53 protein-coding genes, 1 tRNA gene, 1 other RNA gene and 2 pseudogenes (1 of these 57 running past the window's edge) are annotated in these 57,671 nt (G+C 38.8%); 47 read left to right on the top strand and 10 right to left on the bottom strand.

The window, feature by feature from the left end:
* Window positions 1-99: 99 nt before the first annotated feature.
* Complete coding sequence (locus tag HMPREF9075_RS11865) at window positions 100-351, bottom strand: hypothetical protein (RefSeq protein WP_034557762.1); 252 nt, start codon at window positions 349-351, stop codon at window positions 100-102.
* A gap of 361 nt (window positions 352-712) precedes the next feature.
* Between HMPREF9075_RS11865 and HMPREF9075_RS13945 the strand changes: the two genes are divergently transcribed.
* From HMPREF9075_RS13945 to aspS, 25 genes and pseudogenes are all read left to right on the top strand, one after another.
* Window positions 713-910, top strand: a complete 198-nt coding sequence (locus tag HMPREF9075_RS13945) for a Fic family protein (protein WP_232305113.1) — start codon at window positions 713-715, stop codon at window positions 908-910.
* Between the two features lie 132 nt (window positions 911-1,042).
* Window positions 1,043-2,065 (top strand): YhcG family protein, encoded by a 1,023-nt coding sequence (locus tag HMPREF9075_RS11875; RefSeq protein ID WP_009416852.1) that lies wholly within the window; start codon window positions 1,043-1,045, stop codon window positions 2,063-2,065.
* 119 nt (window positions 2,066-2,184) lie between these two features.
* Window positions 2,185-2,535 (top strand): MmcQ/YjbR family DNA-binding protein, encoded by a 351-nt coding sequence (locus HMPREF9075_RS11880; protein WP_009416853.1) that lies wholly within the window; start codon window positions 2,185-2,187, stop codon window positions 2,533-2,535.
* Entirely contained in the window at window positions 2,536-2,985 is a 450-nt protein-coding gene (locus tag HMPREF9075_RS11885) for an NTF2 fold immunity protein (RefSeq protein WP_009416854.1), read from the top strand. It begins immediately after the preceding gene.
* Window positions 2,986-3,149: 164 nt separating this feature from the next.
* Window positions 3,150-3,617, top strand: a complete 468-nt coding sequence (locus HMPREF9075_RS11890; protein WP_009416855.1) for a GNAT family N-acetyltransferase — start codon at window positions 3,150-3,152, stop codon at window positions 3,615-3,617.
* A 159-nt stretch (window positions 3,618-3,776) separates the two neighbouring features.
* Window positions 3,777-5,942 (top strand): DPP IV N-terminal domain-containing protein, encoded by a 2,166-nt coding sequence (locus HMPREF9075_RS11895; protein WP_009416856.1) that lies wholly within the window; start codon window positions 3,777-3,779, stop codon window positions 5,940-5,942.
* Window positions 5,943-6,017: 75 nt separating this feature from the next.
* Window positions 6,018-7,055 (top strand): inorganic phosphate transporter, encoded by a 1,038-nt coding sequence (locus HMPREF9075_RS11900; protein WP_009416857.1) that lies wholly within the window; start codon window positions 6,018-6,020, stop codon window positions 7,053-7,055.
* 200 nt (window positions 7,056-7,255) lie between these two features.
* On the top strand, window positions 7,256-8,929 hold the full coding sequence (gldJ, locus tag HMPREF9075_RS11905; protein ID WP_009416858.1) for a gliding motility lipoprotein GldJ: 1,674 nt from the start codon (window positions 7,256-7,258) through the stop codon (window positions 8,927-8,929).
* A gap of 244 nt (window positions 8,930-9,173) precedes the next feature.
* A complete protein-coding gene (gene murF, locus HMPREF9075_RS11910; RefSeq protein WP_009416859.1) occupies window positions 9,174-10,520 on the top strand; it encodes a UDP-N-acetylmuramoyl-tripeptide--D-alanyl-D-alanine ligase in 1,347 nt (448 codons plus the stop codon).
* A 13-nt stretch (window positions 10,521-10,533) separates the two neighbouring features.
* Window positions 10,534-10,977: pseudogene (locus tag HMPREF9075_RS13950) on the top strand (6-pyruvoyl tetrahydropterin synthase family protein); the annotation flags it as partial.
* 30 nt (window positions 10,978-11,007) lie between these two features.
* A complete protein-coding gene (pgmB, locus tag HMPREF9075_RS13955; RefSeq protein ID WP_034557773.1) occupies window positions 11,008-11,625 on the top strand; it encodes a beta-phosphoglucomutase in 618 nt (205 codons plus the stop codon).
* A gap of 95 nt (window positions 11,626-11,720) precedes the next feature.
* Complete coding sequence (locus tag HMPREF9075_RS11925) at window positions 11,721-11,909, top strand: hypothetical protein (RefSeq protein WP_009416861.1); 189 nt, start codon at window positions 11,721-11,723, stop codon at window positions 11,907-11,909.
* The gene (locus HMPREF9075_RS11930) at window positions 11,891-12,454 is read left to right on the top strand and encodes a GNAT family N-acetyltransferase (RefSeq protein WP_009416862.1); all 564 of its coding nucleotides are present in this window, start codon (window positions 11,891-11,893) and stop codon (window positions 12,452-12,454) included. The genes HMPREF9075_RS11925 and HMPREF9075_RS11930 overlap by 19 nt, the downstream gene beginning before the upstream one ends.
* A gap of 81 nt (window positions 12,455-12,535) precedes the next feature.
* Window positions 12,536-12,823 carry a type II toxin-antitoxin system HicA family toxin gene (locus tag HMPREF9075_RS11935; protein WP_009416863.1) on the top strand — a complete coding sequence of 96 codons (288 nt, stop codon included), beginning with the start codon at window positions 12,536-12,538 and terminating at the stop codon, window positions 12,821-12,823.
* Window positions 12,795-13,070 carry a toxin-antitoxin system antitoxin component HicB domain protein gene (locus HMPREF9075_RS11940; RefSeq protein ID WP_009416864.1) on the top strand — a complete coding sequence of 92 codons (276 nt, stop codon included), beginning with the start codon at window positions 12,795-12,797 and terminating at the stop codon, window positions 13,068-13,070. Before HMPREF9075_RS11935 ends, HMPREF9075_RS11940 begins: the two co-directional genes overlap by 29 nt.
* A 28-nt stretch (window positions 13,071-13,098) precedes the next feature.
* Window positions 13,099-14,718 carry a glucose-6-phosphate isomerase gene (gene pgi / locus HMPREF9075_RS11945; RefSeq protein ID WP_009416865.1) on the top strand — a complete coding sequence of 540 codons (1,620 nt, stop codon included), beginning with the start codon at window positions 13,099-13,101 and terminating at the stop codon, window positions 14,716-14,718.
* 90 nt (window positions 14,719-14,808) lie between these two features.
* A complete protein-coding gene (map, locus tag HMPREF9075_RS11950; protein ID WP_009416866.1) occupies window positions 14,809-15,612 on the top strand; it encodes a type I methionyl aminopeptidase in 804 nt (267 codons plus the stop codon).
* A gap of 81 nt (window positions 15,613-15,693) precedes the next feature.
* Complete coding sequence (locus HMPREF9075_RS11955) at window positions 15,694-15,924, top strand: hypothetical protein (RefSeq protein WP_009416867.1); 231 nt, start codon at window positions 15,694-15,696, stop codon at window positions 15,922-15,924.
* Window positions 15,887-16,204, top strand: coding sequence for a type II toxin-antitoxin system RelE/ParE family toxin (locus HMPREF9075_RS11960; protein ID WP_034557727.1), 318 nt, complete (start codon window positions 15,887-15,889; stop codon window positions 16,202-16,204). Before HMPREF9075_RS11955 ends, HMPREF9075_RS11960 begins: the two co-directional genes overlap by 38 nt.
* Window positions 16,205-16,274: 70 nt before the next feature.
* Window positions 16,275-16,991, top strand: a pseudogene (locus tag HMPREF9075_RS11965) (ThiF family adenylyltransferase).
* 15 nt (window positions 16,992-17,006) lie between these two features.
* Window positions 17,007-17,429, top strand: a complete 423-nt coding sequence (gene rpiB, locus HMPREF9075_RS11970) for a ribose 5-phosphate isomerase B (RefSeq protein ID WP_009416871.1) — start codon at window positions 17,007-17,009, stop codon at window positions 17,427-17,429.
* Window positions 17,429-17,995 (top strand): TatD family hydrolase, encoded by a 567-nt coding sequence (locus HMPREF9075_RS11975; RefSeq protein ID WP_034557775.1) that lies wholly within the window; start codon window positions 17,429-17,431, stop codon window positions 17,993-17,995. Before rpiB ends, HMPREF9075_RS11975 begins: the two co-directional genes overlap by 1 nt.
* A gap of 61 nt (window positions 17,996-18,056) precedes the next feature.
* On the top strand, window positions 18,057-18,251 hold the full coding sequence (gene rpsU, locus HMPREF9075_RS11980) for a 30S ribosomal protein S21 (protein WP_034557778.1): 195 nt from the start codon (window positions 18,057-18,059) through the stop codon (window positions 18,249-18,251).
* A 272-nt stretch (window positions 18,252-18,523) separates the two neighbouring features.
* On the top strand, window positions 18,524-20,068 hold the full coding sequence (locus tag HMPREF9075_RS11985) for a leucine-rich repeat protein (RefSeq protein WP_009416874.1): 1,545 nt from the start codon (window positions 18,524-18,526) through the stop codon (window positions 20,066-20,068).
* A 186-nt stretch (window positions 20,069-20,254) separates the two neighbouring features.
* Window positions 20,255-22,009, top strand: coding sequence for an aspartate--tRNA ligase (aspS, locus tag HMPREF9075_RS11990; RefSeq protein ID WP_009416876.1), 1,755 nt, complete (start codon window positions 20,255-20,257; stop codon window positions 22,007-22,009).
* Window positions 22,010-22,105: 96 nt separating this feature from the next.
* Here the strand turns inward: aspS and HMPREF9075_RS11995 are convergent.
* The 4 genes from HMPREF9075_RS11995 to HMPREF9075_RS12010 all read right to left on the bottom strand — a co-directional run bounded on the left by HMPREF9075_RS11995 (window position 22,106) and on the right by HMPREF9075_RS12010 (window position 25,313).
* A tRNA-Ile gene (locus tag HMPREF9075_RS11995) sits at window positions 22,106-22,182 on the bottom strand.
* 114 nt (window positions 22,183-22,296) lie between these two features.
* Entirely contained in the window at window positions 22,297-24,468 is a 2,172-nt protein-coding gene (feoB, locus tag HMPREF9075_RS12000; RefSeq protein ID WP_034557780.1) for a ferrous iron transport protein B, read from the bottom strand.
* The gene (locus HMPREF9075_RS12005) at window positions 24,452-24,709 is read right to left on the bottom strand and encodes a FeoA family protein (RefSeq protein WP_009416878.1); all 258 of its coding nucleotides are present in this window, start codon (window positions 24,707-24,709) and stop codon (window positions 24,452-24,454) included. The genes feoB and HMPREF9075_RS12005 overlap by 17 nt, the downstream gene beginning before the upstream one ends.
* A gap of 121 nt (window positions 24,710-24,830) precedes the next feature.
* Window positions 24,831-25,313, bottom strand: a complete 483-nt coding sequence (locus tag HMPREF9075_RS12010; protein WP_034557783.1) for a peroxiredoxin — start codon at window positions 25,311-25,313, stop codon at window positions 24,831-24,833.
* Window positions 25,314-25,917: 604 nt separating this feature from the next.
* Here HMPREF9075_RS12010 and HMPREF9075_RS12015 point away from each other — a divergent pair.
* From HMPREF9075_RS12015 to HMPREF9075_RS12035, 5 genes are all read left to right on the top strand, one after another.
* Window positions 25,918-28,956 (top strand): SusC/RagA family TonB-linked outer membrane protein, encoded by a 3,039-nt coding sequence (locus HMPREF9075_RS12015; RefSeq protein WP_034557730.1) that lies wholly within the window; start codon window positions 25,918-25,920, stop codon window positions 28,954-28,956.
* A 15-nt stretch (window positions 28,957-28,971) separates the two neighbouring features.
* Window positions 28,972-30,615, top strand: coding sequence for a SusD/RagB family nutrient-binding outer membrane lipoprotein (locus HMPREF9075_RS12020; protein WP_009416881.1), 1,644 nt, complete (start codon window positions 28,972-28,974; stop codon window positions 30,613-30,615).
* A 9-nt stretch (window positions 30,616-30,624) separates the two neighbouring features.
* The gene (locus HMPREF9075_RS12025) at window positions 30,625-32,007 is read left to right on the top strand and encodes a glycoside hydrolase family 18 (RefSeq protein WP_009416882.1); all 1,383 of its coding nucleotides are present in this window, start codon (window positions 30,625-30,627) and stop codon (window positions 32,005-32,007) included.
* 12 nt (window positions 32,008-32,019) lie between these two features.
* Window positions 32,020-33,291, top strand: a complete 1,272-nt coding sequence (locus HMPREF9075_RS12030; protein WP_009416883.1) for a BT_3987 domain-containing protein — start codon at window positions 32,020-32,022, stop codon at window positions 33,289-33,291.
* Between the two features lie 81 nt (window positions 33,292-33,372).
* Complete coding sequence (locus HMPREF9075_RS12035; protein WP_034557786.1) at window positions 33,373-34,782, top strand: BT_3987 domain-containing protein; 1,410 nt, start codon at window positions 33,373-33,375, stop codon at window positions 34,780-34,782.
* A 550-nt stretch (window positions 34,783-35,332) separates the two neighbouring features.
* Here the strand turns inward: HMPREF9075_RS12035 and nrdG are convergent.
* Together nrdG and nrdD are read right to left on the bottom strand one after the other, a co-directional pair.
* Complete coding sequence (gene nrdG / locus HMPREF9075_RS12040; RefSeq protein ID WP_009416885.1) at window positions 35,333-35,809, bottom strand: anaerobic ribonucleoside-triphosphate reductase activating protein; 477 nt, start codon at window positions 35,807-35,809, stop codon at window positions 35,333-35,335.
* A complete protein-coding gene (nrdD, locus tag HMPREF9075_RS12045; RefSeq protein WP_009416886.1) occupies window positions 35,790-37,580 on the bottom strand; it encodes an anaerobic ribonucleoside-triphosphate reductase in 1,791 nt (596 codons plus the stop codon). The genes nrdG and nrdD overlap by 20 nt, the downstream gene beginning before the upstream one ends.
* A 550-nt stretch (window positions 37,581-38,130) precedes the next feature.
* Between nrdD and HMPREF9075_RS12050 the strand changes: the two genes are divergently transcribed.
* The 9 genes from HMPREF9075_RS12050 (at window position 38,131) to HMPREF9075_RS12090 (ending at window position 46,763) form a co-directional block, all read left to right on the top strand.
* Window positions 38,131-38,766: a peroxiredoxin gene (locus tag HMPREF9075_RS12050; protein ID WP_009416888.1), complete on the top strand. Its 636-nt coding sequence runs from the start codon at window positions 38,131-38,133 to the stop codon at window positions 38,764-38,766.
* A gap of 241 nt (window positions 38,767-39,007) precedes the next feature.
* The gene (locus HMPREF9075_RS12055) at window positions 39,008-39,838 is read left to right on the top strand and encodes a class I SAM-dependent methyltransferase (protein WP_232305114.1); all 831 of its coding nucleotides are present in this window, start codon (window positions 39,008-39,010) and stop codon (window positions 39,836-39,838) included.
* 59 nt (window positions 39,839-39,897) lie between these two features.
* On the top strand, window positions 39,898-40,707 hold the full coding sequence (locus HMPREF9075_RS12060; RefSeq protein ID WP_009416890.1) for a hypothetical protein: 810 nt from the start codon (window positions 39,898-39,900) through the stop codon (window positions 40,705-40,707).
* A gap of 30 nt (window positions 40,708-40,737) precedes the next feature.
* On the top strand, window positions 40,738-41,415 hold the full coding sequence (locus tag HMPREF9075_RS12065) for a porin family protein (protein ID WP_009416891.1): 678 nt from the start codon (window positions 40,738-40,740) through the stop codon (window positions 41,413-41,415).
* Window positions 41,416-41,559: 144 nt separating this feature from the next.
* On the top strand, window positions 41,560-43,065 hold the full coding sequence (locus HMPREF9075_RS12070) for an oligosaccharide flippase family protein (RefSeq protein ID WP_232305115.1): 1,506 nt from the start codon (window positions 41,560-41,562) through the stop codon (window positions 43,063-43,065).
* A 1-nt stretch (window position 43,066) separates the two neighbouring features.
* Complete coding sequence (locus tag HMPREF9075_RS12075; protein ID WP_009416893.1) at window positions 43,067-43,933, top strand: glycosyltransferase; 867 nt, start codon at window positions 43,067-43,069, stop codon at window positions 43,931-43,933.
* Between the two features lie 5 nt (window positions 43,934-43,938).
* Window positions 43,939-44,838, top strand: a complete 900-nt coding sequence (locus tag HMPREF9075_RS12080; protein WP_009416894.1) for a glycosyltransferase family 8 protein — start codon at window positions 43,939-43,941, stop codon at window positions 44,836-44,838.
* 10 nt (window positions 44,839-44,848) lie between these two features.
* The gene (locus HMPREF9075_RS12085) at window positions 44,849-45,976 is read left to right on the top strand and encodes a glycosyltransferase family 4 protein (protein ID WP_009416895.1); all 1,128 of its coding nucleotides are present in this window, start codon (window positions 44,849-44,851) and stop codon (window positions 45,974-45,976) included.
* Window positions 45,977-45,998: 22 nt separating this feature from the next.
* Window positions 45,999-46,763, top strand: coding sequence for a molecular chaperone DjiA (locus tag HMPREF9075_RS12090; protein WP_009416896.1), 765 nt, complete (start codon window positions 45,999-46,001; stop codon window positions 46,761-46,763).
* Between the two features lie 7 nt (window positions 46,764-46,770).
* On the opposite strand, the gene ffs is transcribed toward HMPREF9075_RS12090, so the two are convergent.
* Window positions 46,771-46,869, bottom strand: an RNA gene (gene ffs, locus HMPREF9075_RS12700) — signal recognition particle sRNA small type.
* A 48-nt stretch (window positions 46,870-46,917) separates the two neighbouring features.
* On the opposite strand from ffs, the gene HMPREF9075_RS12095 reads away from it, so the two are divergent.
* The 8 genes from HMPREF9075_RS12095 (at window position 46,918) to HMPREF9075_RS12130 (ending at window position 55,880) form a co-directional block, all read left to right on the top strand.
* Window positions 46,918-47,583, top strand: coding sequence for a spermidine synthase (locus HMPREF9075_RS12095; protein ID WP_009416898.1), 666 nt, complete (start codon window positions 46,918-46,920; stop codon window positions 47,581-47,583).
* A 431-nt stretch (window positions 47,584-48,014) separates the two neighbouring features.
* Entirely contained in the window at window positions 48,015-50,162 is a 2,148-nt protein-coding gene (locus HMPREF9075_RS12100) for a prolyl oligopeptidase family protein (protein WP_009416899.1), read from the top strand.
* 236 nt (window positions 50,163-50,398) lie between these two features.
* Window positions 50,399-51,775: a gliding motility lipoprotein GldK gene (gene gldK, locus HMPREF9075_RS12105; RefSeq protein ID WP_009416900.1), complete on the top strand. Its 1,377-nt coding sequence runs from the start codon at window positions 50,399-50,401 to the stop codon at window positions 51,773-51,775.
* A gap of 64 nt (window positions 51,776-51,839) precedes the next feature.
* Window positions 51,840-52,514 (top strand): gliding motility protein GldL, encoded by a 675-nt coding sequence (gene gldL / locus HMPREF9075_RS12110; protein WP_009416901.1) that lies wholly within the window; start codon window positions 51,840-51,842, stop codon window positions 52,512-52,514.
* A 41-nt stretch (window positions 52,515-52,555) separates the two neighbouring features.
* A complete protein-coding gene (gene gldM, locus HMPREF9075_RS12115) occupies window positions 52,556-54,127 on the top strand; it encodes a gliding motility protein GldM (RefSeq protein WP_009416902.1) in 1,572 nt (523 codons plus the stop codon).
* A 7-nt stretch (window positions 54,128-54,134) separates the two neighbouring features.
* Window positions 54,135-55,037 carry a gliding motility protein GldN gene (gene gldN / locus HMPREF9075_RS12120; RefSeq protein WP_009416903.1) on the top strand — a complete coding sequence of 301 codons (903 nt, stop codon included), beginning with the start codon at window positions 54,135-54,137 and terminating at the stop codon, window positions 55,035-55,037.
* A 104-nt stretch (window positions 55,038-55,141) separates the two neighbouring features.
* On the top strand, window positions 55,142-55,561 hold the full coding sequence (locus HMPREF9075_RS12125) for a hypothetical protein (protein WP_009416904.1): 420 nt from the start codon (window positions 55,142-55,144) through the stop codon (window positions 55,559-55,561).
* Window positions 55,551-55,880 (top strand): nucleotide pyrophosphohydrolase, encoded by a 330-nt coding sequence (locus HMPREF9075_RS12130; protein ID WP_009416905.1) that lies wholly within the window; start codon window positions 55,551-55,553, stop codon window positions 55,878-55,880. The genes HMPREF9075_RS12125 and HMPREF9075_RS12130 overlap by 11 nt, the downstream gene beginning before the upstream one ends.
* 28 nt (window positions 55,881-55,908) lie before the next feature.
* On the opposite strand, the gene recA is transcribed toward HMPREF9075_RS12130, so the two are convergent.
* Both recA and HMPREF9075_RS12140 read right to left on the bottom strand, forming a co-directional pair.
* Entirely contained in the window at window positions 55,909-57,075 is a 1,167-nt protein-coding gene (gene recA / locus HMPREF9075_RS12135) for a recombinase RecA (RefSeq protein ID WP_009416906.1), read from the bottom strand.
* Window positions 57,076-57,142: 67 nt separating this feature from the next.
* Window positions 57,143-57,671: the 3' portion of a UDP-2,3-diacylglucosamine diphosphatase gene (locus tag HMPREF9075_RS12140; protein WP_009416907.1), read on the bottom strand. 254 nt of this gene lie beyond the right edge of the window; only the last 529 of its 783 coding nucleotides appear in the window; its start codon lies beyond the right edge, outside the window — the gene reads right to left on this strand; the stop codon is at window positions 57,143-57,145.

Genomic DNA, 57,671 nt, shown 5'->3' on the forward strand with positions numbered 1-57,671 from the left:
TTGCAGCTTGTGCCCAATTCAAAATTCATAATTTCCATAGCTCCCATAATCGCTCGTGTGGCTCACACCTCTATTGAAGTTCCTATTCTGCAGTCCAAGTTATTTCCATTGTTTACTCCTTTTTTCTTGAATTCTTTTAAAAACATCTTCGCTTTTAGAAGTTAATCCCAGTTTAGATTGTTCTTTTGAGATAGCTATTTTTCTAAGGTCTTCTTCTGTAAGATCTTCTTCGTCATAAAAACTAATAGCATTTAGCATATAGTTATATTCTTCTTCCGGAATTAATCTGAAAGAATTACCCTTTTTATCTGTAAGTATTTCAGGTTCTTTTGTTAATACATTTGTGTTCATATTCATATATTTTTTGCAAAGATACAAAATAATGTTCAATTATTATATAGTATATTTTTGCTATCTTTGCCCTATAAAAAATTCTATTACAATGATTGAATCTAAAAATATAGAATACAAACAACGAGTAACCCCTACGTATTTTGCAGAGTTATTCTAAAGAATCCTTTAAGTTTATGGAAAACACCTTGCGAGTAATCTTCCCTATAGATGAAGATTTACAAGCACTTATGGAAGAAGAAGCCCAAGCTACCCCGCAAGTACCCCCCAAGTACCGCGCAAGATACCATGCAAGTACCATGCAAGTACCATGCAAGTACCCATGCAAGTACCCATGCAAGTCAAAGATTTATTAAATATATTGAAAGAAGTATCTTATAGAGAAGAAATTCAAGAAAAATTAGGTCTAAAAAATAGAGATTATTTCAGAAAAAACTATCTCAATCCTGCCATAGAACAAGGTTTTGTAGCACTTACTATCCCCGATAAACCCACAAGTAGCAAGCAACAATACTACCTTACTGATAAAGGCAAGGAATTTTTAAAAACATTAAAATAACCCTTAAAAAATAAACATCAAACGCATTGACCCCTGCTATTATCCTCCGGTCATCACTGAAAATGGTCAGTGGCAAAAAGGCGAAATTATAGAGTGTAAACTATTCAATATGTTAATTAACAAACTAATACTATGAAAAAAGAAGTAACCCTACAAGAATCCTTGATTACCGATTTGCGTACTCTTATCAATGAGGCACGCAACAAAGTAGCCCTAATTGTAAATACCGAAATTACGCTACTATATTGGCATATCGGTAAGCGTATCAACGAAGAAGTACTTGGAAATCAGCGTGCTGAATACGGAAAACAAATTGTCTCGACACTGTCGAGACAATTGACAGAAGAGTACGGCAAAGGTTTTAATGAGAAAAGCCTTCGCCGAATGATGCAATTTGCAGAACTTTTTCCCGATTTTCAAATTGTCTCGACACTGTCGAGACAATTGAGTTGGTCTCATTTTGCAGAAATACTCTATACAAAGGACAATCTTGCACGAGAATTTTATCTTACAATGGCGGCTTCCGAAAATTGGAGTATCAGAACTTTACGCAATAAAATAGACAGTATGCTCTACGAGCGTACCACTATCAGTAGTAAGCCTGAGGAGGTTATCAAAACAGAATTGGCTAACCTGCGCGATAATGAGATACTCTCACCCGATTTGGTTTTCAAAAGCCCTTACTTTTTAGAGTTTACAGGACTTAAAGGAGTATATAGTGAAAAATCATTAGAGGACAGCCTGTTAGTACATTTAGAGCACTTTATCTTAGAATTAGGTATTGGTTTTACCTTTGTAGAACGCCAAAAACGTATGATTATAGACGGGGAAGATTTTTATCTTGATTTACTTTTCTACCACCGAAAACTTCGAAGATTGGTAGCTATTGAACTTAAATTAGGAAAGTTCAAAGCTGCTTACAAAGGACAAATGGAATTATACCTCCGTTGGCTTGAAAAACACGAAATGGAAGTAGGCGAAGAGAGTCCTATTGGTTTATTATTATGTACTGAAGGGAGCGAAGAACAAATAGAACTATTGCAATTAGACCAAACAGGTATTCGTGTAGCTCAATATATGACTGAACTCCCTTCACGAGCCCTTTTGTACCAGCAATTACAGAAAATAGTAGCAGAACGCAGAGCATTTTTGTAACATAAAAATTATCAATATGAACCCATTACAACAAATAGAACAAATCTATACTTTTCATATATCATCGGCTTTATGAAAACAAAGCGCATTCACCCCCCTTAATAAAATTTTTGAGTAATATGAACCTAGAAGAACTTAGAGAATATTGCCTTTCCTTGCCTCACGTTACCGAGGATATGCCCTTTGGCGAAGAAATTTTGGTATTCCGCATTTGCAATCGCATTTTTGTCCTTACCAATCTAGAGCGTATCCCCGTAAGTGTAAGCCTCAAATGCGACCCCGAGCGCGCGATAGAACTCCGCGAGCAGTACCCCGACAAGATTGTGGCAGGCTACCACCTCAATAAAAAACATTGGAATACAGTTTCTTTAGAAGGCTTACCCCCTACCCTTATCAAAGAAATGATACAACACTCTTACGACCAAGTACTCGCCAAAGTACCCAAAAAAGAAACCCTAAAATTCATCTAAATGACAGAAACAGAACAAACCCTACGCCAGCGTTTCACCGCTTTCTTACAAGCGATGTACAACTGGGAAACAGAAGCCAACAGAGTTGACGAAGAAGAAGTGGAGAAAAAGAAAACGCTCTCTTGGGAAGACTTTTGCGACAAGCAAACTGAGCTTCGCACCCCTATTTATAAGGAATATGTAACCAATCGCGAACGCAAAAACGGAGGTCCCGAATACACCAGTCACGGATTCCCTCCTAACTACGACCCTTCTAAAGAAACCATTACCGAAGTGCAAATCACTGGTAAAAAAGCCTCTATTTTTACTGATAGAGTCTATGCAGGAATGAATTACAAACGCGAGTATAAATACAAACTTGTAGAAGGTCGCTGGCTATTAGATACTATCAAAGAACAGTATTTGCCAGAAAACAGAGACCCTGAAAAATGGAAGAGTGTGATTATATAAGTATTTATTTTATTATCAAGAGCTTACAAAAAGCCACCAACTTGGTGGCTTTTTAGAGATGCCATTAGGCATTGCCTCTTACCAGCTCAAAGAAATCATTGATAACACTATCGCTGAATTTGAAAAAAATAAACTTAAGACCTTATAATTCACAAATCGATAATATGAGAATAACAAAAGGATTATCACCTGAAGATAAGCAGGCTATCATACATTGGACAAATAATAAAGGAGCAGATTTTTTGCAACAATGGGCAGGAAACGCTTTGCAATATCCTCTTACAATAGAGCAACTCAATCTATTGCCACATTGTTTTCGTATTGAGGCAGAGGGTAATTTTATAGGAATGATTCAGAAAATAAAAGTAGAGGAAAATAATGTACATATAGGTAGATTTATTATCAATCCTTTGCGTGTGGGAAAAGGATTAGGCACTGAGGCAATATGCTTATTTATCTCTATGCTTTTTGAAGAGGAATGTATTCACTCCATTAGTCTAAATGTATTTGATGACAACCCCATAGCTAAAAATCTTTATACAAAACTTGGTTTTGAAATAGTAGCCACTGTTGAGGGAGAAAGAAAAAAATACAAAATGATGAAATATGCTCCTACTTATAAAAAATTATAGTCCTATTTTCCCCATAGGTTGAGCGAAGGAAAGTCGGCGAGCTGGCGCAGCCGAGTATGTGATGAAGGATAAGCTCACACCTCACACCAAAAGAAAATTAATCATTAAATATTAGCAATTAAACATTATTTTGTATCTTTGCCCAAAACATTTTTATCTATGAAGAAAATTATTATATCTCTTTCAGTGCTACTATGCACTATGTCGGTCGCACAAGACCGCAAACTTACTATCGGCAATGCTGTCTATCACGCCTTTATCGATGAAAATAACCCCAACGAATACCGTTCACTCGACCCCGAAAACCTTGCCGATTTGCAGTGGGTTACCGGCACCAACCAATACATCATCAGCAAAAATAACACTTACGAACTATACGAACCACAAGGCAAAAAGCTCCTTACAATTGATAATATTGAGGCTATTTTTCCCGCCTTATCACGCTATAAAGATTATAACGCAGTTCCACAACTCGTGTATATAGATACCGAAGAACTCGTAATGAACGATTACGGCACCTATTACCGCTATGATTATCGCAATAAAAAATCTCTCGGTATTATCTATACCCCCAAAGAAGCCGAAAATACCGAATATAACCCAGCCGCCAAAACCGTTGCTTACACCATAGGTAACAACCTCTATATTGCCAATGAGCACACCGAAAAACAAGCAGTTACAACCCATACCAACCTCAATATTGTAGCAGGAAAAGCCATTCACCGCAATGAATTTGGTATACAAAAAGGCATCTTCTTTTCGCCTAAAGGCAACTATATAGCTTTCTACCAAAAAGACGAAACTCACGTAGCTACCTATCCATTAGTGGATATTACCACCACCCCTGCCACACTCAATGCTATCAAATATCCAATGGCAGGACAACCCAGTGAGCGCGCTGCGGTGGGTATCTATAATCTGAAAACAAAACAATTATCCTACTTGAATATAGATACTACCGATGAACATTTTTTAACAAACCTTTCGTGGTCACCCGATGAACAACACCTGCTGCTTGCCGAAGTAAATAGAGCGCAAAACCATTTTGCACTCAATAGATACGAAGTAGCTACAGGCAACAAAGTGAATACCATATTAGAAGAAAGCAACCCCAAATGGGTAGAACCCGAAGTCCCTGCAGTATTTTTACCTAATAGCAATACCGAATTGTTATGGCTAAGCGAGCGCAATGGCTTTATGAATGTATATCAGTACAATGTAAATGGCACGCTCACCAAACAAATAACAGATTTTAAATGGGTAGTACAAGAAATTTTAGGTTTTGACGGGCAGGCGAAAAACCTCTTTATCGTAGGTACAGGCGAAGACCCTCGCGAAAAACACTGCTACAAAATAGACCTTGCCAACCCCAAAAAAATAACCCCTATTACCAACGTACCTGGTACACATAAAGTACAGCTAAGCACCAATGGTTTCTATTTATTAGATAGCTATTCAAGTCTTACTATTCCGCACAATATAGACCTTGTCGAAACCAATAAAGGCAAGCGTAGCCGTTTGCTCACCTCCAAAAATCCACACGAGGGCTTTGCCATAGGCACTACCGAGTTTGTAACTCTCAAAGCCGATGACGGCACAACCCTCTATGCCAAAATGCACAAACCTAAAACTTTCGATGCTACCAAAAAATATCCTGTGCTTATTTACGTTTACGGAGGTCCCCACGCACAGGAAGTAACCAACGATTGGAGTACAAATACCCATCTGTGGCAAAAGGTTTTTGCTGAAAATGAGCAATATATAGTCTTCACCCTTGACAATCGCGGTAGCCAGAACAGAGGCTTTGCTTTTGAAAGTGTCATACACCGCCAGTTGGGCGAAGTAGAAATAAAAGACCAGCTACAAGGGGTCGCTTACCTCAAATCACTCCCTTATGTAGATGCTAATCGCATAGCTGTACACGGTTGGAGCTTTGGCGGCTATATGGCATCTAGCCTATTGTTGCGCCACCCCAATGTGTTCCGTACAGCCGTAGCAGGAGGTGCCGTTACCGATTGGAAATACTACGAAGTAATGTACGGCGAACGCTATATGGATACACCACAAGAAAACCCCGAAGGTTATGATAAAAGCCGTGTAACTAAGTATTTGAAAAACTTAAAACGCCCTATTTTGTTTATTCACGGTAGTGTAGATGATATAGTAGTGCCCCAGCACCTGCTAAGTCTTACCCAAGAATCTATCAAAGAGCGTGATTTTATAGAAATGTTTATCTATCCTATGCACGCTCACGGGGTGCGTGGTGTTGATAACATCAACCTTACAGAACGCATTATTGATTATATAAAAAAACATAACAAATAAAAAAACTTGTTATTTCAATAAAAAATACTACCTTTGCAACGGATAATAGTTTTAAAGTTATTGCGATACAGATAAATGACACCTATATACAATCAGTTACTGATACCCTTTCTTACAGCTATGGCGGTGGCTATTACTATGGGGGGTAGTGGTACGGCACCTGCCTTTTCGGCTTCGTATGGTGCTAACGTACTGCGCAAGTCGCTTATACCAGGGTTATTTGGTATAATGGTGTTTGTAGGAGCCTTTGTAGCAGGCAAAAAAACAGCAGGCACAATGGGTAGTGGTATACTGCCCGCAGAGTATATGAGCTTTACGGTCGTATCGGTAGCCTTATTTTCTATAGCAGTTACAATGCTTGTATCCAATATATCAGGAATACCACAATCCACCAGTCAGGCAGCAGTATTAGCTTTAGCAGCCCCTGCACTTTATTTTGGCAAGTTAGATACACACAGTTTGTTTTACGAAATTATACCTGCGTGGTTTGTATTGCCTATAGTGTCCTATTTCTTGAGTTATTTTTGTGGTAAGTATATTTACCAGCCTATGCGGCGGCGTGGTCTTACCATACAACGCGCTCAGAATGAAAACAAACGCCATATATGGGATGTGGTACTGATTATAATGGCACTATACGTATCGTTTGCCATAGGTTCCAACAACGTAGCCAATGCAGCAGGTCCCCTTTATACAATGACTATCAATGAGCTCCACATACGCGAGAGTGATCATATTGTTATACTGATGCTTGCTACACTCATTGTGGCACCTTGTTTTGGGATAGGAGCATCACTCTTTGGGCATAAAATATTGCGTAATACAGGTAAAGAGATTGTTTTGTTTGGCAAGTTCGAAGCTGTAATTATTGCTTTTATATCAGGCAGTTTGTTGTTATTGGCATCAGTATTTAAAGGGATACCTACCTCTTTAGTGCAAGTGAACGTAGCAGCAATATTGGGTATAGGAGTTGCCAAAATGGGGCACAAAAATATTTTCAGAAAAACGCAAGTGAGGCGTTTTTTCGGAATGTGGATGATAGCACCTATTATCTCGTTTTTTTTATCGTTATTGCTCATTTTTATAGCCGATAAAGCAAATATGCTACACTAAAAGAGTTAAATATTTGTTAAAATAATAAGGATTTTTACAAGAGATAAAAAGAGCTAAACAAGCAGTAAATATTCTGTAAATAATTAAATATCAGTATATTTTCTATAATATACAGTATAAGATAAAAATAAATATAACGTTAAATATCAGAAATTAAGGTTGAGGTTCAAAAAAAAGTAGTACCTTGCGCCCGAATTTTTATGCTAACAAGTGTTTTTACTATGAAAAGAAGTTTATTAAAAGTTCCTTTTTACTTGGCGGTTACGAGCTTGCTAATTGCTGGTTGTGCTGGTGGCAATAAGACAGACCGTAACACATCGAGTGCTACAGGTTGGAAAATCAACGCTAAAGAAGGTGGTTTCCAATACAACACCGATTTTAAAGACCAAGAAACTGGACCAGGACTTGTGTTGATAGAAGGTGGTACCTTTACTATGGGGCAAGTGCAAGACAACGTAATGCACGATTGGAACAATATGCCTACTCAACAACACATACAGTCCTTTTATATGGACGAAACCGAAGTAACCAATAAGATGTATATGGAATACCTCGATTGGTTGAAACGCGTGTTTCCTCCAGATGAGGAACAGTACAAAAACATCTATAGAGGCGCACTCCCCGATACTTTGGTGTGGCGTAGCCCTCTAAGTGCCAACGAAGCAATGGTTGCAAACTATTTGCGACACCCTGCTTTTGCAGAATATCCTGTAGTGGGTGTAAACTGGGTACAGGCTGTTCAGTTTAGTGCATGGCGTACCGACCGTGTGAATGAGGCTATCCTCTCTCGCGATGGTTACCTTGCTAAAGATGCTCGCTACCAAGTAGACGCTACAAGTACTTTTAGTACCGATACCTACCTCAATACTCCTTCACAAACCTATGGTGGTAAAATACAAGGTGAAATGGGAGGTAAAAAATCAGGTAAAGAAGGTCAAACCGCTTATGTAAAACAAACAAGTGGTATCTTATTACCCGACTATCGCTTGCCTACTGAAGCTGAGTGGGAATATGCGGCAAAATCTCTAAACGGTATCCGCCAATACAATACTTTGCAAGGTCGTAAAAAATATCCTTGGAATAGCCAATACACTCGCTCTACAGAACGTAGAACTCGTGGTGAACAAATGGCTAACTTCAAACAAGGTAAAGGTGACTACGGTGGACTAGCTGGTTGGTCTGATGATAAAGGTGATATTACTGTAGCTGTAAAAACTTACCCACCTAACGACTTTGGTTTGTATGATATGGCTGGTAACGTAGCTGAGTGGGTAGCCGATGTATATCGTCCTATCCTTGATGATGAAGTATCAGACTTTAACTACTATCGTGGTAACGTGTATATGAAACACGCTATAGGTGAAGATGGCAAACAAGTAATCGTTACACCTGAAACTATTAAATACGATACATTGCCTAACGGTAAAGTAGTGGCACGTAACTTACCTGGTAATATTGCTACTGTACCTGTAGACTCAAGCGAAACTTACTTGCGTTATAATTTTACTCACTCTGATAACCGTAGTTATAACGATGGTGATAAAGCTTCAACACGTAACTTCCGCAATCAGAATGACCTTATGGCTGGTGGTGCTGAGTACGTAAACTCTATGTACAACGCTCCTAAACCTAAAAAACCAGGAAGCGATATTGGTGGTAAAGATTATGATACATCTAACGATCGTACTTCGCTTATAGACGATGAGGTACGTGTGTACAAAGGAGGCTCTTGGCGTGATCGCGCTTTCTGGATAGACCCTGCTCAACGTCGCTACTTGCCTCAATATATAGCTACCGACTATATAGGATTTAGAAATGCGATGAGCCGTGTAGGTTCTAAATCAAAAACAGGGCATAGAACTCCTAAAGGATAGTCTTTTAATGTTTATAAAAATTTAATTAATAGAGAAAAGAGCACTGCAAACAATTGCGGTGCTCTTTTCTATGCCCCCTACCCTACTGTGATAAATTATAGCTAAACAAAGCTGATTATCAATTATAAAACTATTAATTCACTTTTTGCTATAGTGCTATTGAATATTATTTAGTATCTTTGCACTGAAAAACAACTATTGCTTTTAAATAGCTAATAAAAAATTATAGAACTGACATTAAATAATGAAAGATCTTTACGAGAAATTTATAGCTTCGTCGGGGGTATGTACCGATACGCGGAAAATTGGTATTGGCAGTATATATTTTGCGCTAAAAGGAGCATCGTTTGATGGAAATGCTTTTGCTGAAGAGGCTCTTACCAAAGGGGCTGCCTTTGCTGTGATTGATAATCCTGCTTATATGACTTCTGACAAGATGATTTTAGTACCTGATGTACTTACTTGTTTACAACAGTTGGCTACTCACCACCGCAGGCAAATGGGTACCCTTGTGATTGCTATCACAGGAAGTAATGGTAAAACTACTACTAAAGAACTTATAAAAGCAGTACTATCGCAACAATTGCAGCTAATTGCTACTGAGGGTAACCTGAATAATAATATTGGGGTGCCACTTACTTTGCTGCGTATAAAACCAACTCACGACCTTGCTATTGTTGAAATGGGGGCAAATCACCCTAATGAGATTGCAACACTATGCCAAATTGCTGAACCTGATTATGGTTATATTACAAGTATTGGCAAGGCACACTTAGAGGGGTTTGGTAGTTTTCAGGGGGTTATTAATACCAAAGCTGAATTGTACAACTATCTGAAAGCACACCATAAAACGATTATTGCTAATGCCGATAATGCTATTACCGAGGAGCTCTTACAGGGCTATGATTTGGTGTATAGATTTGGCAGTAAGCAGGGTGCTGATTTGCTTGTTGAACTACTGAACTCGCAACCCGTAATGGTACGTTTTGGTAATAGTGCCGAAAGAATACAAACTGAAAAAGCAATAGAAGAAGAACCTTTGGCAGCCAGTACTTTTGAGGGCTTTGCTAATGCACCTACAGAGGCTACCTCACACTTGGTGGGGTCTTATAACTTTAGCAATGTGGCAGCTGCCATAGCTTTTGGGCGTTATTTCAAACTGAGTGATAGGGCTATTAAGCAGGGTATAGAAAGCTATGTACCGCAAAACAACCGCAGTGAGCTGCTACAATGGAAAGGTAATACGGTGCTTTTAGATGCTTATAATGCCAACCCCAGCAGTATGGCAGCTGCTATTGATAATATATTGGCGATGAATAACTATGCCAAAAAAGTGATAGTGCTGGGTGATATGTTTGAATTGGGAGATTATGCTGCCGAAGAACATCAGCATATAGCAGATATACTTGCAGCGCACTATTGGGAGGAAGTGTATTTGGTAGGAAAACATTTTGCTTGTACAAAGAGTGTTTACCCTAAGTATGAAACATTTGAGGCGTTTTATGAGGCATTTCAAAAAGCAAATTATAAAGATTGCTTAATACTCATTAAAGGTTCGCGTGGAATGGCGATGGAACGGGCTATAAAATAAAGACAATTTGACTATGAACGTACGTATTACTAAAAAATTTACCTTTGAGGCGGGTCACGCCTTATATAACTATGACGGCAAATGCAAAAACCTTCACGGGCACAGCTATCAGCTATATGTAACCGTTATCGGTACACCTATTACCGATACTACAAATCCTAAGTGTGGTATGGTGCTTGATTTTGGTGACCTTAAGCAGATTGTACAGCGCGAAATTATTGAGGTGTTTGACCACGCTATAGCTTTTAACGCCCACACACCACACGCTGCCTTAGCCGATGAGCTTATAGCACAAGGACATCGCGTGATTAAGTTGCCTTATCAGCCTACCAGCGAAAATATGGTGGTAGATTTTGCTATGCGTATTCAAAAACAACTTCCCCCACACGTAAAAGTGCACACTATGCGCTTGCACGAAACCGAAAACTCTTATGCCGAGTGGAATTTAGCCGATAATACGCCTCTGTTTGGACTTATAACTACTACATTGGCTGATAAAAAAGGTATTATATTTGATTTGGATGGTGTACTAGTAGATACTGCTAAATATCACTATTTGGCTTGGAAGGCTATAGCTGCTGAATTTAATTTCAACCTTACCCCTACTCTCAATGAACAACTGAAAGGTGTGGGGCGTGAAGATTCGTTGCGCAAGATACTACAATGGGCAGGACACAACCTTAGTGCTGAGGACTTTGAGAGTACTGCTACTCGTAAAAATGAGCTTTATCTTCAGCATATCAATCATATAGGTGAAGCAGAATTGTTGCCAGGGGTAAAGAATTTTTTGCAGGTGCTGAAAGCTGAAGGTAAGAAAATAGCTTTAGGCTCGGCAAGTAAGAATGCGCGTTTGGTATTAGAGCGTACTGGTATATTGCCTTATTTTGATGTGATTGTAGATGGTACTATCGTTAGCAAACCCAAGCCTCACCCTGAAGTATTTTTGCGAGCTGCCGAAGGCTTAGCACTAAAGCCTGAAGAGTGCTGCGTATTTGAAGATGCTCCAGCAGGTGTACAAGCTGCTAAAGCTGCAGCAATGGCAGTTATAGGTGTTGGCAGTAAGCATTCATTACCAGAAGCTGATGAAGTAATAGAGGGCTTTTGATAGCGGGCTTTTCAAAACGATATTCTATAAAATAAACAATTCTTTGAAAAGAATTTTGTAACTTTGTACTTTGAAACAACTAAAACAAAAGAACTATGGCAAGAGAGATAAAACCAACTCCTGTATTAGAGGGGCAAGATGTAATAGAGTTCTATAAAAAAATGGCAAACTTCAAGCAGAGTTTGGCTGAAAAAGGTATTACACGTGAGAGTGTTCGTAAGAATGCTATGATTTTAAAATCGATATTTAAAGACGATAAAGAAGAATGCAGACAAATAATTTAACCAACACATTGCAGGATATGTCTTTTTTCAGGCTTAGGGAGGGGCATATTATTAAACCTTTTGATTGTGAAGATGAAGATTTGAATGAGTTTCTTTTTCAGGAGGCTATACCTTACCGAAAAGAGATGCTTGCTACAACTTTTATAATAGAGAATAAGGAGCGCACTTTGGCGTATTATAGTTTGCTGAATGATAGTTTGCAACTTAAAGAGGAAATGTTTACCAGCAAGAGTCAATATAATAAATTTCGCAGAGATTTATTACCCTATCCAAAACGACATTTAAGCAATATTCCATCAGTAAAAATAGGGCGTTTAGCTATTGATAAGACTTTTAAAGGCAAGGGATTAGGAAGAGTTATCATTGATACAATTATAAATCATTGTATAGATTTGAATGAAGACCAAGCCTGCCGTGTTATTACAGTAGATGCTTATGCTCAAGCTGTAAATTTTTATCATAAAATAGGGTTTGAGTTCTTAACAAAATTAGATGAAAAAGATGAAACCCGGCTGATGTTCCTTGATTTGACAAGTTTTATTTAGAAAATAATTAAAATCTGAAAATTATGGCAAGAGAGATAAAAACAACTCTTGCATTAGAAATTAACTAAAACCAATAATGAAGTGAGCAAAAAAGAAAAATTAATTGAACGTATTCAAGGGCTACCAAAAGATTTTACTTTCAGTGAATTGGAAACACTCCTAATCTATTTTGGGTTTGAGAAAAGTAATAAAGGGAAAACATCAGGCTCAAGGGTTAAATTCTATCATAATGAAAAAGAAAAACAATATTTAGCACATAAACCTCATCCTACCTCTATTATCAAAGAAAAAGCTTTGAAGGATATTGTAGACTTTTTAAAAGAAAATGAATTTATAAAAAATGAAAGCAACAAAAATACTGAAGCATAAAGGTTTTATAGGAAGTATAGAACAGGAAGAAGATAATACTTTCTATGGAAAAGTATTAGACTTAGACAAAGATACACTCATCACCTATCAGGGAGATACTTTAGAAGAGTTGGAAGGTGATTTTATAGAAGCAGTAGAGGACTATATCATTCATTGTAAAGAATATAATATCTCTTTACCAAATAAAAAGGCTTCTACATTAAATACCTTTGTAAGAGAAACTCTGCAAAAAGCAGCTGTAATGTAAGATAATAACATATAATTCATTAATAGAAATGTTAAAAAATAGTAATCCAACACAAACCAATGCTTGGAAAGCATTGCAAAAACATTTCGCGGAAGTAAAAGACCGCCATACTCTTTCTCTGTTTGAGAAAGATGCTGCTCGCGCTGATAAATTCAGCATTCAGTGGCACGATTTCTATGTAGATTATTCTAAAAATCGTATTGATGAGCAAACTCTTAAATTGCTCGTAAACCTTGCTGAAGAATGTGCTTTGAAAGATGCTATCGGGAAGTATTTCGGTGGTGACCTTATCAACAACACCGAAAAACGTGCGGTACTACACACTGCCCTTCGCGCGCCTGAAAATAGCGTGGTAAACGTAGACGGCAAAAATGTAATGCCTGAGGTAGCTGCTGTAAAACACAAAATGAAACAGTTTAGCGAAGAGGTCATCAGTGGTAAACGCAAAGGGTTTAGCGGTAAAGCCTTTACCGATGTGGTGAATATTGGTATTGGTGGTTCTGATTTAGGTCCGGCAATGGTAACTGAGGCACTTAAGTTCTACAAAAATCACCTAAATGTACATTTTATTAGCAATGTGGATGGTGACCACGTGCTTGAAACTATTAAGCACTTGAACCCTGAAACTACGCTTATCGTAATTGTTTCTAAAACATTTACAACGCTTGAAACTCTTTCTAACGCACTTACTGTAAAAGAATGGTTCCTGAAAGCTGGTAGCGAAAAAGATATTGCGAAACACTTTGTAGCGGTATCTACTAACTTGCAAGAGATTGACAAATTCGGCATTGACCCTGATAACGTATTTCCTATGTGGGATTGGGTAGGCGGACGCTTCTCGTTGTGGAGTGCTGTTGGTTTGAGCATCGCCCTATCAGTAGGTTACGATAATTTTGAAAAACTCCTCAAAGGGGCACACGCTATGGATGAGCATTTCCGCACTGCTCCTTTTGAGAAAAATATTCCAGTAGTATTGGCATTGCTTAGTGTGTGGTACAACAACTTCTATGGAGCTGAAAGTCAGGCAATCATTCCTTATACTCAGTATTTGCATCGTTTTGCAGCGTATTTGCAACAAGGTATTATGGAAAGTAATGGTAAGCAAACTGACCGCGATGGCAACGCTATTCCTTACCAAACAGGGGTGATTATTTGGGGTGAACCTGGAACGAACTCACAACACGCTTTCTTCCAGCTTATTCACCAAGGTACTAAATTGATACCAACTGACTTTATTGGCTTTAAACACTCGTTGCACGGCAATGCTGACCACCACAATAAGCTAATGGCTAACTTTTTTGCTCAAACAGAAGCGCTCCTAAAAGGTAAAACTGAAGCTGAGGTGCGCAAAGAAATGGGCGATAAGGTAAACGAAGCATTAGTACCTTTCAAAGTATTTACAGGTAATCGTCCTACGACTTCTTTCCTTATTGATAAGCTTACCCCAGAGAGCTTAGGTAGCCTTATTGCGATGTATGAACACAAGATATTTGTGGAAGGTGTGATTTGGAACATCTACAGCTACGACCAATGGGGTGTGGAACTTGGCAAACAGCTCGCAAGCAAAATATTGAAAGATATTGCAGGTGCTGAAATTTCGGCTCACGACAGCTCTACAACCAATTTACTAAAACAATTTAAAAAATAAATAAAAGTAGTTAGTTATCAGTCGTTAGTTGTTAGGAAAAAGGAGTTTTCTAACCACTAACGACTAATGGCTAAACGCTAACCACTAAAAATGATTCATATTAGAACAACTGAAGAAATAGAACTACTACATCAGGCAGCCCAAGTGGTATCACGCACTTTGGGATTAATGGCAAAAGAAGTAAAACCAGGGGTAACTACGCTTTATTTAGATAAACTTGCTGAAGAGTACATTCGCAGTCAAGGGGCAATCCCAGGGTTTTTGGGCTTATATGGTTTTCCCAACACTTTGTGTATGAGCCCTAATGCGCAAGTGGTGCACGGCATTCCTAACGACCGTCCGCTACAAGAAGGCGATATCATTTCAATAGACTGTGGGGCACTAAAAAATGGTTATTATGGTGACCACGCTTATACATTTGAAGTAGGTGAAGTGGCTCCTGAAGTAAAAGAGCTATTGCGTGTAACCAAAGAATCGCTGTATATAGGTATCCGTCAGTTTCGTACAGGTAACCGTGTAGGTGATGTGGGGTATGCTATACAACAGCATTGCGAGGCTCACGGCTATGGTGTTGTGCGCGAGCTGGTGGGGCACGGCGTTGGGCGCAAGATGCACGAAGACCCCGAAATGCCTAACTATGGCAGACGCGGCACGGGGAAAAAATTTAGAGATGGAATGGTTGTAGCTATAGAGCCAATGATAAATATGGGTACTAAAAGCATCCGACAGCTTAAAGATGGATGGACGATACTTACTGCTGATGGCAAGCCTTCTGCTCACTTTGAACACGATGTAGCTTTAATAGATGGCAAACCTAAGTTGCTTTCCACTTTCAAATATATATATGAAGCTTTGGGAATAGAGAGTAATGAAGAAGATGAGTTTTTGCTTTAAAAAAGCAAGCTCACACTTATTACTATAATCAGCAAATGAGTATAGTTTAGTTTACAAGCAATATTAAAAAGAAAAATAGCTATGGATACACTTACAATAACAAAAGAAGAAGTGCTACTAAGTGAGAATTACTCAGCAGAAGAGTCTTCAGTAAAGGTTTCAGAAGCTGAACTACATTCTATAGATGAGGGTTTAGAAGAGGCAAAAAAAGGTATTTTTATTTCTCATAATGAGGTGATGAAAGGATTACGAGAACTTATAGAGAATTGGAAAAATGGAAAATCTAACGATTATTTGGTTGCCAAAAGCTAAAATTCAATTGTATGATATTTCACTGTATTGGTTAGAAAAAACGCAATCAGAAAGCTATATACTAAAATTAGAAGCTGAAATAGCAAAAATCTGTAAAATACTTGAGTATAATCCTAGAGTAGGTTTAATAGTAGAAAACAGAGAAGGAGTGAGAAGAGTAGTTATACTTCATAATTACTCAATGTATTATCATATTATTGAAGAAAACCAAACGATTGAGATTTTGTCTTTTTGGGATAACAGAAATAACCCAGAGATATTAAACCTCAATAGAATATAATTACCTACGCAGTTTGCAGCTATAAGAAGAATTAATTATTGCTTAAAAAATAAAACACAAAAAATCAATAATGAGTTGGTTAGAAAGGACTGAATTACTAATAAAAGAACAAGGAATTGAAAAATTGCAACAATCGCAAGTGCTAATTGTAGGGCTTGGAGGCGTAGGGGCTTTTGCGGCGGAATTTATTGTAAGAGCGGGAGTAGGCAACCTTACCATAGTAGATGGGGATACAGTATCGTAAACGAATATTAATAGACAATTGCCTGCCCTTCATAATACTATAGGGAAAGCTAAAACGGAGGTAATGGCAGAACGCTTAAAAAACATCAACCCTAGCCTACAGCTAACAGTAATTACGGAATTTCTTACTCCTGAAAGAGCGTGGGATATCATCACTCCTACCTATGATTATGTTATTGATTGTATTGATACGATAAGTCCGAAATTAAACCTGATTAGAAGTGCAAAGCGCAAAAAGGTGAAAATAGTGAGCTGTATGGGGGCAGGGGGTCGTACTGACCCTAGCCAGATAAAAGTTGCTGATTTGATGAAAACCTATAACTGTCCGCTTGCTAAATTTATACGTAAGCGTTTGAAGAATGAGCATATCGATTCGGGGGTTAAAGCTGTATTTTCATCGGAAATAGCGGATAGAAGCTCAATGCAGCGCACTAATGACACTGACTATAAAAAGTCTTACTATGGGACTATCAGTTTTATGCCTGCAGCTATAGGACTAAGAGCTGCAGCTACTGTTATAAATCACCTGTTAAAGGCTGAATAAATAATAAACAAATATATGAAAATAGCTATAGGAAACGATCATGCGGGCGTTGAAACTAAAAACGCTATTGTGACTTATTTAAAAGGAAAGGGTATTGAAGTAGAGAACTTTGGCACTGATACTAATGATAGTGTAGATTACCCTGATTTTGGACACGCTGTGGGCACTGCTGTAGCTTCGGGTAAGGCTGTATTGGGTATTGTTATCTGCGGCAGTGGCAATGGTATTGCAATGACAGTTAATAAACACGCGGGAGTGCGCTGTGCTGTTTGCTGGACAAAAGAAATTGCTGCCTTAGCCCGTGCCCATAACGATGCCAACGTGATAAGTATCCCTGCGCGCTTTACGGCTGTACCACAAGCAGTAGAGATGGTTGCTACTTTTTTAGACACTCCTTTTGAAGGAGGCAGACACCAGCGCAGAGTAGAAAAAATATGATATACTTAGATGTGCACTCTCATAAACTGCACTCTACTGCTGATACTTTGGTGATACGGCATCAGTATCCGTTAGAGGCTTTGACTGATGAACCTTTTTCAGTAGGTGTACACCCTTGGTATTTAGAAGATTTTGACAAGCAATGGGAGGCGCTATTGCACTTGGCTAATCATTTTAATTGCTGGGCTATAGGTGAATGTGGCTTGGATAAAAACATCACCACTACCCTACCCCACCAACAAGAAATCTTTTTGAAACATATAACTCTTGCCGAAACACTTGGCAAGCCGCTCATTATTCATTGTGTAAAAGCATATGCAGAGGTTGTTGCACTGCGAAAAAAAAGCAAAGCTAAAGGCTTATGGGTGATGCATGGTTTTAGAAAAAACGCACAAGTAGCCAAAGAGCTTATCGCTAATGGGATAGCCTTGTCATTGGGTTCTTACCTTGTATATGACATTAAATTACAGGAAGTTATAAAACAACTTCCGCAGGAATATCTCTTTTATGAAAGTGATGACAGTGAATTATCAGTAAAAGATTTGATAAAAAAAGTTTATGGATAGTTGTTTATTTGTAATAAAGTAGTATATTTGCAGCCTGAAAATGAAAGGGGGTGTATCAGCTATGTTAATAATACCAATAAAAGACGGAGAAAGCATTGATAAAGCGCTAAAACGTTACAAAAGAAAATTTGACCGTACAGGAGTGGTACGTGAGCTACGTGAAAGACAACACTTTACAAAGCCATCAGTACGCCGCCGTAGCGAAATTCAAAGAGCTCAATATATTCAGCATTTGAGAGATCAAGAAGAAGTATAAGCCTTTGATGATTAGAATAAAGAAGAAGTTGTACGGATGAGAGATTTGTACAACTTCTTTTTTTATTACATTTCGTAATTTACTACGAATTTATCAACAGGTTTATTAACAACAGAAGTGTTATTAATAAAACTTGATATTCAGCAAATTATGAGCTATTGTTATAGATACAACAAATTATTATGAGTAATAATTGTAAAAATAGTTGTATATGTGAGTAAAAGTTTGTACTTTTGCGACAATTAGAGGAAATAATATTAAAAAAGAATACAATGAGAACTACAACCTTTATTTTAACGGCAGCTGCGCTAACAGGTAGTATCCTTGTTGGTTGCAGCAAAAAAGACAGTGGTGGAGATAGTAATAATGGCATTACTGTTTCGAGTAAAGAAGTAGCAGTAGATGTAAATCATTCAGTGAATGTAAGTGCTTCTTCAGCGCACGCAATTAAAAACCCTACTACAGAGGATGGCAATATCAATATAGTACGTGATCCTGGTAATCCTACTAATATTAGAATCACAGGGGTAAGAGTAGGGGTTGATTATGTATATCTACAAGATAATGCAGGGAATAGAGCTCAAATAAAAGTAAATGTGCAAGACCCTACACAAAGAGGAGATGCTAATTTTGCAGTAGATAATAGCACTATTTTCTTACAAAGGAATGTAGAGCAAGAAATTACAAGACGTGTATTAAGAGGTTCTGGTAGCTATAAAATTGAAACAGCAAGTACAGCTGCAGCTACAGTACGCTCACAAGGTAGTAAGCTATATGTAACAGGGATTGGTCAAGGGGTAGCAGGTAAAATTAAAATTACTGACCTTACCTACAATAAAACACTTGAGATACCTGTATATACTATAATACCTTTTAAAGCACAAAACGCTCCTACTGAGCTTATTGTGGGTGATGCAGCTACGGTAGCATTAGAAGGTGTTTATAAAGAAGCTACTGTTGATGAAAATGGAAATTATGACCGTGTGAAAGTAATCAACAGCAACAATGCAGTGGTAAGTGTAGAACTTGTATATGAAGATATAAGAAACCAAGTAGGACAGATAACAGGGAAAGCAGCTAAAAGTTTTACTGTAAAAGGGCTAAAAGCAGGTGTTGCTACAGTTAAATTTACAAATGCTGATGGGCAAACCACTCAGTTTAGTGTTACTGTAAAAGTTTTTAATCCAGAACAGTACTTCAGTGTAGATGAAGATGGGGTACTTACTGTAAAAACAGGGGTAAGCTTGCCTAAAACAATAAAATTGCCTGATAATGCAAAAAAACTACCTAATAAAGCTTTTCAAGGGCAAACACAGGTAGAGTATATAAACTTCAATAATGTAGAAGTAATTGAAGGTAATTTGTTTGACAATATGTCTGTTGGTTATATCAGTGTGAAGAAAGTGGTAATGCCAAAAGTAAAAAAAGTAGGTTATGATACCTTTAGGAATGCAAGAAACCTACACTCAGTAGAGTTCCCTGCAACGCTTGAACTATTAGGTGATCAATCTTTTAAAGGATGTTCTTCTTTATATGCAGTAGCTTTCAGAGGAGTAAATCCGCCTAAGGGTGTTACTTATGACGACCGAGAAGGAACAAGTGCTTCTTCGGCTTTTGATACAGACACTAATAACAAGCGCCGCTTATTTGTACCTTCAGCTTCATCAGTAAGATATTCATCAGTAGTAGGTAAAGGTAGCAATTTCCGTTACAGAAAAGCTCCTAATGAAAAAGCTTGGTTTGAAGGTGATGATGCTTCTATAGTAGTAGATATTCAAAACTTTGCAGATTTTGACTTTGATGCTATAGGAAACTAAAACATAGTAGAATAATATATAAAAACTATCTAAGAAAGTATCTGCTTTTTTAGATAGTTTTTTGCTGTAAGGGTAGGGGATAAAGGATAAAATTTTTTAGAGAAAAGTCTTTGAGATTTATTAGTTTTTGACTACCTTTGTCGCGCAGTAAATAGTTATATAGGACTGAAAAAATCATAATTAAAGATGTATAGAACGCATACTTGTGGAGAGCTAAATATCTCACACGAAAACAAGGAGGTTACTCTTAGCGGCTGGGTACAACGTATCCGCAATAAGGGTTTTATGATTTGGGTGGACTTACGCGATAGGTATGGTATCACCCAGCTCATTTTTGATGAAGAACGTACTGATAAGGCTGTGTTTGAGCGCGCTAAAGGGCTCTCACGTGAAGATGTAATACAGGTACAGGGAAAGGTAATAAAACGTGAGGCTGCAAATGCACAAATAGCTACTGGCGAGATAGAAATACTCGTTACAGCTCTCACGCTCTTAAATCATTCTGAAATACCGCCTTTTACCATAGAAGACAACACTGATGGTGGTGAGGACTTGCGTATGAAGTATCGTTATCTTGATATTAGGCGTACTCCTGTGCGTGAGAATCTTATCTTTCGTCATAAAGTGGGAATGATGGTGCGTAACTACCTTTCACAACAAGGGTTTATTGAGGTAGAAACACCTGTTCTTATCAAATCTACTCCTGAAGGGGCCCGCGATTTTGTTGTGCCAAGCCGTATGAATGCAGGTGAGTTTTACGCTTTGCCGCAGTCGCCACAAACATTTAAACAATTATTGATGGTGGGAGGCTTAGATAAATACTTCCAGATAGTAAAATGTTTCCGCGATGAAGACTTGCGTGCAGACCGTCAGCCTGAATTTACACAAATAGACTGTGAGATGTCGTTTGTAGAACAAGAGGATATTATTAGCACTTTTGAGGGGTTGGCAAAACATCTTCTTAAAGAGCTTAAAGGCTTGGAGTTTGGGGCTTTCCCTCGAATGACTTATGCTGAGGCTATGAAGACTTATGGGAATGATAAGCCTGATATTCGCTTTGGGATGAAATTTGGTGAGCTGAATGACCTTGCTCAACACCGTGATTTTAAGGTATTCAATGAAGCTGAATTGGTAGTGGGTATTGCTGTACCAGGAGCGAATAGTTACACTCGTAAAGAGATTGATGCACTTGTAGAATGGGTAAAACGCCCCCAAATAGGAGCTTCGGGGTTGGTGTATGTGAAGTGTAATGAGGATGGTAGCTTTAAATCGTCAGTAGATAAATTTTATAATGAAGACGACCTTAAATTGTGGGCAGAGCGTACTGGAGCACAGGCAGGTGACCTTATCTGTATTCTTTCTGGGAAGGCAAATAAGGTGCGAACACAGCTTAGCGCATTGCGTATGGAACTTGCAGAGCGTCTTGGCTTGCGTAAACCTGATGAATATGCACCACTATGGGTGGTAGATTTTCCGCTTTTGGAATGGAATGAGGATGAAAACCGCTTCTTTGCAATGCACCATCCTTTTACATCGCCTAAGCCTGAAGATATTTCGCTTCTTGATACCAACCCAGCTGCAGTACGTGCCAATGCTTATGACCTTGTACTCAATGGCAATGAAGTAGGAGGGGGGTCTATTCGTATTTTTGACCGTGAGCTTCAGGCTAAGATGTTTGAGCTATTAGGCTTTACTGCTGAGCAGGCACAAGCCCAATTTGGTTTCCTAATGAACGCCTTTAGATATGGTGCTCCTCCTCACGGAGGTTTAGCCTTTGGTTTTGATAGACTTGTAGCACTACTTGGCGGACAAGAGACTATACGCGATTTTATAGCGTTTCCTAAAAATAATAGTGGTAGAGATGTGATGATTGATGCCCCTTCACCTATTGATGAGGCTCAGCTCAAAGAACTTTCTATAGCAGTAATAGTTCAGAAATAATAATTGTAAAAGGCTGTCGTAAAAACTTGCGACAGCCTTTTTATTATAACTAATGATATACAAAAAATCCTTGAAGTATTTACTTCAAGGATTTTTTGGTGGTCCCAGTTGGGCTCGAACCAACGACCCTCTGATTATGAGTCAGATGCTCTAACCGACTGAGCTATGAGACCTGTCCTTTTGATTATGACGGTGCAAAAGTAGTACTTATTTCTGAACTATGCAAATTTTTTTTATATTTTTTTTTGCATTGTCTATTCTGTGTATACTCTATGCTTTTGTTTTTACTATAAAACTCGCCATAGCTGTGCCGTAATAAAGCAAATGATTATCCCATAAATAATAGGTAATAAGGTAGCTATGACTGTCCATTTTTTGCTGCCTGTTTCCTTATAAATGGTGTAAATAGTAGTACTACAGGGGTTGTGTAACAAGCTGAACAACATTAGATTGACAGCTGTGAGTAGTGTCCAGCCGCCTGCGTGCAATAAGCTTCCTATTTGTGCTTGTGATGCCTCCATAAGTACGCCAGCTCCTTCGCCTGTGGCTGCCTGCCCTAAACTCATTGCGGTGAGCATCAGTATGGTGGGGATAACTATTTCGTTGGCAGGGATAGCTACAACATATGCCAAAAGAATGATGCCATTAAGCCCTATCAGTGTTCCTACTGGGTCTAATCCTTTGATAAGCCATAGAGCTATAGGTGTATCTTGCAGACTGATGTTGCATATAAGCCATATTGCAGCACCTGCAGGTACAGCAAAAGTAACGGCGCGCCCCAGCACGATAAGTGTTCTATCGATGAGTGAGGTATAGAGCGTTTGGAAGAATCGTGGGGGGCGATAGGGGGGGAGCTCTAATACAAAAAAGGAGGCTTCTCCTTTTAATAGGGTTTTGGATAGCAACCACGAGGTGAATAACGAAAAGGCTATCCCAAGTACGGCAATACTTATAACTGCAATCATAGAGACGGTGCCTGAAAATTCCTTAGGCACTAATACTCCTATAAATAATGTAGCAATAAGTATTTGTGTAGGCCATCGCCCGTTGCATAGGGAAAAGTTATTGGTAATAATGGCTATCAGTTTTTCACGTGGGCTGTTGATGATGCGTGTTGCTACTACTCCTGCGGCATTGCAGCCAAAGCCCATACTCATTGTAAGTGCTTGTTTGCCGTGTGCTCCTGCTTTGCGGAATAGCTTATCGAGATTGAAAGCTACTCGTGGCAAATAGCCAAAATCTTCTAATAAGGTGAAAAGAGGAAAGAAAATTGCCATTGGGGGCAACATTACTGATACTACCCACGCTGTAGCCAAATATACACCATCTATTAGGAAGCCGCTTAGCCACCAAGGGAAGTGTAGTGTTGTAGCTCCTTCTTTCAGGAGGGGGTATAGCCAGCCGATTAGCAAATCGGAGAGCCATTGTGAGGGGTAGTTGGAGCCTATGATGGTAATCCAAAGGACTAACGATAGTAATAGTAGCATTATAGGGAAGCCCCATAGCTTATGTGTTACAATTCTATCTATAGCGCGGTCTATTCTGAAGGAACGTACAGAAAAATCGGTGGTGACAGAGGCTTCTATTAGTGCTCCTGCTTTGGCATAAATAGCTTCTACGAGTGCATTGCGGTAGCTATCGCCTAATTTATGGTGATAGGTTTCGGCTACATTTAACAGTTCTTCTTGTTTTTGAGTATTGGGGACGGACGAGAAAAGTCCGTTGTGGATTCCGTTTTTTACGCTTTCATCGCCTTCAATGAGGCGCATTGCTAGCCATTGAGTATTGGCAAGGGTGGGGTTTAGCTCTTTCAGCAAAGCGACAAGCTCATTTATAGCGGAGGCATTTTCTTTAGGGAGTGCTATAAATGACTGTTTGTGAGTGCGGAATTTGCCTGTAACTACAGCTTCAACGGCTTCTAATAGTTCGCTGATACCTTCTTTGCGGCGTGCTGAGGTTGCTACAACGGGTATTCCTAAATCGCGTGACAAAGTACGAGTATCTATACTAATATGGTGTCGGTGAGCTTCGTCCATTAAGTTTAGGCACAATACTGCTTTATCAGTAATTTCTAATATTTGCAGGGCTAAACTTAGGTTGCGTTCTAATCGGCTTGCATCAACTACTATTACGGTAACATCGGGTTTTCCGAAGAGAATAAAATCACGGGCTACTTCTTCGTCTTCAGAGGTGGAGAGCAATGAGTAGGTACCAGGCAGGTCGATAATTTTATAATTGGCATTGCGATATGCGAAGCCGCCTTCGGCACGAGTAACTGTTTTGCCAGGCCAGTTGCCTGTGTGCTGGTGTAGACCTGTTAAGGCGTTGAATACGGTACTTTTACCTGTATTGGGGTTGCCTGCTAATGCAATGGTATAGCCTGCTTCGGCGGTTGCTTCGCCTAATTTTTTCAGAGAAGTGTTGGGGTTTAGTTCGCAAGTATCACATATTTGTTTCATCATCATTTATCAATTTTACCAGCACGCATAATGCATCGGCTTTGCGCAGGGCGATTTGCGTGTTGTGGACGGTATATGCTACGGGGTCGTGTAGCGGACTTACGTTTTCTACTCTTATTTTGCTACCTCGTACGAAGCCTAAATCGAGCAGACGCTGGCGTACGTCTTGCTTGCAATCGGCACTGAAACCTACAATGATTGCTTCTTGTTCTTTTTGTAATAGAGATAGAGAAAAGTCCATAATACCTTAAATACTTTTTTAGACACGCAAAAATAAGATTTTTTAGTGTATCTACAAAATAAAAAACTCAAAAAGTAATAGTTCTTTTTGAGTTTTTTTCTAAAGTATTTTTTATTTGTTTCTATTTCAGGTATTTATCTAATGTTTTAGCAAGACCTTTGCCTCGTAATCCGTCTCCTTGTGATATTAAATTTCCTTCGGGATCTATGAGGAATAGGGCGGGGATACTTTCTACGCCGTATTTATCGGAGATTTCTCCTTTTTCGTCTAATACTTGTGCCCACGATGCGCCGTCTTTGGTGATGGCTTCTATCCATTTTTGTTTGTCGCGGGGTTTATCTACTGATACTGAGAATACGGTAAATCCTTTATCTTTATATTGTTCGTATACTTTTTTGATATTTTTGGCTTCTACGCGGCAGGGGACACACCAGTGTGCCCAAAAATCTATAAGTACGTATTTACCTTTTAGTGATGAAAGGCTTAGGGGGGTGCCATCGGGCTGTGGTAGGGTAATTTCGGGGGTGGTGCTGTGGCGTTGTAATTGTGCCTGAGCGGTAAAGCCGAGCAGTATTGCTGCCATAAGTAGGATTATTTTTTTCATAGGTATTGATATTAGTATACTGAGCAGTATCAAAAATAGTGCCAAGGATTGTGCGAGCCGCACGGGCTTTTTATTTTTCACTGAACCTTCGCTCAACCTTCGCTGAAGCTTATGGGTAGATAACGGGTAGATAACGGGTAGATAACGGGAAGGTAGCAGGAAGGTAGCAGGAAGGTAGCAGGGATAACTATGTGGAGAATATTGTGAAAAACTATGTTAGTAACTAATTGCGGCAAATGTGGAGCGTGCTTAATAAATTATTACCTTTGCACCGATAAAAAGATAAAATGGGCTTGTTGCCATTGCCCGCAGTATCACACTTAATAAACATTGAAATTCAGCTGTATAAACTTTGCTAAACGAGGGATAAGCCTGTAGTTTGGCAAAGTTTTATTTTTATGAGGGTGTGAGCCGCACGGGCAGATGTAGTGCATTTTTTCTATTTAGAAAGAAAAAATAATACTTACACTTTCGTTTGATTATCAATAGAATATAAAACCTCAAAATAAAATGTTAATAAAATACTAAAAATAGTACAAAAAAAATTTGCTCAATTCAAAAAGAAGTTATAATTTTGGCAAAAATTTAATATTTCAATAAAGTAATGAGAGTAAAAATATCAATGCTATTATTCGTTTTTGCGTTGTTTAGCGGTACGCTATGGGCGCAAACGAAAGTAACTGGTACAGTTACGGGCAGTGACGGGATGCCACTGCCAGGAGTGAGTGTTGTTATTAAAGGAACAACACGAGGAGTATCGACAGATTTTGATGGGAAGTATGAGCTGCAGGCTTCAGCGAATGAGGTGCTTGAATTTAGTTCGTTGGGATATACTTCACAACAGAAGAAAGTGGATAAAAAGAGTGGGACGCTTACGCTGAATATTGCTTTGAAGGAAGAGATGCAGCAGCTGGGCGAAGTGGTTGTAACGGCTTTGGGTATCAAGCGCGAAGAAAAAGCCTTGAGCTACAACGTACAACAGGTAAAATCAGAAGAGCTTACCAAAGTGAAAGACGCTAACTTTGTAAATAGTCTTAATGGTAAAGTTGCTGGGGTAAATATACAACGCAGTGCTGCTGGTGTAGGGGGTGCTACCAAAGTGGTAATGCGTGGTTTAAAATCAATTGATGGTAACAATGGCGTACTTTATGTGATTGATGGGGTGCCAATGTTTAGCTTCCAAACCGACAAAGATGGAGGTGGAGTAGAGGCAAAACGTGTAAGTAGTGATAGTATGGCTGATATAAACCCTGAAGATATAGAAAGCATCAACGTACTTACGGGACCTTCAGCGGCAGCGCTTTACGGTAGTGAGGCAGCTAATGGGGTAATCCTTATCAACACTAAAAAAGGTAAAGAAGGTAAAACTGAAGTAAATGTATCGAGCAGTATTGAGCTTATGAAGGCTTTTGTATTACCTGAGTTTCAAAACACTTATGGCAATGATGCTGGTGACAATAAAAGCTGGGGTGCAAAGTTGGCAACTCCTTCTACTTTTGACCCTGCAAAATTCTTCAATACAGGGGTTAACATCAACAATGCTGTTACTTTTTCTACAGGAACAAATAAAAATCAAACTTTTGTATCGGGGTCTCAAACAGATGCTAATGGGCTTATTCCTAACAATAATTACTACCGATATAATATAGGTGCTCGTAACACTTCTACTTTTGCAAATGACAAATTACATTTGGATGTGAGTGCTAATTACATTATGCAAGGGGAGCGCAATATGATTACAGGTGGGGGATATAGAAACCCATTAGTAGGGTTGTATTTAATGCCACGTAGCTTAGACTATAGAGATATTCAGGCATACGAACGCTATAATCCTTCACGTGGTATTTATGAACAATATCGTCCTTATCCTGAAGAACCTGGGGTTCCTCTTTCACTTTCTGAAAACCCTTATTGGGTAGCAAACAGACAAATTAGCTTGGGTAACAAAAAACGTTATATGTTTTCAGCATCGTTAAAATATGATGTGCTTAGCTGGCTAAATGTTACAGGACGTGTGCGTATAGATAATACAGCTTCTACGATAGAAGAAAAGATATTTGCAAGCTCAGCAAATTTGCTAACTTCTTCTTCAAGAAAGGGTTTCTATACCAATAAAAATGTAAATTACGAACAAACCTATGCAGATATTATTGCTAATATCAATAGGAACTTTGGTGAGAATTTAAACTTAGCAGCCAACGTGGGGGCAAGCTATAATGACCGTTATAGATATGGTATCAATATAGGGGGACCTCTTTTAACTGTTCCTAACTTATTTTCTGGTGAAAACTTAGACCCTAATAAACCAGGGCAAGGACAAGATTATTCACGTAGTAAGAACGTAGCGGTATTTGCAAGTGCCGAGCTTGGTTACAAACGTATGCTATACCTTACTCTTACAGGGCGTAATGACTGGTCATCACAATTGGTAAATTCGGCTGAACCTTCATTCTTCTATCCTTCAGTAGGTCTTTCAGCGGTATTATCGGAAATGCTCAAAATGCCTAAAGCTATTAACTATTTGAAATTGCGTGGTTCTTATACTGAAGTAGGTTCGCCTATCAGCAAAGAAGGGCTTACCCCAGGTACAATTACCTATAAACTTTCAGCAGGAGGGGTAGAAGCGACTTCTAACTATCCTTACCCAGATTTCAAAGCAGAACGCACAGCTTCTTGGGAAGCAGGGTTGAACAGCAAGCTTTTGGGCAATAAGTTAGGTTTAGACGTAACCTTATACAAATCAAACACTTATAACCAATTTTTTAATATACCTTTATCACCTTCATCAGGGTTTACTGAATTTTATCTACAAGCGGGAGATATAGAAAATAGAGGTATAGAATTGGCACTTAACTTCAATACTGATATAGTAAGTGACTTGCATTGGGATACTTCGGTTACTTATTCACGTAACGTAAATGAGATTAAGAAGTTTGTAAGAAACTATCGCAACCCTTTCACAGGAGAGTATTTTGATATGACAGAAGTGGAACGTGGTGGTAACCTTTTGAAAGAAGGGGGTAGTATAGCTGATATTACAACTAAAGGGGTATTGAAACGCAATGCGAATGGAGAACTTATCCCAAGCCCTTCAGGAGGTTATGAAATAGACTATACTCAAACAATAAAGATAGGTCGTTCAACACCTGATTTTACTTTAGGATGGAGAAATGGTTTTTCATATAAGAGATTCTCTTTGGACTTCTTGTTCAATGGTAGTTTTGGTGGTATTGTAATTTCGGGTACTCAAAAAGGTTTGGACTTTATGGGGGTATCTAAAGCGACTGCCGATGCTCGTGATGCAGGAGGTGTATGGGTGAATGGGAAACAATATCCTGCAAAAGCTTACTACCAAACTATAGGTGGTGGTGATGGCTCAATGGCAGGTTATTATAACTATGATGCTACCAATGTACGCTTACAAGAGCTTTCATTAGGCTATACGCTTGATGGTAAAGAGTTAGGCAACTTAGGCATTAACCGACTTACTTTTTCGGTAATAGGTACTAACTTATGGATGATTTACAACAAAGCACCTTTTGACCCACAAGTAGTAGGGGGTGTTGGGACTTATGCAGCGAGTGAGTTCTTCCAAGTACCAAGTATGACTACTTATGGTATGAGTGTTAAACTACAATTTTAATTAAATGACTAAGAAATGAGAAAAATTTTAATAGCATTATCATCAGTTCTTTTGGTTACGGCTTCTTGTACAAAAGATTTTGAAAAGGTAAATACCAATCCTTTATTTCCTGATGAGCATCAAAGAACCCTTGATGGATTAGCTTCTGTAGGTATATTTCCGAGTTTTATTGCAGGTATAATACCTACAGGTACTGCTAAGGCAGGTACTGAAGCGCAAAATAACTACCAAGTAACTTCTTGTATGACAGGAGATATATGGTCTGGTTATGTGGGTGTAGGAACCCAGTGGGACGGAGGTATAAGTACTCCTAACTTCTACATCAAAGAAGGACGTAGGAGTGGTGTATTTAAAACTATGCTTGAAAGTACTATGCTTTCTTTCTTGCAAATAAAAGCGGCAAACCACGATGTAAAACTTGAAAATGGAGTACAAGTATTTCATAAGAAAGGTATTACAGACCAAGCTACTTTTTCGGTGGCTCAAATTATAAAAGTAATGGGGATGCATCGTTTAACAGACTTGTTTGGGCCTGCTCCTTATAGCCGAATAGGTGGCGGTAATCTTATTGCTCCTTATGACTCTCAAGAGTCTATTTATCGTTCTATGCTTGCTGAATTGCAAGAGGCTGTAGAAACGCTTAATCGTTACAAATTGGATGGGGGTGATAAAATATTAGGAGATAGCGACCCTCTATACCAAGGAGATACTGAAAAATGGATGAAATTGGGTAACTCATTGATGTTGCGTTTGGCAATGCGTGTGCGTTATGCAGATGCTGCTCTTTGCCAAAGCTATGTTACTAAAGCTACTACCAACCCTGGTGGGCTTATTACTGAATTAGGAGATATTGCAAAGCTACAAACTAATGGGCGTTTTATATTTAAAAACTCTTATTGGATTTTGCGCACTTATAACGAGGCTAATATGGGGGCTAGTATTTATTCGCTTATGAAAGGCTATAATGATGCGCGAATAGATAAGTACTTCACTAAAAGGACTATAAATGGTAATAATGATTATTTTGCGGTGCGTATGGGAAGCCGTGAGCCTAAAGCAAAATATACCGACTATTCTGAAGTAAATATCACAGAGGCTACACCTACTTATTGGTTTAAAGCTTCGGAAGTACAGTTTTTGTTGGCAGAAGCGGCTTTGTATGGGCTTATAAGTTCTGATACGGCGAAGAACTATTACCAAAATGGTATTGCGCTTTCATTTAAAGAAAATGGATTGGAAGCAGGTACTTATGCTACGACACCAGGAGTACCTGTGCGATATGTAGACCCAGCGAGGAGTGATTATAACGTAGAACCTGTGAGCACTATCAACAAGCGTTGGGATTCAGAAACTACAACTGAAGCTCACTTAGAGCAAATTATCACTCAGAAATATATTGCGAACTTTCCTCTTGGGTTGGAATCTTATGCGGAATGGCGTCGTACTGGCTATCCAAGAATGATGCCTCCTGTAACGAATATGACTAACGTAGGGGCAACAAATATTTCTAATGATGGCAAAAGTGGTGGTGTACGCAGGATGCCGTTCTCTATAGAAGAATACACGCTTAACAGAAATAATATGAGTGAAGCGGTGAATCTATTGGGCGGAAATGACAACGCTGCTACTGATGTATGGTGGGATAAAAAATCTAAATAATAAAATACTATGAAGAAATTTATTTATATGTCATTACTATTTGCAGCAGTATTTACGAGCTGCAGCAAATGGACAGAGACTGAAAATAACACAGAACGTTTTGAAAAAGCAGCATTGGAGGATTTGAAAGAAAAACGAGATGGTGCAAAATGGGTGGCTGAAGCAGCCCGAACAGAAGAGAATAGGAGAGCACTTGAGGCTTATTGGGAACAACTAAGAGAATACAAAGCAAAAACATGGCTCAATACAGGTAGAGAAGGAGGGCAAATGCCTATGGTATATATGTGGTATGATGGGTCATCTTGGCAACCTGTAAAAGGTTTTGCGAGAGGGTGGTTACAATCAGTGCCAGACTCTGTAGTTGCGATATCTATATGGGGTGGTCTTGGAGGTTTGCACCCAGAAGAGCTTACAGCTAACCACAAAAAAGATATAGAAATTTTCCATAAAAAGGGGAGTGCTATCTTGATGTGCTGGCAAACTCCGAGTGTGGGCACTGGCTTACCTTCTTACACAGAAGGAAAAACTGGTTACCAAGCGTTTCATACTAAATATCCTTTTACTGAGTGCTATGCTCAGTGGCCTGAAATTTACGCACGTGAGTTGGCTCGTTATATTATATCATTGGACTTTGACGGATATGATATAGACTGGGAGACTTGTGGTGATCACGGTGCAGTAACCAAAGAGGGAACTCCTTTGATGATAGAGGATAATAACTATGAAAATATTGCTAAGTTTGTAAAAGAAATGGCTAAGTACTTTGGGCCTGTAGGGACTAATCACGTTGCGAAAACACAGGCTGAAAGAGAGAATAACCTAAAGGCTTTGTTTGATGCAAATACGGCTGGTTTCCACGCTAAAGAGAAAGAGTTTATAGAAAAACTTACACCTCATTTGCCTGCAAATTACTTTTCTAAACGCTACTATCTATGTGCCGATGTGCCTTGTGGTATAGCTCCTATTTTTGGTAATAGTTCAACATCACCTATTGTAGGAGAAAACAAATTTGCTATTTACTTTGATAAACACTTTATGCAAGACTACGAGCATAATGGGGTAAATACATCAGGAAGTCACCCTCCTATGTTGGGAGGTCCTTATTATAACTCTACAACAGCGAGTTATCAAAAAGCGATATTTCACGTGTTGATTCAGAAGGGTAAAGATGTACGAGCAGGAAAAGTATGGGGGATAGGTGCTTATCACGGGCAAAGTGACTATACAATAAGCTATGATAGCCACGAAGACTTTAAGCGTTATATGCGAGAAAATAACCTTACGCGCAAATATTTGCACTACACTTGGACACGTGAGGCTATTCGCTTAGCAAATCCACGCCCAGACTATTCGGGTTATAAAGAAATGGAACCTATGATTATACTCCCTTAAAAAATAAAAACGATGAAAAATATAGCAATTAAATTGGCTGCTCTTGCGCTATTGATTAGTGGGACAGCTTGTCAAGAAAAATTGGATGTGCCAGAAAATAGTAAGGGTACGGGTAGTAGCCATAACTATTCGGCAGTGTATATGAGTAAAAAAGCGGCTAACATTAGTATTCCTAATGCGGCACAAGCAGCTGCTACTAAAATAAGTATAAGTATGTCTACCCTTATGGCTTATGATGTGCCTGTAACGGTAGCTGTGACAGATTTTTTTGCCGAATATAACAAAAAGAATAACACTACTTACAAGATGTTGCCAGTAGGGACTTATGAGTTATACGAGGTGGCTAACCCTGCAAATACTACAACAAATGGTATTTTGAACCTAACTATAAAGAAAGGTTCTACTATTGCTGAGGTGGGTGTAAGAGTAAAACCTTTGGATGGAGAAGCTTATCCATTGGAAGTGAAATATGCAATACCTTTGCGTATAGCTTCGGCATCATTGCCTGTACTTTCTAACAAGGATTTGATAGTAACATTGGATCGTCCGTACAGAACTTCTGTAGTTAAAATAAAACAGGGTTTTGCTTTAGCAGTGCAAGCGGCTAATGACATCAAGGAAAGCAATGAGTTTACTGTACAAGCACACTATTTATTTACTGATTTTCACGCTTATGATGGTGTACACGTGAATATGTCGCTTTTCCAAGGTCCTATGTTGCCTTATACACGTATTTCGGAAGGAAAAATACAAGTGAAAAATGGGGGTGGTGATAGTGCTGACGACTGGGGATATAGTCCTGATATAGCAAAAAACAAATGGTGCCAAATAACATTTGCTTATAAAGACCCTGTTCTTAAGCTTTACATTAACGGTAAGTTGATAAAAACACACGTACGCCCTAGCTTGAAAGTAGCTCCAGGAATGCGTGTGAATATAGAAAACACACAAACTTCTTATTCGGCAGACCGCTATTTGAGGGAATTTAGGATATGGAACAGAGAGCTTTCAGAAGGGGAAATAAAAGATGGGCTTTATTTGCCTTCATCTCCTGAAAGTAATGGGCTTATAGTATATTTGCCTTTAAACAAAAGAGATGAGTTTAAAGATATGAGCAAATATAATAACACGACTATATTCCGTAGAGGTACCTCAAGATCAAATATGGGTATACAAGATGGTGATAGCTATGTGAAAGATATAGAAAAGAGTGAATTTTTAGAAGCTATAGAGTGGGTAGAAAATGTGAAATTCCCAGCAGAAGGCTTGGATACAAGTAATTAATAAAATGATATAGATGGGCTTTGCCAAAAAGAGGCCTTTTTGGCAGAGTTTATCTATTATTTAAAAATAAAAAAAGACAAGATGAAAAGAATATTACTAAGTTTTTTGACATTAGCCTCATTAATAGGTTGTCAAAAAGATGATATTACCGTAGAGAAAAACGATAGTGTAAAATGGGATATAGATAAAGCAATAGAGGATGATGATATACGTAATCGTATAGGCTATGACCCTCGCTATCAATACGCTATCCCTACCGTTTCGGATATTGTTGTTCCGATGTCGTCATTGGAAGGCTTTACAATAACAGGAGAAAACAAAAGAGAGGTAGAAATAAAATTATCAAAGGTATCTGCTAATGATGCTAAGGTAACTTTAGCTTACGATGCTACGTTGTTTGATAAAGTAAGATCTCAATATCCTGGGTATTCATTGGGGCAGGAATCATTAGTACAAATTACTGCTGCTGAAAAAACAATTGCAGCAGGTACTCGCTCTACTACTTTTGAAGTAAAGGTAACCAATAGGGCTAATTTTACAGACAAATTTATAGTGCCTTTGGCAGTAAAGACATCGGGTAATGAGTTTGTAAAAACATTAGATGGTAGAGACTATGTATTGGTGAGAATTTATCCTGAGACTATAACTTTTGCTTTTGAAAAGAGTAATATTACTAAAGAAGCTACTCTTGAGAATGGTGTTGCCGAAATGACGAATGCTGATAAAGTTGTAAATGTAAAAGTAACAGCTTCTACAGCTATCCCTACAACTATTTCTTTGGGCTTGGTTAGAGACAACTCTCTTGCTGGTGGTAAAACGTTACTTCCTAATGGAGCAGAAGGTACTATAAACAAAATAGACTTTAAGGATAAAAGAACTGCAACTATATCTTTTACTTTACAAAACATCTCTCAGATAACAGCTGAAGGAGAATATGTGCTACCATTGAAATTAATGGCTTATGATGCTTCAGGAACAGCACATCAAGTATCTACTACTCCTGTGTTGGTAACTGTAGAAGTATCAGATAATGCGATACCTGAAGATAACGAAATTGAAGAAATAGACAGCTATTCAGGGGCATTAATAAATCGTAACAACTATTCTTTCTCTACAAATTATGCCGCAGGACATATTGAAAAAATGCACGATGGCAACTATGGTGGTAATCCTTGGTGGATAGATACAACTATTGATGAAGAAAGTGAAGATTCTGCTTACGTAAAAGCTACATTTAATGCTGAAACTCGTATTAATGGTATAAAGATAACACAAAATACTCCTGAAAAGAGAATTGATTTTGTATCAATATATGTGATTGATAATGCAGGTAATTATATACCACAAGGTAATTACACTACATCAGGAAGCAGACCAAGAGAGTTGTTTATTAAGTTTAAAAAACCTATAAAAGCTTCTAAGCTCTACTTGGCTTATTTCAGAAATAGTGGAGATCGTTATATAGATATTCACGAAATGGAGTTCTTTTAATTGAGAAGAATAGAACTTTAAACGAACAATACTCTTTAGCGCACACGTTAAAGAGTATTGTTCGTTTTAGTAATAAGTAAATGTGTTAAATTGAGGAATGATGGACAAAAAGGTTGCTGTTTTTTTATCTTCAACATTTGGAGATAGATAAGTATTACCTTTGCCTCATCTGTAAACGGAAATAGGCTCTGCTGGGGAGCTACCTATCAGGGATAATATAGATACTATACAAAATGTTAATGTGAGGGAGCTTGTAATAAGGCAGCCTCTTTTATATTATGATTAAATAGAAGACTTAAGGCTAATCAACTTTGGCAAATTCTGAAGTTTTGTAAAGGGTTTTTACTACAATTAGATTTTCAGAAAAGTTTCTAATGCATAATAATTAACAAAAAAACATATAAATTTTATTGTATAAAAAAATAATTTGTATCTTTGCACCGCTCATCGTACCACTGATAGGACGAAAGAGTTTCGGGGCTCGGTAAACCAAGAAGTTTATCGAGCCCTGCGGTTTTTAGTAAATCATAAAATCTATATTATTCTTTAATTATTTCACCTTTTGAAAAAGATAGTTCATCACCTCGCCTGTTTGTAAGTTTAAAAACTCTTGGTTGGTGGTAGGCTTGTCCAGTCCTCCTAATTTGGGTAGCCATTTGCCTGTTTTTATATAATCTAAGCAGGCGAGTAGTTCGGGGCACTGGCGTTGTACTTGCTTCATATTCAAGCCTGTGTAGAGGGCAGCCTTTAGCTGTTTGCTTTTTACGGTAAGAATATACGAAAGTAACTTTTCGGCTTGCCACTCGCCTCCCATAAAAAGCACACAGCTAATGGTACTTTCATAGCGATCTATGAGCTTTTCTAACAGTTCATTGCTAAGCACACAACCGCTATTGCCATCCCAAATATATTCTGAATGGCACCCCTCGCAAGCCAACGGACAGCCCGTGATGGTGAAACACAACGATATCTCGTTGGGAACTTCTTGCAATACAATGTCGTAACTGCTATACCGTAGTATGCCCATAGTAACGAATTTTAGCTTCTTTTTGTCGGTCTTTTGAGAAGTTCGTGATACGCTTTAGGTAGCCTATCACACGAGTAGCGTAATCTACATCGTGCGAACCGCAGTGCGTGCAGTGGTCGGTAGTGTGCTTATTGATGTACCCACAATCGTTGCACACTGTTACACGAATATTGAAACAGAAGTAATTACAACCTGTTTTAGCCGCTACATTCAGCAGCTTGAAGAACCCCTCTTGGGTAGGATACTCCTCGAGGTTGCAGTGGTAAGCCGACCCACCGTCTAAATACTGAATATAGTCATTGCCGTGTAGGTAGAATTTGTCGATAAGGTTCTGTGAGCTGTCTTCTACTATGTAGAAATACGAGTTGTAGCAGTCGCGGGGCACTTGCAAACCATCAGCTTTGTCCCACGCCGCATTCTTCACCCCTAAATTCTCGGCAGGCACAAATTCAGTGTTGAACATATAGCCATATTTAGCTTTGGCTTCTTTGTTTTTGTCGTAAATTACTTTTAAGTTTTTGTTGATAAACGCCTTATAGTCAGGGTTGTCGGAGATTTCAATTCCCAAATACTCAGCTGCTTCTACCATTCCGTTGATGCCGATAGTGAGGAATTGTTTATTGAGGCTGATAAATCCGGCATCGTATACCGGCAGCATTCCCGCATCTTTATAATCTTGTACGATAGCGCGGTAGGCTACTTGGTATTTTTGTATTTTATCTACCGTTTCTTCCAAAGAAAGCCCTTTTTGGTATAGACGGTTCATATTGATAGTTATCACGTTGATACTACCAGTTGAAACCCCTCCTGCCCCAAGCGAGTAGCTAAAAGTATTGTCCGAAATCTCATTGCGCAGGCGGCAGCAGCTCGCCAAAGAGTCGGCGTTATCCGATTGGTATACGAAGAACGCATTGCCCTCGCTAAGCTCTTTGGCACAGAATTGGGCAAAGTGCTCGTCATACACCCGTTTGTCTTTAGTGAGCATCGCAGCGGTTACCACAGGAAAGGTAAGTATCGCCTTAGTGCGCTCGATGTTAAACCAATGCATAAAAAATTGCTGTAGTTTGTCGAGGCTTTCATAGGTAGGCTTACTGCCATCGGGGAATACGAAGGTGCCAAACATCGAATCGAAATAAGGGCGGTCGTAGAGCGAAATGTTCCAGAACACCGATTGATAGCCACGTGCCGCTGCAGGCTGATTGATAGCATACACCACGTGTTGTAGTTCGTTTTCTATCACCTCGCGATGAGAGCTGAGGTAGTTGTCGCCAAAGTCTTTACGCGCAAAATAATCAAAATACATCAAAAACTCTACCGTAGCTACTGCTCCTGCAAACTGCGAAGACACCGAAAACAAGAAGTTGACAAACGAACCGCAATAGCTCGCCAAGTGTTTAGGCGCTTTACTTTCGCCACCGAGCTTTAGCAGTCCGTCTAATAATAGAGGGTACATCGATACGCTCACGCAGTAAGGTTTCAGGCTTGTTTCATCGTGTACGTAGATTTCGTGACTCTCAATTTGGCGGATGTATTCTTCGGCAAGCCCCTTGCCAAAAAGCTGTTCAATTTTGTGAGACACCAATGAGCGGTTCACTTGTATATTGATGTCTTTATTGAGTTCAGCCTCCATCGTAGCGATGTTTTTATGAGCCACATTGGCGTTGGCATCAAAGAGAGAGCCAGTGGCGGCATTGTGCGAAGTAAGGTAATTTTCTATGAAGTTGCGTTTGGTAAGCAACTGTTCTTCAGTAAGTTTGGTAAATTTGCTCATAGCTTTTATTATTATTTCTTTCTGAGGGCAAAGTTACGGAATAAAAGAATAGCATCTCCTAATAACGAAAATACTTATCAACACAGTTTTTAACACTTTGAGAATTTTGAATTCTGAATTTTGAATTTTGAATTGGGGGTGAGGTAATTTTGAATTTTGGATTCTGAATTTTGAATTGATGGGACGGGTGAGACGGGTGAGACAAATGGGACAAGTAGGAGGGGGGAGAATTTTGAATTGGGCACAAGCTGCAAGCTCGCGCCAGCGGGGGGATTGATTATAATTAACTTTGGCAAACTCTGAAAGTTTGCCAAAGTGTGGGTCGCATAAAAGCCTGTGCGGCTCGCACCGAAGGATAAAACTTTGTCAAACTCTGAAAGTTTGCCAAAGTGTGGGGCGTATAAAAGCCTGTGCGGCTCGCACAATTCAAAAAACGATTATTAGCAAAAACTATTTTTAGATAAAAAATTTCAATTAGCAACCTCTTTTTTTGTGTTGGTTTTGCTGTAATTTTGCACCCAGAAAAATAAACCTATAAACACTAAAAAATATGGCACTTGTAGGAAAACAATTCCCTAATATAGCAGTAAATGCTACCGACAAAATGGGAGCTACCTTCAAAATAAACATACTCAACGAGGCTATTAACAACAAAAAGAAAGTGTTGCTCTTTTGGTATCCTAAAGACTTTACTTTTGTATGCCCTACAGAACTTCACGCTTTTCAAGAAGCCTTAGAAGAGTTTGAAAAACGCAACGTAAAGGTTATTGGCGCTTCTTGCGACACTGCCGAAGTACACTTCGCTTGGCTAAATACCCCTAAAAATCAAGGTGGTATTCAGGGTGTTACCTATCCACTTTTGGCTGATAGCAATCGCAACCTCGCTACAGTATTAGATATTCTTGATACTAATGAGGTATTTGATGAAGATTACGACAACTACCTTATCGAGGGCGATAGCGTAACTTACCGCGCCACTTATTTGATTGACGAAACAGGTAAGATTTTCCACGAAAGTATCAACGATATGCCTCTTGGTCGCAATGTAAGTGAGTTTTTACGATTGATAGATGCTTACGCTCACGTACAACAATACGGCGAAGTATGCCCTGCCAACTGGCAAGAAGGCAAAGATGCTATGAACGCCAACCGCGATGGAGTAGCTAACTACTTAGCTAATCACTAAAAAATCACTATACAACTAATTAGCTTAATCATTGTAATTTGACATTAACTAAAGGACTCTATCACTTACTTATCACTAACTAAATAAATCTTATAGCAAAAATTTTATTATTATTTCTTTCACTAACTAAGGAAAAAAAGCCGTCAGAGTTTTTCTGATGGCTTTTTCTTTTCTTTACCACTTGCTATTTGTAAAAAAATACGTACCTTTGCTAAAAATAATTCTAAAAAACAATCGTACAATGAACCAAGCAAACAAACTTACACAAGTGCCCGAAACAATGCTCATCACCCTATGGGCTAAGGCTACTGAAAACAACCACCCCAAACCATTGCTAAAAGACCCTAAAGCAGCCGAAATTATTAGCAAGATAGATTATGACTTTTCTAAGTTTAAAAAAGCCTCATTCAGTCAGGCAGGCGTATGCATTAGGGCAAGCCTGATAGATAAACAAGCAGCAGCCTTTATAAAGGCACACCCCGATGCTGTAGTAATACAATTAGGAGCAGGGCTTGATGCCCGCTATGAGCGTTTGGGATGCCCCGAAGTAACTCACTGGTACGACCTCGATTTGCCCGAAGTAATAGCTTTGCGAAAACAGTGTTTTACCGAAACAGACCGCTATTCGTTTTTGGCAATGTCCTTATTTGACGATGCGTGGATGCACCTTATAACGGCTTTCCATAAACCCATACTGGTGATTGTAGAAGGGGTACTAATGTACTTTGACAGGCAACAAGTGCAGGCATTTTTTAAAAAACTATGCCAAGAACTCTCACAACCTACCACTATAGTAATGGATATTTTGGCTTACTCGCTGGTAGGGCACGCCAAAAACCACGATTCGTTGGGAGCTATGCAAAAAAATGACCGCCCTGAATTTAAATGGAGTGAAAAAGAAAGCCAACTTATAGAGCAATGGCACCCCTATTTACACTTAGATAAAGAGTACTTTATGAGCGACTACAACCAAGGGCGTTATCCATTTATATTTAGGGTGCTCTATAAACTGCCCTATTTCTATAAGCGTTTCAATCAGCGGGTAGTGCAGTTTTCTATTGCAAAGCCTTAGAAAGTGTAGTTTGGCACGTTATTTGTGGCTACTTTCGGTCAGAAAATAAATTAATTTATATGAAAAAAATTACATTTGCATTATTTTTTGTTGTGGCATTTGCTTTCGGACAACAAAAACAAAATGGTTGGGAGCGTGCAGGACTGAAAGGTATGGTAAAAACTTATAAACTGATAGGTTATGAGTTTGACGAAAAAGGAAAACCCCAGCTGATGAACTCAGAGTTTTATGCTGAATTTGACAAAAAAGGTATCAATACCAAGATGCGCGCTAAAAATAACAACACAGTGATAAACTATGTAGATACACGTGATGAAAATGGAAATGTGTTGGTATCCGATTCACGTGATGCGAGCAATACCTCAATGTCTAAAAACACATATGAGTACGACCAGAATGGAAATTGTGTGCGCCACGATGTGCTTACACCCGATGGTAGTGTTTTTATGAGTAGGCTCACAGCTTATGACAGCAACCAGCGTGTGATAGAGCGCACTGAGTGTATTGCAGGCGTATGCGACGACAAAACTACTTATGTGTATGGCGATAACAATAAGGTATCAGAAGAAACCAAGCTCGGCAAAGATAATGTTGTAAAAGGCAAAACAGTATTTACTTACGATGCCCAAGGCAACGCTATAGAAAAAAAACTATATGATGCTGAAAATAACTTGCAAAAGTTGGTAAAATCAACCTTTGATGAAAATAATAACGAGGTAGAAACGCTTACTTACGACAGCTATGGCAATCTTCTACGCAAAGAAACCAATGTTTATCAATACGATAAAAAGAAAAATTGGGTAAAGAAAACAACATCAGTGGGCGATAAACCTACAATGATGATGAAACAAAAAATAAAATACTATTAATTTTGTAACTAATTTAACAAATAACATACAATGAAAAAGATTATCACAACATTGGTGCTTGCAGTAGCTACATTAGGGGTAGCACAAGCACAAGAATTTAAAGTAGGGGTAAAAGCAGGAGGGCTTTTCAGCAATGCTGCTTTTAAAAAAGACACTAAAGAAGGTATTACAACTAAATATAATACAGGCTTTAAGTTTGGTTACCAATTTGGGGTATTGGGCGAATACAACTTCAACGACAAATTGGGGGTAGAAGTAGACGTGCTTTACGCTTTCCAAGGGGCTAAATTCAACTCGATAGAGGGAGGTAGAGAAGGAGAAACTCTTCGAAAAATAGACATAAAGAACGGCGAGATAAACACTCAGATGAACGTAAACCATATATGGTTAAAATACTCGGTAGCAGAAGGTTTGCGTCCTAAATTGGGGGTAAATATCAGCAACCTTATTAAAACATCACTAAAAGGAGAGTTTGAAGCGGGAGGTCGTACACTTAACTATGCTGATTTAAAAGCTGAACCTAAGAAAAAATTTGATTTTGGAGTAGGTGCAGGGATAGAGTACAACCTCGATTCTGGTTTCTTTGTAGAAGCTACTTACAACTATGGCTTGACAGAACTTAGCTTTAAGGAAAAAGGAGATGCTAACTCTGAAAGTCCTCGTTTTAAAAATAGTGTAATACAACTGAATGTAGGCTATAAGTTTTAAAAAAATAACTACTTTGAGCAGATAAAAAAAGCGTGATTTATGGCAAATCACGCTTTTTTTGTATCTTTGCATCATTATCAGAAGTTAATACAATTCACAATTCACAATTCAAAATTATAATAAGTGTCATATACTAAAAACTATTTGAAAATATACCTTTGGCAAGGATTGTCGTTTGTACTTTCATTCTTATCAATGTTTGTAGTAGTACCAATGATAAGTGCCGATAAGCCTATTTATGGTATTTATACTATTTGCGTATCGCTATCTATCTTCTTACAATACGCCGATTTAGGCTTTTTAGGAGCAGGACAAAAGTTTGCCGCAGAGGCTTTTGCCAAAAAAGACCTCACTACCGAAATACGCATTACAGGCTTTACTACCTTTATACTCCTGATATTCCTACTCCTGCTTTCAGTAGTATTTTTAGTCTTTGCCTATGCCCCCCAGCTTATTATTGATAACCTTACCGACCCCGCCAAGTACAATATTGCCCAGCAACTGCTGTTAGTGCTGGCACTCACTACGCCCATAACCCTATTACAGCGCATTGTGCAAATGATTTATGTTATTAGAATGGAAGATTACATCTTTCAGCGCATCAACATCATAGGCAATACGATTAAGATATTATCGGTGTTTTACTTTTTTGGAGGTGAGCGTTATAACATCGTAGGCTATTTTCTTTTTATACAGCTTGTGAGCCTTATAGTGCCTATGGTGAATATCGCCTTAGCACACAGGCGTTACAACTATGACATTGGCTTACTGCTCAAGAGTATCCGCTTTGATAGAACTATTTTCGCACAAACACAACGCTTGGCATTTTCGCTTTTCTTTGGGATGATAGCTTGGATATTGTATTACGAATTGGATGCCGTGAGCATTGGTGCGCTCTGGGGGGCTGAAAAAGTAGCGATTTACGGCATTGGTTTTACACTACTTACCTTTGTTCGCACTATTTTAGGAACGCTTTTTTCACCTTTTTATGCACGTTTCAATCACTTTGTAGATAATGAGGAAGGACTAAAAAAACTCCTTTCGGATGTAACAGTACTTTACCAACCTATAGTGATGTATATGCTGCTATCGGTTACCTTTTTGGCAGAGCCTTTGGTGCTGTGCTGGGTGGGCGATAGTTATAGAGCTTCGGTGCCTGTAGTGCGCTGGCTGATGCTCTGCAATCTTTTTGCGTTTATCAGTTATCCTGTGGGGGCACTATTGGTGGTAAAACAGCGAGTAAAGGAAATGTATTACCTCAATTGGCTGGTGCCTTTGGTGTTCTGGGGAGGTATTTTGGCTACACAACATTACCTCCAAGAGCTTTCGTTTGCCTTCTTCAAATGGCTCGCATTCCTGATAATGATGTTAGTATATTACAAGATTTTATTATCATATTTGCAACTTTCTTTGGTAAATTCGCTAAAAAGATATATCTTTGCACTATTCTTGCCGTTAGCTTTTCTTGTGGGCTACTATTTTTTGGTGCAACAGCTATTCGTAGCCGAACAGAATACACCTAAATTACTCACTATAGCACTGCTTATAGCAATAGCCTTTGGGGCGTGCCTGTTGTTGCATTACGTTTCATCACGGGCATTTAGGCAAGTAGTACAAACTATTACAACTCGTCTGCTGAAAAAAAATTAATATGTTTTCAATTGTCATTCCTACTTACAACCACGCACACCTGTTGCCGCGCTGTATAGAATCTATTATAAACCAAACGTATACCGATTGGGAGCTTATTATCGTCAATAATGCCTCTACCGATAATACGATTGAGGTGATAGAGGGTTACCACCACCCAAAGGTACGTTATATCAACTTTAATAACGACCAAGGTATTGCAGCTTCGCGCAATGTGGGCATTAGGGCTGCCAAAGGCGACTTTGTATGCTTTTTAGATTCGGATGACTGGTGGAAGCCTAATAAATTAGAGGTTTGTAGTGCCTATACCGCTACACACGACCTTATATACCACAATCTGGAGGTGGTAAGTGCCGATGGCAAAGCACTCCGCAAGCAACTCTATAGCCGACAAATTCCCACCGATAACTTTTTGGCAGATATGTTTATCAATGGCAACCCAATAAAAAACTCGAGTGTAATGCTTTCTAAAAATATTATAGAAAAGATTGGCTATTTAGACGAGGATATGGGACTGATGGCGGTAGAAGATTTTGACTATTGGTTGCGTGCCTTGCAAGCAGGTGCTCGCCCTAAATACATAGCCGATTGCTTGGGCTACTACTGGGTAGGCAGTAATACTTCGTCTAAATTGGTACAAATACAGCGCAACCAACACTTGTTTGATAAATACAAAGGGCAGCTACAACCCTCAGAGCTGCGTTTGGCAGAAAAAATGTTGCATTACCAGCAAGGGCGCATCTACCAATCTAATAAAATGTTTGGCAAGGCGCTTACGCACTACCTGAAATCACTTAGTTTGCGCACTGATAAATTTAGATTTGCCCTTATTGGGATAGTTACGAGTATATTTAGAGTAAAAATATAAGCAAAATGACTTATACTGTAGTATTTGCAGCTAATAATAGCTACATACAGCACTTCTCGGTAGCATTGGCTTCGCTACTGCACAACAACAAGCGTGTGCCTTTTGCTATTTACCTGCTAAATGAGGGGCTTACTCCCCAAAACCAGCAAATTATAGATCATATTATTGCTGATTTTCCCGTTACTTTTAAGAACCTTATTGTTGATGAACAACAGTTTAACAACCTACATACAGGCGCTAATCACTTATCGGTGCAGACTTTTTTTAGGCTTTTTATTCCACAACTCTTCCCTAACGAAGAACGAGTGCTTTATTTAGATGCCGACCTTGTGGTAGCGGGTAATATAGAGCCTCTTTTTCATATCCCATTTGATGATAACTATGTGTTAGCCGTAAAAGATACTTTTACTGCTTATGCCCAAGAAATGAAGCTTAAGCTACAAATGAGCCCAGAGGCTACGTTTTTCAATGCAGGAGTGCTGATGCTAAATATCCCAAAATGGATAGCCGATGATTTGGTAGGCAAAATTATAGACTTTGCCGCTACTCACCCGCAACTAATAGCCTATGCCGACCAAGATAGTATCAACGCAGTAATCGATACAAAAGCTAAAATACTGCCGCTGCGGTACAATATACAATTTAGTTTGTTAGACAGGCTGTCGCAATTTACGGCAGCAGAACGCCAAGAGGCACAGCAACCTTGCATAGTGCATTACACAGGAGGCTACCCCTACAAGCCTTGGTTTTACGCCTGCATCAATCCGCTAAAGAATTTGTATTATCAATATTTACAATATACGCCATTTAAGAATTTTAAACCAGCAGCAGATTATATGGGAGTGCTGAAGTATCGCTGGTTACGACCTATTTATCAGAAAATAAAACCCTTTATAGGAAAATAACCCCATACAAATGAAGAAAATCATACTACTAAACAATATAGTACGCGACTTGCTGATATTCCGCAAGCACCTTATCACCTATTTAATAGAACGTGATTATCAGGTGTATGCTATGGCTACTGATTTTACTTTTGAAACACGCCATCAGATTACTGAAATGGGTGCCATTCCTGTTGATTATAGTTTTGCACGTGGAGGGCTGAACCCTTTTTCAGACCTTAGGAATATGTACAAATTAGAGCGTATCATTGAAAATATTGCCCCCGATGTAGTAGTAGCGAGTTTTGTGAAGCCCGTAATCTATGGTACAATCGCTTCCTATAGGGCTAAAGTACCCAAAGTAATTGCAATGGTTGAAGGCTTGGGCTATCCGTTTACCGAGCAACCCAACGGGCAATCATTGAAAGCAAAACTCATAAAAGCTATACAGATACTACTCTACAAAATTGCGCTACCCAAAGCCCACACCGTAGTCTTCCTAAACCACAACGACCCTACCGACTTGCTTGTGAAATATCGTATACCCGTACGCCGACAAGCAATATTAGGAGGTATAGGACTCATTTTAGATGAGTTTCCTTATTCCGAAGCCCCTACCCAGCCTATATCGTTTATATTTGTAGCACGTTTGCTTCGTGAAAAAGGTGTTTTTGAATTTTTGCAAGCCGCCGAAATCGTAAAAGCAAAACATCCCGAAGTACTTTTCAAAGTAGTAGGTAGCCTTGATAACGAAAACCCAGGAGCCCTACGCGAAAAAGAACTAACACACTATATAGAAAACCAAACGATTGTATACCCAGGCTATGTGCAAGACGTAAATAATTGGATAAAAGAAAGTTCAGTATTTGTATTGCCCTCCTATAGAGAAGGGATGCCGCGTAGTACACAAGAAGCAATGGCTGTAGGGCGAGCTGTTATTACTACCGATGTGCCAGGCTGTCGTGAAACCGTTATAGATGGCAAAAACGGCTTTTTAGTACCCGTATGGGATGTACCCGCCTTGGTAAAAGCTATGGAATACTTTATTGCCAATCCGCAAGAAATCAATCGTATGGGAGCAGAGAGCTACGCTATAGCCGCCGAACGCTTTGATGGCGACAAGGTAAATGAAAGACTTTTTAAGATGATTAGTAGTTAGATTTTTTATAAAACATTTACTGATGAGTTTTAGTTTTATTATTTTAATAATATACCTGTTATACATTATCTTTCAGAAATTTATGGGTGGTGAGCAGCAGAGTAGGGGAGGGGGAAGCCGCTTCCAAAACAACTATTCGTACGAACAAGATAGAGTCTCGCCACTGAGTTTTGAAGTGAACTTACTATCACTTTGCACCCTCGTAATTAGAGCCAATGGCGTAGTTACACAGGCAGAATTAGACTTTGTGCGCAACCAATTTGTACAACTTTACGGCAAAGAACGCGCTAATTCAGTATTCAGAACCTTCAACGACCTAAAAGGCAGAGAAATATCAGCCCAGCGAGTAGCTACTTTCATCAGGCAACGCTCCAACTACGAAACCCGTTTGCAGATTCTTTACTTCCTTTTCGGAATAGCTCAAGCCGATGGTTTTGTAAGTGCCGATGAGGTCGCACAAATAGAAGAAATTGCATACTATTTCCATACAAATAAGCCAGACTACGAGAGCATCAAAGCAATGTTTACTACCTATGGCGGTAGCCGTAGTAGCTATAAAAGCGGCTACAATAGCAGTACACAACACACCCCCGATGCCTATACAATATTAGGAATTACACCACAAGCTACCGATGCTGAGGTAAAAAAAGCCTATAGAGAAATGGCAAAAAAATATCACCCCGACAGGGTGATTACCGATGATGAAGCCATAAAAAAAGGCGCTGAAGAAAAGTTCAAGCAAGTGCAACAAGCCTACGAACAAATAGCGCGACAACGTGGTATATAAGCAAAAAAAGTGGCAAGCTACCTACATCGCACCGCTACAACCGAATACCTTTGCTGTGTTCCCACCCTGGAGGATTTTTCAGGAGCTGGTCGTGTAGGACTTGCCGAGTGCAAAGGTACAAAAAAAATAATACATAGCAAGTTTTTCAGTGAAAATGTTTAAAAAAATTTTAAGTTACCTATATCCAATCAAAGTAGGAGAACGCAAATCTGATATAAGTGGGCAACTCGAACTCACCCTCCAAAATGGCATCTTAATACTTGATTCACAGCATACTAACTATTCCTATGGCAGCGTAAGCCACATACTTTATTACGGGCTGAAAAAGGTAGGCATCAAGCGAGTGAAGGAAATGAAAAATATTTTGCTACTGGGTGTAGGAGCAGGCTGCATTATAGAGCTATTGCAAAAAATAGTAGGCTATAAAGGACAAATAACAGGCGTAGAATTAGACCCCGAAATCATTAAAATTGCAACTCAGCACTTTGGTATAGATAAAGTAAAAAACCTCACCCTACACCTCGCCGATGCTCAAGAATACGTACAACAACCCAACCTGCCCCACTACGATTTAATCATCATCGACATCTTTCAAGACGACCTAATGCCCCCATTCCTATTCACCGAAACCTTTATTGCCAATGCCGTCAAACTACTCACACCACAAGGCGCCCTTTTGCACAACACCATCAGAGTAACTCCCGCAGCCGAAACCCGTAATGAAGCCTTTTGGACGATGCTCAACAAACACTATAACGTACAACGATTTCAAAAAGTAGAAGGCACCAACGAACTATTTTTGATTGAAAAACAAAAATAGCTGTTTTTTACGCAAAACAATTAAATACTTGTATTACAATCACTTAAAAGAAATGGCAGCGTTAAACTTTTGTTAAACCTCTGATTTTCTTTGCTATGTAAAAAAAAGCTCGTACCTTTGCAAACGCAATGAGGGTGGTAGCTCATTGTAAAACTTCAAATAATAGTTTTCATAATTTAAAGTTTTGGTTGGTTAATGGAAAAGTCCGATAGCAATATCGGGCTTTTTTTTTGCTCCCATTCACGCCCTAACTCGAGCGAAGGTTCAGCGAAGGAAAGTCGGCGAGCTGGCACAGCCGAGTATGTGACGAAGGAAAAATCAAAAATCAAAAGTTTTTTTGGAAATTAAAAAAAAAGTTATATCTTTGCCCCAAATTAACCATCCAATAGCCAATCAACAAAATGATGAACATTTTAAAACATTAATATATAATGAAACACCTTTTACTAACAGGTTCGCTATTAGCCTTATTAGTTGGCTGCAAAACTACTACTACTTCACAAAATTCTACTACAAACAACGAAAAAATGAATTACCCCACCACTAAAAAAGGAGATGTAGTTGATAACTACTTCGGAACACCCGTGCCCGACCCCTACCGCTGGCTTGAAGACGATAAATCAGCAGAAACCGCTGAATGGGTAAAAAAACAAAACGAATTTACTTTCGCCTACCTCTCTCAAATCCCCTACCGAAATACTATCAAAGAAAAACTACAAAAGCTTTGGAACTACGAAAGAATAGGAGCGCCCTTCACCGAAGGCGACTACACCTATTATTATAAAAATGACGGATTGCAAAACCAGTCCGTATTATACCGCAAAGACAAACAAGGAAAAGAAGAAATATTCCTAAATCCCAATACCTTTGCTGCCGATGGCACCACCTCTCTGGCAACCATAGCGTTTACTGAAGATGGTAGCCTCGTAGCTTACTTGATTTCTGAAGGAGGAAGCGACTGGCGCAAAGCAATAGTACTAAACACTAAAACAAAACAGCAAGTAGGCGATACACTTGTTGATGTAAAATTTAGTGGTGTAGCTTGGAAAGGCAACGAAGGATTTTTCTATTCTAGTTACGATAAGCCAAAAGGTAGTGAGCTATCGGCTAAAACCGACCAGCACAAGCTATACTATCACAAGTTAGGCACTCCACAAAAAGAAGACGTACTTATATTTGGAGGTTCAGCTGCCGAAAAGTACCGCTATGTAACGGGAACAACTTCTGAAGACGGTCGCTACCTATTCATTTCAGCAGCCGACGCCACTTCGGGAAATAAACTATTTCTCAAAGACCTCACCCATCTCAAAAACCCTTTAGTAACAATTACCAACGATTTAGAAAGCGACATTCACTTTCTTACCGTCAGAGATAAATACATCTATTTTGAAACCAACCGCAATGCCCCCAACGGTAAACTCGTAAAAGCAGCTGTAGATAAGCCGCAACCCGAACATTGGCAAGAAGTAATCCCCGAAACAGAAAATGTACTAAGCGTATCAACAGCAGGAAACTACATCTTCGCCACCTATATGGTAGATGCACTTTCACAAGTGAAACAATACGACTACAATGGCAAGCTTATACGCCAAATCACCCTGCCTGCTTTGGGTACAGCTTCAGGATTTTATGCTAAAAAAGGAGAAACACACACCTATTATACATTTACCAACTATGCCTACCCTCCACAAATATACAAATTAGATTTAGCAACAGGAACTGCCGAACTCTATTGGAAACCCAACATCGCCTTCAATAGCGATGATTACCAAACAAAACAAGTATTTTACCAAAGCAAAGACGGTACAAAAGTACCAATGATCATCACCTATAAAAAAGGACTCCAACTCAACGGAAATAACCCTACCTTATTGTATGGATACGGAGGCTTCAACGTTAGTTTGCCACCCTCATTTGGTGTAGTGAATGCAGTTTGGATGGAATTAGGAGGTGTATATGCTGTTGCCAACCTACGAGGAGGTGGCGAATACGGAAAAAAATGGCACAATGCAGGTACAAAAATGCAAAAACAAAACGTATTTGACGATTTTATAGCTGCTGGCGAGTATTTAGTAAAAGAAAAATATACTTCACCTTCCTATTTAGCTATCAAAGGAGGTTCTAACGGAGGATTATTAGTGGGCGCAACAATGTTACAACGCCCCGACCTATTCAAAGTCGCATTGCCCGCAGTAGGAGTACTCGATATGCTTAGATATCACACCTTTACAGCAGGCGCAGGCTGGGCGTATGACTACGGCACCGCCGATGACAGCAAAGAAATGTTTGAGTATCTGAAAGGTTACTCACCATTACACAACGTAAAAGAAGGAGTACAATACCCCGCAACCCTCATAACCACAGGCGATCACGACGATAGGGTAGTACCAGCACACAGCTTTAAGTTTGCAGCCGAATTGCAAGCAAAACAAACCGGCAGTAACCCTATACTTATAAGGATAGAAACCAATGCAGGACACGGCGCAGGCACACCTGTTAGCAAAATAATAGAACAAAGTGCCGACGAACGCGCCTTCACCCTCTGGAATATGGGTGTAAAAGAGTTACCAAAAAAATAATAAAAAAGAGAAAGTATAAAATATTTTGGGAAAATAACACGAGTGTTTTTTTATATCTACAACACTTTTCTTAAACAGATTTTTTTAATGTTTTTTTACATTTCAGTAAATAACAGTTTGTAAAATGTAAAAGAACTGTTAAATTTCTATGTTTGTGAAAAAATTAATGTAATTAAGTTTGCGGGTATAAAATAAAATGCGTACGTTTGCACCCTAATTAAATGTGAATTTAAACAATGTTTATGGCAAGAAGAATATTTGTAGTGCTACTGTTACTTATGGTAACAACTGCGTGTATGCGTGGTGGTGGCGATAACAAAGGAGAGCTTGTAGGTGTAGGAGGTAAAAGCTGGAAACAACCTACGCCCTATGGTATGACGCTTATTCCGAGTGGTTCTTTCATTATGGGTAGTTCCGATGATGATAAAACTGCGAGTTTTAACGCTACGGTAAAAACTGTGAGTGTAGGGTCATTCTATATGGATGAAACTGAAATCACAAATAGTGAGTACAGACAGTTCGTCAATTGGGTACGCGATTCTATTATCCGTACACAATTAGCCGATATGGCTGAGCAAACAGGTCAAACTTCTGGAGGCGGCGGTATAGGTGATTATGCCTATCTTGACGCTAATACCGAGAAAATGAATGCTTGGCAACAGTACTTGCAAAATACTTACGGCGACCAAAAAGCCCGAAAGCTGAACAAGAAAAAACAGCTTATATGGGATGTTAACAAATTCCCCGATGAGTACTATTCAGAGGTAATGGACAAAATGTACCTACCTGAAGAACAGGCTTATAACGGAAAGAGAATTATGGACGTGCAAAAATTCGAGTTTAAATACCAATGGCTCGATATGGAAAAAGCTGCACGTGCAAGAGGTAACCGTAAAGACTTTATAAAAGAAGAAATAGTAAAAGTTTATCCTGACACTACTGTTTGGATTCGCGACTTTAACTACTCTTATAACGAGCCAATGCATAATGACTACTTTTGGCACGAAGCTTATGGTGAATACCCTGTAGTAGGCGTTACTTGGATACAAGCTAAAGCTTTCTGCGAATGGCGTACTCTGAACAAAAATGCTTACCAAAAAGCAAAAGGCGATTATACAGTGAATGCCTTCCGCTTACCAATTGAGTCAGAATGGGAATATGCTGCACGTGGAGGACTACCAGGAGGCACCTACCCTTGGGGAGGACCTTACGCTTATGACGATAAAGCTTGTTTCTCAGCAAACTTTAAACCTTTGCGAGGCGACTATGCTTCAGATAATGCCTTATATACTGTTGAAGCAAAATCATACGAGCCTAATGGATATAACCTATATAATATGGCAGGTAACGTATCGGAATGGACTAACACTTCTTATGACCCTAACTCATACGAATATATGTCGACAATGAACCCTAACGTATTGGATGATAGCAACAGACGTAAAGTAATACGTGGTGGTTCTTGGAAGGACGTTGCCTTTATGTTACAAGTAAATACCCGTGATTATGAGTACCAAGATTCTGCTCGTAGCTACATAGGATTCCGTACAGTACAAGACTTTATGGGTATTAGCGAAAAACAACAAGCTAAATCAGCTCGTGGATTTAGATAAAAAACAATAATAACAAAAATAGAAAATCAACTTATTTAAACAACAATTAAAAAAAAATAGTATTATGGCAGGAAGTAAATTGCAAAAAAAGATTTTTAATTACGCTTATGGTATCGGTGCCTCTGTGGTAATCGTGGGAGCGTTGGCTAAGATTTTGCATACAGATATTATGGGTATCAACGGTAGCGTACTGTTGGCTGTAGGTATGGGTACAGAAGCTTTGATCTTCTTTATGTCGGCTTTTGAACCAATAGAAGAAGAATTGGACTGGTCTTTGGTATATCCAGAATTAAAAGGTGGAGCTCCTGTAGCACGCCAAGTAGCTCAAGTACAACAAGTAATTGACCCCGTTGAAGAAAAAGTATTGAAAGAATCGCTATCAGAAAAATTAGATAGCATAATGGAAGAAGCTAAGATAGATGCTAACTTAATGCGTAACTTGGGTAAATCAATAGAAAACTTTGCTGATGCTACCAAAGAAATAGCTCCTATTGCTGGTACTTTGGCATCTACTCACAAGTTTGGCGAAGAATTATCTGAAGCAGCTTCTAACTTAGAATCATTGAATAGCCTATACAAATTACAATTAGAAAGAACAGAACGCCAAGTATCTGCTCAAGCTGGTATCGCCGATAACCTCGACACCCTAAATCAGCAAGTACTTTCATTCAAAGATAACTTGAAATCATTGAACACTATCTATGGAGGTATGCTTTCTGCTATGGGAGGAGCGCGATAAGAAATAAAATTAGTTAACAACTTATTAAAAAATAACAGCTTATGGGAGGAGGTAAGGCAAGTCCTAGACAGAAGATGATTAACCTGATGTATATGGTATTCTTGGCGATGATTGCTTTGAATATGGGTAAGCAAGTGCTTGATGCATTCGGGTTAGTTAATTTAAAATTTGAAACGGCGAATACACGTTCGGCGGGTGTCATAGATGCTGCGTTTGAAGATTTGCAAACTAAAGCAAGTGAAAACCCAACTCAGTACGCTCAGATTTTGGAACAAGCCAAACAAATTAAAGCATTATCATCAGATTTGTATAATTATATTGGCGAGTTTAAAACAGGAGTGGAAGACGTTATCGGGCAAAAAGATGTCCCTGTAGATGAAAAAGATTATCAATCAATGGATAAATCTGATTATACAGACCATTTGTTCTTTGCTGAGGGTGCTACTAAAGGGGATGAGTTCGTAAACAAAATCAATACCTATCGCGAAGAAATCCTTAAAATATTAGGTACTAACAAAGCTTACGCTTCATTGGCAGCTAAAGTAAAGGATAACTTTAAAACAGACGATAGAAAAGATAGAGATGGTAACACTGTAAAATGGTTGTCTTTTAACTTTGAAGGTTTCCCTTATATTGCTACCTTAGCTAAATTCTCAATGATGCAATCAGATATCTTGTCAGTACAACAAGACTTTTTCTCTGAGGCTTTAGCAGGAAGCTTGAAATCTCAAGTATCTATGACCAATTATACTACTTTGCTTGAGCAAGGTAAAGGTGCTTACTACCAAGGTGAAAAATTTGATGGTGCTATCGTATTGGGTCGTAAAGACCCTTCTACTCGCCCTAACCAAGTAGATATATCATTAGATGGTAGAAAATTATCAGCCAATGAATATAGTATTGAAGATGGTCGTGTAAAACTAAACGTTAGTGCTGGTAACACAGGTGAACACAAAATCACAGGTAACTTGTACTTTGACCAAGAAGGTGAGCGTATTGCAGTACCTGTATCACAATCATTCTCTACAATACCTAAACCAAATTCAGCAGTTATTTCGGCTGATAAGATGAATGTTGTGTATCGTGGTGTTGATAACCCTATTACAATTTCAATGCCTGGTGTTCCTGACAATAAAATTATGGCTTCAGGGCAAGGACTTTCAAAAGCATCAGGTACTGGTGCTTGGGTAATGAGACCAGGACAAGGTAAAGATGTTACTATCACAGTTACAGGTGAGCTTGACGGTCAACGCTTTAGCTCTTCAAAATTATTCCGTATTAAGAGTATTCCTCGTGCTTCTACAAGCATCGGTGGACAAATATTGGAAGCTAAATTGCCAAAAGCTAACTTAGGTGTACTTCCTATAAATGCAGTACTTGAAGACTTTGACTTCGACTTGAAGTTGCAAGTAAATGAGTTCAAAGTATTTATACCAGGACAACCTAGTGTAGCTGTAAAAGGTAACAAGTTCAACGAAGCTGCAAGAAATGCTGTGATGCGTGCTAAGAAAGGTGATAAGGTTCAGATATTTGATGTAAAAGCTAATATAGTAGGTAACTCTACACTTAAATTACCTCCTGTATCGCCTATCACTGTTGAAATAACAAACTAAGAATTATATGTTGTATATGAAGAATATAATAGTACTATTAATTTTACTCTTTGCTTTTCAGTTGTCTTCGGCACAGGTGAATATTTTGAATGCTAAAGTAGCTTCAGAAATAGGAGTGAAAACAGCAGCTCAAAAGGAAGCTGATAACGACAGACCGCTACCTTACGGGTATGTAGATGATCGTGATATTCTTTGGTCGGTAGAGGTATGGGAAGTAATAGACCTTAACGAACGTGCAAACTTTCCGCTTTTGTTTCCTACAGATACATTGGAGGTAGATGCTTACAGACGTTCTCTATACGATGTATTGCTAAAGAATATCAAAAATGGTAAAATAAAGGATTTGTATTCTGACTCTTATTTTACTCAAACAAAGACAACAGCGCAAATAGAAGCATCTATGTCTAAAATAGATACTTTGGATGTGGGATATGAAGAATTGAATGCAGGACAACCTCTTTCACCTGAATATATCACAAGACGTAACTTAGAGGCTTCAGATATTGCTCAGTATCACATTCGTGGTATATGGTATTTTGATAAACGCCAAGGTGAGCTTAAATATCGTTTGTTAGCTTTAGCTCCTGTTGCTCCTGATGTAAACTTTATAGACTCTGATGACTCTACAATGTCGGCATTAGTACCTTTGTTTTGGATATTTTACCCTCAGGTGCGTGAGATATTACACGAGGCTAAGACTTTCAACAGAAAGAATGATGCTCGCCCAATGTCATTTGACCACTTACTGAATGCTCGTATGTTTAGCTCGGTGATTTATCAGGAAGCTAACGTATATGGCGATAGGAAAATAAAAGATTACATTCCTAATAATGCCTTGTTACAACTCTTAGAATCGGATAAGATTAAAGAGAAGATACGTGATAGGGAACAGGATATGTGGGCAAACTAATTTTAAATTCACACAGTATTCATAACTGTTTTGAAAGTACGTATTTTGAGTGTACTTTTAAAACAGTTATGATTTTTTAAAAACACAAAAAAGGATAATTAAGTATGAAAAAATTTATTACTTTTCTAATTACTAATTTCTTAGTGATTGTTTTTAGTAATTGGCTTATATTGGAGATTGTACATCCTTTATGGGCTGGTTATTGGTTGAAAATAGGCACTGTGGTTACGCTATTGGTGCTTTGTAGCGTTTATCCGCTTATCAATGGCATCAAATTATGGTATGCTCGCCATTTATGGCTTTATGGGGCTGTGGTAGCTATTTTGTTTTCGTATTGGTTTTTTGCTACCTTAACTTTTGAACAAGCAAGCGTGTTATGGTCGTTGAAAACAGCTATTGAAGGAGCTACTTTCGGGCAAGTATTTGGTATGTGGATTGCTTATCCAGCGTTGATAATGATGAATTACGGTTTAGGGAAGTACTTTTTTAAAGAAAATCAATTATTGAGTAAATATGAATATTAAGAATGCACAATTGGAGGTTGATAATTGGATTAAGGAGCACGGCGTGCGCTATTTCAATGAATTGACGAATATGGCTCAGCTTACTGAGGAGGTGGGCGAGGTAGCTCGTATTATTGCGAGGCGTTATGGTGAGCAATCAGAAAAAGAGAGTGATAAAGATAAAGATTTAGGCGAAGAGCTTGCTGATGTAGTGTTTGTAGTACTTTGTTTGGCAAATCAAACAGGTATTGATTTACAGGAGGCTTTTGATAAGAAGATGATTAAAAAAACGAAACGTGATCATCAGCGGCATCAAGATAATAAAAAACTCAGAGCTTAGTACTCTGAGTTTTTTTATGGTTGATAATTTACTCTTCTTCTTCGTAAGTATCATCATCGTCTTCGTATTCCTCCTCTTCATATTCTTCTTCATCAGGAGTTTCATTCTTTTTGGCTTTTGCCACTGATTTTTTTCCTTTTTTAGGTTTTGATGGCAGTTCGTTGTGTTTTAACCATTCTCTGATTTGTTTTTCTAATTCTTCAGCCAATTCAGGGTTATCCTTCAACATTTTGAGGGCAGCATCTCGTCCTTGTCCCAATTTTGTTCCTTGGTAGCTAAACCAAGCACCACTTTTTACTATAATATCGGTATCTACCCCTATATCCAATATTTCACCTACTTTTGAGATTCCTTGTCCGAATATAATGTCAAATTCTGTACTTTTAAAAGGAGAGGCTACTTTGTTTTTTACGATTTTTACTTTAGTGCGATTTCCTATAATTTCGCCATTTCCGTCTTTAATTGCTGCAGTGCCTTGAGGACCTCCTGCTTTTCTGATATCGATACGAACTGAGGAGTAAAACTTAAGTGCATTACCTCCTGTAGTGGTTTCGGGGCTACCGAATGATACGCCTATTTTATCACGCAATTGGTTGATAAAAATAACAATACAATTTGCTTTGCTGATGCTTCCTGTGATTTTTCGCAGTGCTTGCGACATCAAGCGAGCGTGTAGTCCCATTTTAGAATCACCCATATCGCCGTCTATTTCGCTTTTTGGGGTGAGGGCAGCTACAGAGTCAATTACGATAAGGTCTACAGCTGCTGAACGTATAAGAGCATCGGCAATTTCAAGAGCTTGTTCTCCACTATCGGGCTGGCTTATTAGGAGTGTTTTTACATCTACGCCAAGGCTTTGTGCATATACAGGGTCAAAGGCGTGTTCAGCGTCTATAAAGGCTGCTGTTCCTTTTGCTTTTTGTACTTCGGCGATAGCGTGTAGAGTGAGGGTCGTTTTCCCTGATGATTCAGGCCCATATATTTCAATAACACGCCCTTTGGGATATCCTCCTACGCCCAATATAGCGTCAATACCTATAGAGCCTGTTGAGTATACTTCTACATCTTCTACGGGCGTGTCGCCCAAGGCGCGTACAGTTCCTTTTCCGTAAGCCTTATCCAATTTTGCAAGTGTTAGTTTTAAGGCTTCTTTACGTTGTTCTTCTACGCTTACTTCTTTATTATTTTTTGCCATAATTGTCTTATTTTTTTAGCGTTGCAAAGGTAGTGATAATAATTTTAAAATGCAAATGATTTCCAACTTAAGGATTGCTATCGGGTAGGGGATAGGTAGTGAGTTGTAGCTCTTTTCCGTCAAATAAGGCATAGGTGTAGTAATGTATCCAATCCCCCGTATTGATGTAAGTAGCCCCCCCTTTTAGGGGTATTGTCATTGGCAAGTGCCTATGTCCAAACAGAAAGTAGTCATAATGAGCGGTTTGTAGCTTTTTTAGGCAATATTGCACCAGCCATTCATTCTCCTCACCCAAAAAGTGAATATCTTCAGCACCCGATATAAGCTTGTTTTTCACCGATAAATATTGTGCCAAACGCACCCCAATATCAGGGTGTAGCCATCTAAAAAGCCATTGGCAAAAAGGGTTTGTAAATACCTTTTTCATCCGTTTATAACCCTTATCACCAGGGCCTAATCCATCACCGTGCCCCACCAAAAAACGCTTCCCACAGCACACAATTTCTTGCGGCTTATGAAACACATCTATGCCAAGTTCTTTACTGAAGTAATCATTCATCCATAAGTCGTGGTTACCTACAAAGAAGTAAATAGGA

Source organism: Capnocytophaga sp. oral taxon 332 str. F0381 (assembly GCF_000318275.2).
Classification (GTDB): domain Bacteria; phylum Bacteroidota; class Bacteroidia; order Flavobacteriales; family Flavobacteriaceae; genus Capnocytophaga; species Capnocytophaga bilenii.

Bases quoted from the DNA above. Each gene is read 5' to 3' on its own strand.
- nrdD (WP_009416886.1), bottom strand. From the start codon at position 37,580: ATGAGCAAATTTACCAAACTTACTGAAGAACAGTTGCTTACCAAACGC.
- HMPREF9075_RS11890 (WP_009416855.1), top strand. From the start codon at position 3,150: ATGAGAATAACAAAAGGATTATCACCTGAAGATAAGCAGGCTATCATA.
- HMPREF9075_RS12055 (WP_232305114.1), top strand. From the start codon at position 39,008: ATGAACCAAGCAAACAAACTTACACAAGTGCCCGAAACAATGCTCATC.
- HMPREF9075_RS12090 (WP_009416896.1), top strand. From the start codon at position 45,999: ATGAGTTTTAGTTTTATTATTTTAATAATATACCTGTTATACATTATC.
- HMPREF9075_RS12080 (WP_009416894.1), top strand. From the start codon at position 43,939: ATGACTTATACTGTAGTATTTGCAGCTAATAATAGCTACATACAGCAC.
- HMPREF9075_RS11880 (WP_009416853.1), top strand. From the start codon at position 2,185: ATGAACCTAGAAGAACTTAGAGAATATTGCCTTTCCTTGCCTCACGTT.
- feoB (WP_034557780.1), bottom strand. From the start codon at position 24,468: ATGAAACAAATATGTGATACTTGCGAACTAAACCCCAACACTTCTCTG.
- HMPREF9075_RS12065 (WP_009416891.1), top strand. From the start codon at position 40,738: ATGAAAAAGATTATCACAACATTGGTGCTTGCAGTAGCTACATTAGGG.
- murF (WP_009416859.1), top strand. From the start codon at position 9,174: ATGAAAGATCTTTACGAGAAATTTATAGCTTCGTCGGGGGTATGTACC.
- recA (WP_009416906.1), bottom strand. From the start codon at position 57,075: ATGGCAAAAAATAATAAAGAAGTAAGCGTAGAAGAACAACGTAAAGAA.
- HMPREF9075_RS12005 (WP_009416878.1), bottom strand. From the start codon at position 24,709: ATGGACTTTTCTCTATCTCTATTACAAAAAGAACAAGAAGCAATCATT.
- HMPREF9075_RS12085 (WP_009416895.1), top strand. From the start codon at position 44,849: ATGAAGAAAATCATACTACTAAACAATATAGTACGCGACTTGCTGATA.
- HMPREF9075_RS12010 (WP_034557783.1), bottom strand. From the start codon at position 25,313: ATGAAAAAAATAATCCTACTTATGGCAGCAATACTGCTCGGCTTTACC.
- HMPREF9075_RS11955 (WP_009416867.1), top strand. From the start codon at position 15,694: ATGGATACACTTACAATAACAAAAGAAGAAGTGCTACTAAGTGAGAAT.
- HMPREF9075_RS12100 (WP_009416899.1), top strand. From the start codon at position 48,015: ATGAAACACCTTTTACTAACAGGTTCGCTATTAGCCTTATTAGTTGGC.
- HMPREF9075_RS11985 (WP_009416874.1), top strand. From the start codon at position 18,524: ATGAGAACTACAACCTTTATTTTAACGGCAGCTGCGCTAACAGGTAGT.
- HMPREF9075_RS11895 (WP_009416856.1), top strand. From the start codon at position 3,777: ATGAAGAAAATTATTATATCTCTTTCAGTGCTACTATGCACTATGTCG.
- HMPREF9075_RS11865 (WP_034557762.1), bottom strand. From the start codon at position 351: ATGAACACAAATGTATTAACAAAAGAACCTGAAATACTTACAGATAAA.
- HMPREF9075_RS12035 (WP_034557786.1), top strand. From the start codon at position 33,373: ATGAAAAGAATATTACTAAGTTTTTTGACATTAGCCTCATTAATAGGT.
- HMPREF9075_RS11885 (WP_009416854.1), top strand. From the start codon at position 2,536: ATGACAGAAACAGAACAAACCCTACGCCAGCGTTTCACCGCTTTCTTA.
- nrdG (WP_009416885.1), bottom strand. From the start codon at position 35,809: ATGGGCATACTACGGTATAGCAGTTACGACATTGTATTGCAAGAAGTT.
- gldJ (WP_009416858.1), top strand. From the start codon at position 7,256: ATGCTAACAAGTGTTTTTACTATGAAAAGAAGTTTATTAAAAGTTCCT.
- HMPREF9075_RS12125 (WP_009416904.1), top strand. From the start codon at position 55,142: ATGAAAAAATTTATTACTTTTCTAATTACTAATTTCTTAGTGATTGTT.
- gldK (WP_009416900.1), top strand. From the start codon at position 50,399: ATGTTTATGGCAAGAAGAATATTTGTAGTGCTACTGTTACTTATGGTA.
- gldN (WP_009416903.1), top strand. From the start codon at position 54,135: ATGTTGTATATGAAGAATATAATAGTACTATTAATTTTACTCTTTGCT.
- HMPREF9075_RS12050 (WP_009416888.1), top strand. From the start codon at position 38,131: ATGGCACTTGTAGGAAAACAATTCCCTAATATAGCAGTAAATGCTACC.
- HMPREF9075_RS11960 (WP_034557727.1), top strand. From the start codon at position 15,887: ATGGAAAATCTAACGATTATTTGGTTGCCAAAAGCTAAAATTCAATTG.
- gldL (WP_009416901.1), top strand. From the start codon at position 51,840: ATGGCAGGAAGTAAATTGCAAAAAAAGATTTTTAATTACGCTTATGGT.
- aspS (WP_009416876.1), top strand. From the start codon at position 20,255: ATGTATAGAACGCATACTTGTGGAGAGCTAAATATCTCACACGAAAAC.
- HMPREF9075_RS11940 (WP_009416864.1), top strand. From the start codon at position 12,795: ATGAAAGCAACAAAAATACTGAAGCATAAAGGTTTTATAGGAAGTATA.
- map (WP_009416866.1), top strand. From the start codon at position 14,809: ATGATTCATATTAGAACAACTGAAGAAATAGAACTACTACATCAGGCA.
- HMPREF9075_RS12095 (WP_009416898.1), top strand. From the start codon at position 46,918: ATGTTTAAAAAAATTTTAAGTTACCTATATCCAATCAAAGTAGGAGAA.
- rpiB (WP_009416871.1), top strand. From the start codon at position 17,007: ATGAAAATAGCTATAGGAAACGATCATGCGGGCGTTGAAACTAAAAAC.
- HMPREF9075_RS11875 (WP_009416852.1), top strand. From the start codon at position 1,043: ATGAAAAAAGAAGTAACCCTACAAGAATCCTTGATTACCGATTTGCGT.
- HMPREF9075_RS12025 (WP_009416882.1), top strand. From the start codon at position 30,625: ATGAAGAAATTTATTTATATGTCATTACTATTTGCAGCAGTATTTACG.
- HMPREF9075_RS11925 (WP_009416861.1), top strand. From the start codon at position 11,721: ATGGCAAGAGAGATAAAACCAACTCCTGTATTAGAGGGGCAAGATGTA.
- pgi (WP_009416865.1), top strand. From the start codon at position 13,099: ATGTTAAAAAATAGTAATCCAACACAAACCAATGCTTGGAAAGCATTG.
- HMPREF9075_RS12030 (WP_009416883.1), top strand. From the start codon at position 32,020: ATGAAAAATATAGCAATTAAATTGGCTGCTCTTGCGCTATTGATTAGT.
- HMPREF9075_RS12130 (WP_009416905.1), top strand. From the start codon at position 55,551: ATGAATATTAAGAATGCACAATTGGAGGTTGATAATTGGATTAAGGAG.
- gldM (WP_009416902.1), top strand. From the start codon at position 52,556: ATGGGAGGAGGTAAGGCAAGTCCTAGACAGAAGATGATTAACCTGATG.
- rpsU (WP_034557778.1), top strand. From the start codon at position 18,057: ATGTTAATAATACCAATAAAAGACGGAGAAAGCATTGATAAAGCGCTA.
- HMPREF9075_RS11930 (WP_009416862.1), top strand. From the start codon at position 11,891: ATGCAGACAAATAATTTAACCAACACATTGCAGGATATGTCTTTTTTC.
- HMPREF9075_RS12060 (WP_009416890.1), top strand. From the start codon at position 39,898: ATGAAAAAAATTACATTTGCATTATTTTTTGTTGTGGCATTTGCTTTC.
- HMPREF9075_RS11900 (WP_009416857.1), top strand. From the start codon at position 6,018: ATGACACCTATATACAATCAGTTACTGATACCCTTTCTTACAGCTATG.
- HMPREF9075_RS12015 (WP_034557730.1), top strand. From the start codon at position 25,918: ATGAGAGTAAAAATATCAATGCTATTATTCGTTTTTGCGTTGTTTAGC.
- HMPREF9075_RS12075 (WP_009416893.1), top strand. From the start codon at position 43,067: ATGTTTTCAATTGTCATTCCTACTTACAACCACGCACACCTGTTGCCG.
- HMPREF9075_RS12020 (WP_009416881.1), top strand. From the start codon at position 28,972: ATGAGAAAAATTTTAATAGCATTATCATCAGTTCTTTTGGTTACGGCT.